The organism is Hyphomonadaceae bacterium ML37, assembly GCA_027627685.1.
In the GTDB taxonomy this organism is placed as follows: Bacteria; Pseudomonadota; Alphaproteobacteria; order Caulobacterales; family Maricaulaceae; genus Oceanicaulis.
The window spans coordinates 2,364,347-2,420,719 of the sequence record CP091241.1 but is presented as its reverse complement, the minus strand read 5'-3'; the positions used below and the strand labels follow the sequence as shown (position 1 = coordinate 2,420,719).

Genomic DNA, 56,373 nt, shown 5'->3' with positions numbered 1-56,373 from the left:
CGGAATGAGCGAGGCGCAGCGCTATCTCGACAATCGCGACCGTCTGATCGACGCCAACGCCTATGAGGCGGACTCCGAGCGCGACGCGTGCGGCGTCGGTCTGATCGCCGACATCAACGCCACGCCCCGGCGCGAGGTGGTGGAGCTCGCGATCAAGGCGCTCAAAGCCGTCTGGCATCGCGGCGCGGTGGACGCGGACGGCAAGACCGGCGACGGCGCGGGTCTGCGCGTCGGCATCCCGCAGGATTTCTTCAAGGCGCAGGTGGCCCGCACCGGCCACGCGCCGGGCTCGGGCGTCATCGGCGTGGGCATGATCTTCCTGCCGCGCACAGACTTCGCCGCCCAGGAGCGCTCGCGCACCATCGTCGAGACCGAAGTGCTGCGCGCGGGCCTGCGCCTTTATGGCTGGCGCCAGGCCCCCATCGATCCGTCATGCCTCGGCGACAAGGCCGCCTCCACCCGTCCGGCCATCGAGCAGATCCTGTTTGAGGACCCGAAAAAGCGCGCGGCTTCCGTGCTGGAGCGCGCGCTCTATCTGGTGCGCCGCCGGATCGAGGCGCGCGCGCGCGAGGACGCCCTGCCGGGCTTCTATGTCGCCTCGCTGTCAGCGCGCGATGTGGTCTACAAGGGCATGTTCCTGGCCGAGGCCATCGACACCTTCTATCCCGATCTGCGCGACGAGCGCTTCGTGTCGTCGTTTGCGATCTTCCACCAGCGCTATTCCACCAACACGTTTCCTGAATGGCGCCTGGCCCAGCCCTTCCGCATGCTCGCCCATAATGGCGAGATCAACACGCTCAAGGGCAATCGCAACTGGATGAAGAGCCATGAGATTCTCATGGCGGCCAAGGCGTTCAGGGACGCCGAGGACGTGGTCAAACCGGTGATCAGCGCGGGCGCGTCGGACTCAGCGGCGCTGGACGAAGTGTTCGAGGTGCTGGTGCGCGCCGGCCGCTCGGCGCCCATGGCCAAGACGCTGCTCATCCCCGAAGCCTGGTCCAAGCGTGGCGAACTGATGCCCGGCGCCTGGCGGGGCCTGTACGAATACTGCAACTCGGTGATGGAGCCCTGGGACGGGCCGGCGGCGGTGGTCGCTTGTGATGGCCGCTGGGCGATCGCCGGGCTGGACCGCAATGGCCTGCGGCCCTTGCGCTGGTCGCTGACCGGGGATGGCTTGCTGGCCGTGGGGTCGGAAACCGGCATGGCGCCGCTGGACCCTGACAGCGTGATCGAGCGCGGCGCGGTGACGCCGGGGCGCATGATCGGCGTCGACCTGCATGAGGGCGGGTTCAAGCGCGAGCATGACATGCTCGACATGCTGGCCTCCAAGCATCCGTACGAAGACTGGCTGAAAAACGTCAAGAATATCGAGGCCGAGATCGGCCCCGGCCCGGAAGATTTGCTGTTCGATGACGCCGAGCGCGCGCGCCGTCAGGCCGCCGCCGGTCTGTCGCTGGAGGATGTGGAGATCATCCTCTCGCCCATGGCCGAGACCGGCAAGGAAGCCATCGGCTCCATGGGCGATGACAGCCCGCTGGCGGTCCTGTCGAACCGCTACCGGCCAGTGTACCATTATTTCCGGCAGAACTTCTCCCAGGTCACCAATCCGCCCATCGATCCCTTGCGTGAGGGCCGGGTGATGAGCCTGAAGACCCGGTTCAAGAATCTGGGAAACATCCTGGCCACTGACGAAGCCCAGACCAATGTGTTCGTGCTGGATTCGCCTGTTCTCACCAATGGCATGTATGCGCGCCTGCGCGCCGTGCTGGGCGAGCGGGTGGCGGAAGTGGACGCCACCTTCCCTGCCGAAGAGGCCACCGGCGCCGGGGGCGGGCTGATGCGCGCCCTCGACCGTATCCGCGCCGACGCTGAAGCCGCCATACGGGACGGCGCCGAACATCTCGTCCTCACCGACGAAGCGCAGGGGGCTCAGCGCTGCTCTGTGCCCATGGCGCTGGCGGTCGGCGCCGCGCACACGCACCTCACCCGCAAGGGGCTTCGCACTTACTGTTCGCTCAATGTGCGCGCCGCCGACGTGGCCGACGCCCATGGCCTGGCGGTTCTGATCGGGCTCGGGGCCACCACCGTGAACCCTTATATCGCCTTTGAAACGGTAGCTGCGCGAAGCCAGCGCGGCCTGGCCTCGCTCTCGCTGGGTCAGAAGGCGCTGAACATGAAGGCCGCGTTTGATGCGGGGCTTCTGAAAATCATGTCCAAGATGGGCATATCGGTGGTCTCCTCCTATCGCGGCGGGTGCAATTTCGAGGTGCTGGGCCTCTCGCGCGCCGTGGCGATGGAGTATCTCGGCGGGGTGACCAGCCGCATTTCCGGCATTGGCCTGGCGGGCCTGGAACAAAAGCTCGCCGAGCTGCACGCCTGGGCCTGGCGCGATGACGGGGCGGTGCGCCTGCCCGTGGGCGGCTTCTACCGCCAGCGCGCCTCGGGCGAGGTGCATGCGGTCGAGGCCCGGTCCGTCACCGCCCTGCAAAAGGCGGTGCGCGAAGAGGATTACGCCGCGTTCCGCGAGTATGTCGGCCTGCAGACGCGCGACGCCGACCCGATCCAGCTGCGCGATCTTCTCGAGCCGCGCCCGCTGGGGCCGTCTGTCGATCTGTCGCGCTGTGAAAGCGTCAATGAAATCCGCCAGCGCTTCGTCACGCCGGGCATGAGCCTGGGCGCGCTGAGCCCTGAAGCGCACGGCGCGCTCAACGTCGCCATGAACCGCATCGGCGCCAAGTCGGTGTCGGGCGAGGGCGGCGAGGACCGCTCGCGCTACACGCCCATGGCCAATGGCGACAACATGAATTCGGCGGTCAAACAGGTGGCGTCCGGCCGGTTCGGCGTCACGGCCGAATATCTCAACCAGTGCCGCGAAATCGAGATCAAGATCGCCCAGGGCGCCAAGCCCGGCGAGGGCGGCCAACTGCCCGGCTTCAAGGTCACGCAGATGATCGCGCGCCTGCGCCACGCCACGCCGGGCACCACGCTGATCAGCCCGCCCCCGCATCACGACATCTACTCCATCGAGGACCTGGCCCAGCTCATCTACGACCTCAAACAGATCAATCCCGAGGCGCGCGTCTGCGTGAAGCTCGTGGCCGCCGCCGGTGTCGGCGCCGTGGCCGCGGGCGTGGCCAAGGCCCATGCCGACGTGATCCTGATCTCGGGCAATGTGGGCGGTACGGGCGCCAGCCCGCAGACCTCCATCAAGTTCGCCGGCGCGCCGCTGGAGCTCGGCCTGTCGGAAGCCCATCAGGTGCTCTCGCTCAACGGCCTGCGCGAGCGGGTGACGCTGCGCGCCGATGGCGGCATCCGCACCGGGCGCGACGTGGTGATCACCGCCATGCTGGGCGCGGAGGAGTTCGGCATCGGCACCACCAGCCTGATCGCGCTGGGCTGTCTGATGGTGCGCCAGTGCCATTCCAACACCTGCCCGGTGGGCATCTGCACCCAGGACGATGATCTGCGGAAGCGCTTCACCGGCATGGCCGACCACGTGGTCAACCTGATGACCTTCATCGCCCGCGACACCCGCGAAATCCTCGCCCGCCTGGGCGCCGAGCGCCTCGAAGACGTCATCGGCCGCGCCGACCTGCTCGATCAGGTCAGCCGGGGCGCCGATCACCTGGACGATCTCGATCTCAATCCGCTGCTGGTGCGCGTCGACCCCCAGGCCCGCCCGCCGCGCTCCACGCGCACCCAGCGCAACGCCGTGGCGCCGAGCCTCGACGAGCAGATCCTCAAGGACGCTGCCCCGGTCTTTACCCGGCGCGAGAAGATGCAGCTCGTGTATGACGTGAAGAACACCGACCGCGCCGTGGGCGCGCGGGTGTCGTCGGCCATTGTGCGCGCCTTCGGCCCCGACGGCCTGGAGGACGGCCAGCTCACGCTTCGCCTTGCCGGATCGGCGGGTCAGTCACTCGGCGCCTTCGCCGCCAAGGGTCTGCGCATCGAGCTGGAAGGCGACGCCAATGACTATGTGGGCAAGGGCCTGTCGGGCGCGACCCTCGCCATCCGCCCGTTCGGCGGCGCGCGCCGTCATGGCGCGGGCGATGTGATCATCGGCAACACGGTCCTCTACGGCGCCACGTCAGGCCGCCTGTTCGCCGCGGGCGGCGCGGGCCAGCGCTTTGCCGTGCGCAATTCCGGCGCGACCGTGGTGGTCGAGGGCTGCGGCGCCAATGGCTGCGAATACATGACCGGCGGCGTCGCGGTGATCCTGGGCAAGGTGGGCGATAATTTCGCCGCCGGCATGACGGGCGGCGAAGCCTTCGTGCTCGACGAGGACGGCCGCCTGGAACCCCGCCTCAATGGCGAAACCGTATTCCTGGCCGAGCTCAAGGGCGAGGCCGAAGCGCGCTGCCGCGCCCTCATCGAAGCCCACTACGCCGCCACCGGCTCCCTCCACGCCGCCGCCATCCTCAATGACTGGGAGGCGCGCAGGCCCGAATTCCGCCACGTGGTCCCGTTCGAGCCGGCGAAGATCGAAGCGGGCGCGAAGCGGGCGTGATCACAGCCTTACACGCAAAGGTGACCGCGCCGCGCCTTGGCGCCATGGCGGATCGGGCCACATGGTATGTCAGAACACGCCCGCAATTGGAGCCCGCCCGATGATCGCCCGCTTCGCCCTTGCCCTGCTCGCCGCCCTGATGCTCAGCGCCGCGAGCTTCGCTGATGATTACCTCAGCCCGGCCCAGGCCGATGGCGCGGACCTGCCCGACGGCCTGTCTCACGCCATCTTCGCGTCGGGCTGTTTCTGGTGCACCGAGGCCGATTTCGAGGGGCTCGACGGTGTTGTCGAGGTCGTGTCCGGCTTTGCCGGCGGATCGGAAGCCAATCCTGGCTATTACGACGTGGTGCGCGGGCGCACCGGACATGTGGAGAGCGCGCGCATCATCTTTGACCCCGCGGTGGTGAGCTATGAGGCGCTGCTGGCCCATTACTGGCTCAATGTGGATCCGTTCGATGGCGACGGCCAGTTCTGCGACCGCGGCGCGGCCTACGCCCCGGCCATCTTCCCGGTGGACGCCGCCCAGCGCGCTGCAGCCGAAGCCTCCAGAGACTCCACCGCCGAGCGCTTCGGGCGCGAGATCGCCGTGCGCATCCGCAGTTTTGACACGTTCTGGCCGGCGGGCGCCGAGCATCAGGACTATGCGGTCAACAACCCGATCCGCTATCAGCGCTACCGCTTTGGCTGCCGGCGCGACCAGCGCCTGCGCCAGATACAGGCCGGCTAGCCTGCCGCCTTGCCCGCAAGGCGGGGAGGGTCTAAGCCTCGCCACGGTTTCACACCGTTAGCGGAGCATCCCCATGTCGAACGTGGTGGTCGTCGGCGCCCAGTGGGGCGACGAGGGCAAAGGCAAGATCGTGGACTGGCTGTGCCACCGCGCCGATCTGGTCGTGCGCTTCCAGGGCGGACACAATGCCGGCCATACGCTGGTGGTCGACGGGGTCACCTACAAGCTCTCGCTCATGCCGTCGGGCGTGGTGCAGAAGAAGCTGTCGCTGATCGGCAATGGCGTGGTGGTGGACCCCTGGGCCTTTATCGAGGAAATCGAGAAAGTCCGCGCCCAAGGGGTGAACATCACCCCCAAAATGGTGCGCCTGGCCGAAACCGCCGCCCTGATCCTTCCTGTCCACCGCGAGCTCGACGCCCTGCGCGAGAACCGCGATGACGGCATGAAGATCGGCACCACGCGCCGGGGCATCGGCCCGGCCTATGAAGACAAGGTGGGTCGGCGCGCCGTGCGGGTCATTGATCTGGCCGATGAGCGCCAGCTGCGCCGCCGCATTGGCGAGATGCTGCATCACCACAATGCCCTGCGCCGGGGCTTTGGCGTGGCCGAGGCGGACGCCGATGAGATGACGGCCGAGCTGATGGCGATCGCGCCCAAGGTCCTGCCCTATGCCGACCCGGTGTGGAAAACCCTCAACGCCGCCATCGCCGACGGCAAGAAAGTCCTGTTCGAGGGCGCCCAGGGCGCCTTCCTCGATGTGGACCACGGCACCTATCCGTTTGTGACCAGCTCCAACACCGTGGCCGGCCAGGCCGCCGCCGGGTCGGGCGTGGGTCCGGGCCAGGTGGGCTATGTGCTCGGCATTGTGAAGGCCTACACCACGCGGGTGGGCGAGGGGCCGTTCCCCACCGAGCTCACTGACGAGACCGGCAAGCGCCTGGGCGAGCGGGGCCGCGAGTTCGGCACGGTCACCAGCCGCCAGCGCCGCTGTGGCTGGTTTGACGCGGTGCTGGTGCGCCAGAGCGTGAAGATCAACGGCATTACCGGCGTGGCGCTGACCAAGCTGGACGTCCTCGACGGATTTGACGCGCTGAAAGTCTGCGTCGGCTACAAGCTCAATGGCGAGATGTATGACCGCCTGCCCGCCGGCGCCGACGCGCAGGCGCGCGTGGAGCCGGTTTACGAGACCCTGGAAGGCTGGTCGGGCTCCACCGCCGGCGCGCGCAGCTGGATGGATCTGCCCGCCCAGGCGGTGAAATACGTGCGCCGCATCGAAGAACTGATCGAAGCCCCCGTCGCCATCCTCTCCACCAGCCCCGAACGCGACGACGTCATCCTGATGCAGGACCCGTTCAAGGGGTAGGGCGGGCGCGATCCATCCGGGTCAGCCAGCACGGCGCGTCACAGCTGTGCGCCGCGCGCGGCCCAGGCGGCCATTTCGCCATCTGCGATCGTCAGCGTCACGCGCCAGCTGTCGCTCCGGCGCAGAATATAGACATGCTCCCACGCGGCGATGACCTCGCCGCCTTCGCCCAGCATCCGGTAGGCCATGCGCGCCTGAGCGACGTTGTCGAACAGCTCCTCAGCATCAAGCAATTCGCCTACGGGCCGCACAACGCCCTGATTGCGGTAGAAGTCCATCAGCGTGACGCAATGGTCGCGGAACGCCTCCCTTGGCATCGCGAAATTGCCTGTCGGTGACGGGAACAGGCCGACCGGCTCCCACAATTGGCTCAAGGCATCCGCGTCGCGGCGGGCGAACGCGTCGACATAGCGGGCGAAAAATTCAGCGATCTCGTCTTGGAAAGTCATGCTCATCCTGTCTGTCAAATGGGCCGCGCCCGGCGATCAAGCGGTCGCGGCCATCATCGCATCGGCCGTTTTCGCGCCGCGCACATCCGCCGCAACAAGTTGCGCCTTGACGATGTCGTTGAAAGTCATCGCCGGATGGGATTCGGCCATCATGCCGATCTTCATCCAGAATTCGGCCTGCGCATTGATCGAGCGGCACATCACCGTGCTGGCCCGGCGGGCCTTCTCATGCAGAGCGTCATCAATTTTTACGAGGCCCATCGGCTTACCTCCTGTAATATACGGATCGTATATGAAACATATATTATCTTGTCAAACACAAAGCGGCAGCCGCACGCCTTGCAGCCCGCAGCGCATCGGGCTCAACTGCGCGACCGTCGGAAGCCTGAGAGAGCCGCGCCATGACCCGCCTTGAAAACCGCCTCGTCCTTGTCACCGGCGCCTCGCGCGGCGCGGGCGCGGCCATCGCGCAGGCCTGCGCGGACGCGGGCGGAGACGTGCTGGTGCACTACGCGCGCAACCAGGCCGCGGCTTGGGGCGTCGCAAAGGCTTTGGGGCCGCGCTGCGCCGGCCTGATCGCCGGCGATCTCGCTGAACCTGACGCCGCCCGCGCTGTCTGGGACGAGGCGGTCCGCACCGGCGGGCGGGCGCCGGACGCGCTGGTGCTCAATCACGGAATCTTTGAAGCCGCCGGGATCGCCTCGGACGAGGCGGATTGGCGCGCCAACTGGGCGCGCACGCTGCAGGTCAATCTGACATCGTGCGCGGATCTGGCGCGCCTGGCCGCCCGGGCCTGGCTCGCCGGTTCGGGCGGGTCGCTGGTGGCCATCGCCTCGCGCGCGGCCCATCGCGGCGATGATGCGGACCATGCCTCCTACGCGGCGTCGAAGGCCGGGCTGATCGCCCTGATCAAGACGCTGGCGCGCGCTCATGCGGGGCAGGGTCTGCTGGCCTACGCCATCGCCCCGGGCTGGATCGACACCGACATGGCGCCCCAGGACGCGACGGCCCGGGCGAGGGCCGAAGGCGACGTGCCGCTCGGCCGGATGGCGGCGCCGGACGAGATCGGGGCGCTGACCGCCTTCCTCCTGTCGGGCGCCTGCGCGTCGGCGACGGGCGCCACTTTCGACGTCAATGGCGCGAGCTATGTGCGCTAGGGACGCCGGAACGGCACCGATGTCCCCTCACGGCGGATTCATGTCCCCCTCGCGGGCGTTTTCGTCCCATAATTCGGTCTGTTCGTCGCCTGCCGGCAAGGAGAGACGCCACGATGTCCCCGCCCCTATCCCTCAATGACTGGCGCGCTGGCGGGTCGATGTTCGGCTATCGCGGCCATGAGATTTTCCAGCGCACGGGCGGCGACTGGAGCGACGGGACCCGCCCGGTCCTGATCCTCATACATGGCTTCCCGACGGCCAGCTGGGACTGGTCGCACCAGTGGGACGCCCTGTGCGAGCGCTACCGCGTGGCGGCTATCGATATGATCGGGTTCGGTTTTTCGGCCAAGCCGGTCAACTACGCCTACTCCATCCAGGACCAGGCGGATCTGCACGAGACCTGGTTTGACCGGCTGGGGGTCAGCGCCTGCCACATCCTGGCTCACGACTATGGCGACACCGTCGCCCAGGAATTGCTGGCGCGCATGATTGACCGGCGCGCCAAAGGCCTGGCGGGGCTGGAGATTCAGTCGGTCTGCTTCCTCAATGGCGGCCTGTTTCCCGAGCAGCATCGCGCCACCCTGACCCAGCGCCTGCTGCATTCGCCGCTGGGGCCGATGCTCAGCCGCATGATGACCAGAAAGCGTTTTGAAACAGGGCTTTGCGAGGTGTTTGGCCCGGACACGCGGCCTTCACCTGAAACGCTCGACGCCTTCTGGTCACTGGCGATGATGGGCGGGGGCATGCCGCGTATCGGGCACAAGCTGTTGGGTTATATCACCGAACGGCGCGCGACGCGGGATCGCTGGGTGGGCGCGCTGGTCCATTCACCGGTGCCCATGCGGGTGATTGACGGCGCGCTGGATCCTGTGTCCGGCGCCCATATGGTCGAGCATTATCAGTCACTTGTGCCAAATCCCGACACGGTGCTCATTCCTCACGTCGGCCATTACCCCCAGCTGGAAGCGCCCGGCGAGGTGCTTGACGCCTTCCTGGATTTCCAGTCGGGTATAGAAAAGGCCTGAGCACAAGGGCCAAGACGGGAGGATGCGCCATGAGCGAGCGCTATGACTGCATCATCGCAGGCGGCTTGGTCATTGACGGGACCGGGGGCGTCCCTGTGCTGGAGGACGTCGCCATAAAGGCGGGCCGCGTGGCCGCGCGCGGTCCCGGCCTGGACCGCTCGCGCGCCGACCAGGTCATTGATGCCGAAGGGCTTTGGGTGACGCCCGGCCTTCTGGACATCCACACCCATCTCGATCTGGAGGTGGAGTTTGACCCGGCCCTGAAAGAGGCCGTGCGCCACGGCACCACCACCGTTCTGATGAGCAATTGCTCGCTGGGACTGGCCTTCGGCAATCAGCGCCGCAATGGCGACGACCCGCTGGTGGACTGCTTTGCCCGTGTGGAAAACATGCCCAAGCCGGTGCTGCGCAAAGTGGCCGACAAGGCGACCTGGACCAGCCCGGCGGGCTATTACGCCCATCTCGATGACCTGCCGCTAGGCTGCAATGTTATTCCGATGATCCCTCACTCCATGCTGCGCATCGAGGTGATGGGGCTCAAGGGCGCGGTCAGCCGCACCGCGACGGACAATGATCTCAAGCAGATGGAGGGCATTCTCGATCAGGCGATGACGCAGGGCTATCCCGGCTTCTCCACCGACGCGCTGCCTTTCCACTTCCTGTCTGAAGATCCCAACCGGCGGGTAAAGATACCCTCCCAGTTCGGCCAGTACCGCGAGCTCAAACGCCTCACAGGCGTCCTGCGCCGCCACGACCGGCTCTGGCAGGCCACCCCGCCCAAGGACAGTCCGCTGGCGGTGCTGCGTAATTTCTCGCTCACTTCCGGACGCCTGCACGGCAGACCTTTGAAGGTGACGGCGGTGGCGGCGATGGATGTGGCCTCCAACAAGTCCCTGCGCCGTCTCGCGCTTCTGCTGACGCGGGTGTTCAACTCGCCGCTCATGGGCGGCCATTTCCGGTTTCAAGCGCTGGCTGCGCCCTTCAAGCTGTTCTGGGACGGGCCGATCAATCCGCTGGCCGAGGAAATCCCGGCCCTGCGCGAGCTGAATGAGCTCGATCTCGAAGACGTGGAGGGCCGGCGCGCCCTGCTGGACGATCCGGCCTTCCAGGCGCGCTTTTCGAAGATGTGGATGACCGGGAAGACCGGGTTCGGGCTCAATCGCCTGAAGCGCCTCATGAAGGCGGAAACCCTGTCCTTCGACCGCGATTTCAACGAGATGGTCTTCTATTCGGGCGGGCCGGACATCTGGACCGGAGAGACCTTCGCCCAGGTCTTGGGCCGGTTCCAGGCCTGGCGGACGGACCCCGCGATGGCACGCACGCCGGACGAGCGCGCGGCGTTCGAGGCGATGCCCGACGGGGCCGCGGAAGAGCCGGGCTTCATGCTCCACCTCTTGCGGACGTATGATCTGTCCCTGCGCTGGTGGACGGTCTCGGCCAATCGCGATCCGGAGATCGTGCGCGCGCTGCTGAACCACCCCCAGATCCTGCCCGGTTTCAACGATTCGGGCGCCCACATCACCAATATGGCCTTCTATGACGGCAATCTGCGCGGCCTCCAGATCGCTCAGAGCGAGGGCATGGAGCGCGTGGCGAGCCAGGTGCGGCGCATGACGCGCGAGCCAGCTGAGTTCATCGGCGTGGACGCCGGAACCATGGATATCGGCGACCGGGCCGATCTCGTCGTGATCGACCCCGAGGCCTTGCGCGCCTACGATTCCGAAGCCCGCTCCCGCTTCATCTGGCGCGAGGATTATGGCCACGAGCAGATGGTCAACCGCTCCGACGGCGTGGTGCGCTGCGTGCTCGTCAGCGGCGTGGAGGTCTGGGACGGCGTGCGCTTCACCGAGGCCGCCGGGCGCCAGACCCTGGGCCGGGCCTTGCGCCACAAAAGCTGGAGCCCCCAGCGCGAAGCTCTGCAAGTGGCCGCCGAGTGATCACTCGGCGAGCCGGGCGCGCAGCTGGATGACCAATGCTTCCTGATAGAAGCCACTGGCGTCAGCGTCGGCGCGGTCGAGGAAACCGAGCATCTGCGCGCGGTCGATGACCGGCTGGTCTGGCGGGCAGGCTTCAAACGCGCCTGTGAGCGCGTAATGCGGAAATCCCACCAGACCGGCGAAACGCCCGGCCTCAGCCGAGCGGCGGATCAGTTCGCCGCCATAGCACGGGTCCTGGCCGCGCCCGTCCCATCCGGTCAGGCGGATATAACCCACCACGAACAGCGATTGGGGGTAGCCGGCGCGCAGGGCGGCGTCTCGATAGGCCTGGCTCTCCTCGTGGCGGCCGGCATACCCATTCACCCGCGCCAGCTGGTAATTGAGCCGGGGATTGTCCGGGTCCTCCGCCACCGCCGCCTCGCAGGTCAGGCGCGCCGCTTCCAGGTCCACATCGCCCTGAGGAACGCCGTCAATGACGCGTTCGGGATCATCGGGATGGGCGGCGAGCCGGTCGCATTCAGTGACGTCTCTGGACCAGGCCGCGCGGTCATACACGACGATCTGGTCGAGGCTGACAGGGGCAGGTTGGGCAGCGGCGAAGATGGCGGCGAGGATCATGAAGGCGCTCCTTCTGATAAATTTGTCCGGACAGATTATCGGCTCCAGGATCGTCTGGCCAGCACCTTACCGCCTTGACGAGTTGGGTCTTCAAGCGGCTCATTCCCATCATGAAAACAGACGTCGACGTGGTCATTCTCGGCGCCGGCATGGCGGGCCTGGCTCTGGCGCGGGCGCTGACCGGGCCGGGGCGTAATCTGTCAGTCACCGTTCTGGAGCCACGCACTCTAAGGCCTGATGCGCGCCTGTGGATTTTCCCCGCCGCATCCGGCCATCCGCTGGTGCGTTTCGCCACGCACCAGACGCGCGATGTCATCTTGGCTGGACGTCAGGCGCGCCTGCGCGCCGGCGCTCTCTGGACGGTTCCTGCGGCGGATGTGCAGGCGGCTGCCGTGGAGGCGCTGTCGGCCTCGGTGCTGGCGCGGCTTGAGACGGGCGTGCGCATTGGCGGCGTCTCGGCGGCGGCGCGCGGCGCGGTGGTCGATTGCAGCCTGGGCGCCATCCGGACAAGTCAGGTGGTAGATACGCGCGCCGGGCCGGACCACGCCGTCGGCGCAAGGGACTGGACCCAGATTGTGCTGTCGGCGCGCATTGAAGGGGCGGATAACCCGCCGCGCTTCGAGCTCTGCGCGCCTGCGGCGCAGGCGGGCGGGATCGACCTGATCCAGCGCCATGATCTCGGCGGCGGCGTTCAGCTCGTCGAGGCGGTGCGCTACGCCCCGCCGGGCGATGACGGCGCGGGCCTTAGGGCTGTGCTTGATGGCGCGCTGACGGGCCCTGCAGGCCCGGCGCTACGCCGCACAGTGCTGCCGCTCCTGCCGCCGCCCGCGCGGCGGGTGCAGTCCGGCGCCATCATCGCGGCGCCGGCGCGGGCAGGGGGCTTGCGCTTTGCTGTCGGCATGGAGGCTCTGCGCCTCACTCAATGGGCGCAGGCGGGAGCGCACAGCCTTGACGAGGGCCGGCTGATTGCGCCGCCGCCCGATCCGGGGACGGCAGCACGCGCGCCAGCCCTGACGCTGGCCAAGCGCTTGCGCGAGGGGGCGGGGCCGGCGGCGGCCTGGCTGGAGCAGACGCTGGCCTCGCTTGGGCCGGACGCGGCGCTTGCGTTTCTGGCCGGCTCAGGTCCCGCGCGATAGGCTCACGCCCCTCGACTCCGCCGCCAAACCTGCGAGAATTGGTTAAGGCACTGGAAATGTGAGGGGACGCCGGGATGATCGCGCGCAATTGGCTACGCTTCGGGGTTTTGCTTGTTATGGGCGCGGCGCTCGCCGCCTGTGACCCGGCTGGCGAACCGGACGCGCCGTCAGCTCAAGGCCCCCAGGTGACCCCGCGCGCCGCCGACGCCCCGCGCGCGCCTGATCCCGCTTCCGACCAGTTCGAATATTTGCGCTATGCGATCAATTCCGAGTCCGCGTCGCCGGAACTGTGCCTGACCTTTTCGGCGCCGCTGGACCCGCAGGTGGATTACTCCGCCTATATCGAGATCGACGAGCCTGTCTCGCTCGCCGTGAACGGCCAGCGCCTGTGCCTGGGCGGGCTTCAGTTCGGCCAGACCCGCACGGTGACGCTGCGCCAGGGCCTGCCGTCCGCCGATGGCGCCAGCCTGGCTGCCGACGAACAGACCGTGCTGACCTTTGATGACCGTCCGGCCTTTATCGGGTTTGCGGGTTCGGGCGTCGTCCTGCCGCGCATTGATGCGGACGGCCTGGCCATCCAGACCGTCAACGTGCCGCGTGTGCGCGTCATCGTGCGCCGCGTCACCGACCGCGCGCTGGCCTTCCGTCAGATTACGTCCGGATACGACGCGGCGAGCGGCGAGTGGAACTGGGCCTATGGCGAGGAAGAGCCCGGCGAAGCCGGCGTGGAGGTCTGGCGCGGCGAAATGGATACGCCCGGCGACGCCAATGCGTCCGTGATCACGGTGTTCCCCATTGCCGAGGCTATCGGCCAGCTGCAGCCGGGCGCTTATTACCTCGAGGTGGACGACGCCGACGCCATCGAGCGTGACGAAAACAGCAGCAATCACGCCCGCGCGCGCCGCTGGATTATCGTTACGGATCTGGCCTTTACGGCCTGGCGCAGCGGCGACGGCATGGACGTGACCGTGCGCTCGCTCCAGACCGCCCGCCCGGCTGAGGGCGCCGAGGTGCGTCTGGTCGCCCGCTCCAACGAGGTGCTGGCCAGTCAGACGACGGGAGCGGACGGCAAGGCGCGGTTCAGCGCGGCTTTGATGAACGGAACCGACGGCAATACGCCACGCCTGCTGGCAGCCTATGGCCCGGACGGCGATTTTGCGCTGCTGGACTTGTCGCGCAATCCGGTGGACCTTTCCAGCCAGCCGGTGGCCGGGCGTGACCGGCCGGATCATGGCGACGCGTTTCTTTATCTTGATCGGGGAGTCTACCGGCCGGGCGAGACGGTGCAGGCCAGCGCCTTGCTCCGCGACCTGGCCGGACAAGCCCTGACCGGACGGGCCGGATCGCTGATTGTGTACCAGCCCAACGGGCTGGAACTGACCCGCCACCGGTTCGAGAATGCTCCGAATGCCGGGGGCCTGTCCCATGGATTTGAACTGCCGCGCAGCGCGGCGCGGGGCCAGTGGCGTCTGGCGCTGGAACTGGACGGCGCCGGTGAAGCCGGCTCGACCCGGTTCGCGGTGGAAGACTTCGTCCCGCAACGCGTTGAGCTCACATTGAGCGCCGATTCCGAGACCCCCATGCGGGCGGGCGAAACCCGCATGGTCGATGCGCGCGTACGCTTCCTCTACGGCGCGCCGGGCGCCGGCCTGGTGGTTGAAGGCTCGGCGCGGGTCGAGCCCGACCCCAATCCCTTTACGGACTGGACGGGCTATCGCTTTGGCCGGCATGACGAGCAATTCTCCGAGAGTCTTGAGGACCTGCCGCGCACCGTTGCGGACGGGCGGGGCGAAGCCCGCGTGCCGGTGTCTGCCGACGGACTCGGCGAGGACTCATCCCTGCCGCTGCGCCTGCGCGCAGTGATCCGGGTGCAGGAGCCGGGCGGGCGCGCGGTCGCCGATGATGTGCGCATCCCCTACCGGCCCCAGGCGCGCTATGCCGGGCTTCGCTCTGATTTCGATGGCGCCGCCGAGCGCAATGCGCCGGCGCGCTTCTCCCTGATCGCTGTGGACGCCGACGGCGCCGCTGTGGCGGCGGACATGCAATGGCGCCTGGTGCGCCGGGATTACAATTACGACTGGTACCGCACCGATGGCGGCGAGTGGCGCTGGCGCCGGTCGGAACGTGTCGTGCCGATCGAGAGCGGCCAGACGCGCCTGAACGGGACGGAGCCTGCGGCCATCGCCACCGGCGCTCTGCCCTGGGGCGACTATGTGCTGATCGTCTCGGACGGGGATCGCGACATCGCTTCTACCGGGTTCTGGGTGGGTTATGGCGGCCGCGCCCAGGAGGGCGAAGAAGCCCCCGACACGGTGCGCGTGGCCGGTCCGGACACGGCGCCGGAGGCGGGGTCCAATGCCGTCATCACCGTGCGTGCGCCCTATGCGGGTCTCGCCGAAATCGTTGTCGCCAATGACAGAATTCTCACCTCGCGCCAGATCGAAGTGAGCGAGGAAGGCGCGGAGATTACCCTGCCGGTGACCGCAGACTGGGGCGCCGGCGCCTATGTGATGGTCAGCGTCTATACCCCGCGCGACGCCGTGGATCAGCCCCGCCCGCGCCGCGCGGTCGGCGTGGCCTGGGTGCCTGTGAACGTGGACGGGCGGACTTTCGATCTGACGCTGGATGCGCCGGAACGCGCAATTCCCGAGCAGCCGCTTGTGGTTAACGTGAGCGCCGAGAATGGCCCGCGTGGCGAGCGGGCCTGGGTGACATTGGCGGCGGTGGATGAGGGGATATTGCTCCTGACTAATTTCCGCTCGCCCAATCCTGCAGACTGGTTCTTCGGCCAGACCCAGCTGGGCGTGGACCTCCTGGACGATTATGGACGCGTGCTCGACCCCAATCAGGGCGCGGCCGCGCCGGTGCGTTCGGGCGGTGACCAGATCGGGGCGGCGGGCCTGTCCGTGGTGCCGACGCGCACGGTGGCGCTGTTCTCTGGCCCGGTTCAACTGGACCGGGCGGGCCGTGCGTCGATTTCGCTGGATGTGCCTGAGTTTAATGGTGAATTGCGCCTGATGGCGGTCGCTTGGTCTGAAGGCGGCCTCGGCTCCGCCTCGCGTCCGGTAACGGTGCGTGAGGATGCTCCGGCCGAGCTGATCCTGCCGCGCTTCATGGCGCCCGGCGATACAGCCGAGGCCACGGTGACCGTTGATAACATTGATCTGCCTGCCGGCGCCTTCACGGCGCAGGTCAATGCCACCGGTCCGCTTTCGGGGCCGTCGGAGGCGGCTGAGGTCAATCTTGAGCCGGGACAGCGCGAGGATCGCCGTGTGCGCCTGACCGCCGATGCGGCAGGGATCGGCGAGCTGGTTCTGGCCGTGACGGGGCCGCAGAACTTCAGAACTGAGCGCAGCTATCCCATCGAGGTGCGCTCGGCCTGGCTGCCGGAAACCCGCATCGAGCGGCGCACCTTGCGCCCGGGCGAAAGCTGGACGCCGCCGGCCGCTTCGCTGGCCGGATATGTAGACGGGACAGGCTCCTTGCTGGTCACGGCCTCGGCGTTCCCGATTGACATCGCGCCGCTCTATCGCGATCTGGCGGCCTACCCCTATGCCTGCACCGAGCAGAGCCTGAGCCGGGCCATGCCGCTGCTCTATGCCCGTCAGCTGGCGGATCTGGCGGAAGAAGATGCACGCGGCGGGGCGGCGGCGGATGTGCGCCGGACCATCGAGCAGATTCTGTCGCGCCAAAGCGGCGACGGGGCGTTTGGCCTGTGGCGGGTGGGCGATGGTCAGGCCTCGCCCTGGCTCGGCGCATACGCCACCGATTTCCTGAGCCGGGCGGAGCAACAGGGCTATCCCGTGCCGCGCGCGGCGCTGGAGCGGGCATTGAACCAGTTGCAGCCCATCGCCCGGGGCGAGCTGTGGCGCGCCTCTGGCTATAATACCAGCGTTCCTGAGGCCCGCTGGACGCGGGACACGCGCCAGCGGCTGGAAGACCGCAGCGTGGCCTATGCCTTGTATGTGCTGGCGCGCAACGGTCAGGCGGACCGCTCGCGCCTGCGCTACATGCATGACGAACGCATCCGCCAGATCGAGAGCCCGCTGGCGCGCGCCCATATCGGCGCAGGCCTTGCGGCCATGGGCGACCGGGCGCGGGCGGCCAGCGCGTTTGAGGCGGCGGTCGAGGCGCTGGGCTATCGCAATGAGGGCGACTGGTACCAGTCTGTGCGCCGTGACACGGCGGCGGTGCTGGCGCTGGCGGCGGAAGCGGGCGAGACCGATATCGTCGAACGGCTGGCGGCCGGGCTGGCGCGCGACCTGCCCGAACCGTCCCGCCTGACCACCCAGGAGAAGGTCTTCCTGATCCTGGCCGCGCATGCGCTGGCGGGCGATAGCGACGTGGTTTCAGTCAGTTATGACGGCGCGGCGGACAATCCGGCGGCGGTGCGGTTTGACGCTGACACGCTGGCTGAGGCGGGCGCCTTCACCAATACCGGCGATCAGCCTGTGTTTGTGACGACGCTGGCGCGGGGCGCGCCGGCGGAGGCGCCGCCGGCGTCGGCGTCCCTGTTGCAGGTCGACAAGACGATCCTGAACACGCGCGGCGAGGCGGTAGATCTGGCCTCCGTGGTCCAGGGTGACCGGCTGGTTGTCAGCCTGACTTTGATCCCCGAGCGGCAGGCGATGGCGAGCTATGTCATTGCTGATCTTCTGCCCGCAGGCTTTGAAATCGAAGGGGTTCTGACCGCCGAGGACGGGGCGCCGAACGGGCCTTACGCCTTCCTGGGCGAGCTCAGCTATCCCCAGATCGCCGAGGCGCGTGATGACCGGTTCGTGGCGGCGATTGAATCGCGGCGCGGGCGGAGCGAGCGCTTCGCCTATGTGGTGCGGGCGGTCACGGCGGGCGAGTTCGCCATGCCCGGCGTGGTGGCCGAAGACATGTACATGCCCGATGTGACGGCGCGCAGCGCCTCGTCACGCGTCGCTATCCGGCCCTGACAGCGATGGCGGCTATCCCCCGCCTCTATCCCGAAAAACGGGGACATAAGGCGGCGCTGTGGGGACATGCGGCGGGTCTGTGGAGTCTTGCAGCGGCCCTGTCGGGTCTTGCGGCGCTGCTGGTGACGCTTCGGGTCCTCGATCTGGCCCTGCCGCCGCCGATTGAAGCCGGACGCACCGTGTCCCTGGTGGTCGCCGACCGTGAGGGACGCGCCTTGCGCGCCTTCCCGGTGGAGGAGGGGCGCTGGCGTCTGGCCGCGGACCTCGACCGGATCGACCCGGCCTTCATCGAGGCGCTGCTGGCGGTGGAGGACCGGCGTTTTCGCGAGCATAACGGCGTGGACATACTGGCGCTGGTGCGCGCCACGGGTCAGGCGCTCACATCGGGCCGCATCCGGTCTGGCGGGTCGACCATTACCATGCAGACCGCCCGGCTGCTGGAGCCGCGCCCGAACCGCACCATCGGGGCCAAGCTCGTGGAGATGCTGCGCGCCTGGCAGCTGGAGACCCGGCTGAGCAAGGACGAGATCCTCGAACTCTACCTGACGCTGGCGCCCTATGGCGGCAATCTCCAGGGTGTGCGCGCGGCGAGCTGGGCCTGGTTTGACCGCGAGCCCGACCAGCTCACCCCGGACCAGATCGCACTTCTGATCGCCCTGCCTCAAGCCCCTGAAGCGCGCAGACCGGACCGGCGGCCCGAGGCGGCGCGGGCGGCGCGCGCGCGGCTGCTTCAGCGCATGGCGCGGCTGGAACTGATCAGCGAGACGCGGGCACTGGACGCGGCGGATGAGGCGCTGCCCGAGGGCCGTCAGGCCTTCCCAGCCCGCGCCTGGCACGCCGCCGAGACGGTGCGCGCCGGCGCGGGCGGCGCCGCAGAAGTGCGCTCGACGCTGGATTCGCGCCTGCAGGGCGAGGCCGAGCGCCTGATGGCGGCGCTGGCTCAGGCGGCGGGACCGGATGTGCAGGCCTCGGCCCTGATCGTGGAGATCGAGACCCGCGCCGTGCGCGCCGCGGTCGGGTCGGCGGGGCGCGACCGGGCGGGCGGCTGGATGGACTTGACCAACCGGCGCCGGTCACCGGGTTCGGCTTTGAAGCCTTTGATCTACGCCCTGGCGTTTGATGACGGCGCCGCCGCGCCATCGACGCGCATCGCCGATCTGCCGGCGCGGTTCGCCAGCTACCAGCCTGAAAATTTCGACCGCAGCTTCCGAGGCGAGGTGACGGTGGCCGACGCGCTGCAGCATTCGCTCAACGTGCCGGCGGTGCGCCTGCTCGACCGGGTGGGTCCGGCGCGTTTCACCGCCTCGCTGGCGCAGGCGGGCGGCGCGCCCGATGTTCCCGGCGCCCATAGCGGCGCGGCGGGTCTGGCTGTGGGGCTGGGCGGGCTGGGCCTGAGCGCGCGCAATCTGGCGCTGGTCTACGCCGCGCTGGGCGATGAGGGCCGCGCCCGGCCGCTGGTCTGGACGCAGGACGCGCTGGACCAGCCCGGGCCGACGCCTGTGCGCCTCGTCTCGGCCTCCAGCGCGCGCCAGGTCCTGACCATACTGGAAGGCTCGCCCGCCCCGCCGGGACGCATGCCGGCGCGGCTGTCCAGCGGAGCGCCCGCCATCGCCTACAAGACCGGCACGTCCTACGGCTATCGCGATGCCTGGGCGGCGGGGGTGGCGGGCGGCTATGTGATCGTGGTGTGGACCGGACGCCCGGACGGCGTGCCGCGCCCCGGCGTGACAGGACGCGCGGCGGCGCTGCCGGTGCTGTTTGACCTGTTCGACTCGGTGGCGCGCATCGATCCGGGTTTTGCGGCGCGCGCCCGCGCGCGCCATGAGCCAGGCGCCGCAGCCCCCTCTGCGCTGGACCGGTTTGCGCGCGCGGATGCGCCGCCGGAAATTCTCTTCCCGCCTGACCGCTCGGAAATCTGGGCCGATGAGCCGGGGCGGGGTTTCGTTCTGTCCGGGCGTGGCGATCGGGGGCTTGCCTGGTATGCCGATGGCGCGCCGGTGGAGCGGGACGCAGGCGGATCGCCGGTCTGGACGCCGGACGGCCCTGGCTTTTACGAGCTGACGGCGGTGGACGCGGCGGGCCGCTCCGCCCGGGTGCGTGTACGGGTGCGCATGCCATCGGGCTGAGACGCTGACGGGCCTGTGATCGCTGCGGACAGGCGCCGGGCTCGACGGGCCGTCGCAAGTCACGCTAGGTTCGCGGCCATAACCGAATTTGCGGAAGGACTGACCCCATGACCCTCCCGATCCTGCGCAGCGCTTTGGCGCTGCTCGCGGCGGCGGTATTGACAGCGGGCGCCAGCGCCCAGTCGCCCCTGACCATCGAAGACCTGTTCGAGATCCGCCAGGCGGGCGGCGCCGCGATCTCTCCCGACGGCCAGTCAGTGGCCTACACCGTCACCGTGCCGCGCAATGCGCCGGGCGGCGACGCGGACGGCGTGCCCCATGTGGAGCTGCACATCGCCACCGGCGCAAACCAGAGCCGCGCCTATGTGGCGGGCGAGGGGCGGGTCAGCGCCATCGCCTGGACGCCGGACGGGCAGGGGGTGACCTTCCTGGCCAATCGCGCCGGCGACAGCGCCACGGCGCTTTACCGCATCGATGTTGCGGGGGGCGAGGCCCAGCGCATCTATTCGCACAGCCAGGCGATCCGCAGCTATGCCATCGCGCCGGACGGCAATACGCTGTTCTTCGTGGCCCAGGACCGGCCCGATCCGATGCGGGCGCGCCTGAGCGAGCGGGGTTTTCGGGCCAATGTGTTCGAGGAGCAGCAGATCTTCTCCCATGTCTGGCGCGCGGACCTGAGCGACCCGGACGCCGACGCCACAAAGTTCGATCTGCCCGGCCACGCCACGCAAGTGGTGCTGAGCCCGGACGGGTCGCTGCTGGCGGTCGATCTGGCGCCCACGGCGCTGGTGGATGACAATCTGATGAGTCGGCGCTGGCATGTGGTGAACGCGCGCACCGGCGCGGTCATCTCGTCTGCGCAGACCCTGAGCAAGCTGGGGCCTGCGGCCTTCTCGCCCGATAATGCGCGTCTGGCCTTTCTGGCCGGCGTGGACCGGGCGGACCCTACGGCGGGCACGCTGCATATCGCCGATGTCAGCTCCGGCGCGATGGAGATCATCGCGCGCGACGCCGAACAGCATCTGTATGGCTTTGCCTGGCAGGATGAGCGGACCGTGCTGACGCTGGCCCATACCGGCGTGACCAGCGCGCTGGTCCAGTATGGCGTGGACGGTGATGAGCAGGATCGCACGCCGTTCGAGGGCGGCATCCTGCGCGCCATCGATTTGCATCGCGAGACCGGCGCCATCGCCGCCGTGGTGGATGCGCCGACCCATCCGCGTGAGGTGTTCGTGGCGCGCTCTGGCGCCGCCTTCGCCCGCTGGACCGATCTCAACCCGCAACTGGCCGATATCGCCTGGGGCGACCAGCGCGTATTCGAGTGGACGGCGCGCGATGGCGAACGGGTGGAAGGCGTGCTGATCACGCCGCGCGGGCGTCCGCCGCGGGGCGGCTGGCCGCTGATCATGACGGTCCATGGCGGGCCGGAAGCCCATGACAGCGATGGCTGGCTGAATAATTATTCGCGCTTCGGCCATGTCGCCACGGGCGAGGGATTTGCCATCCTGTTCCCGAATTATCGCGGCTCCACGGGCCGGGGCGAGCGCTTCATGAAGCTCGACCATCTCGACCCGCCGGGCGACGAGTTCTGGGACATTGTCGACGCCATTGCGCCGCTGGCGGAGGAAGGCCTTGTTGATCCCGACCGCGTCGGCATCACGGGCGGCTCCTATGGGGGATTCGCTTCGGCCTGGGGCGCCACTATCGCCACGGAACACTTCGCCGCCGCCGCGCCGTTCGTGGCGCTGACCGATCTGGTTTCATTCTTCGGCACCACCGAGATTCCCGTTGAAATGATCGACGTCCATTTCATGGAATGCCCGTGGGAGAATTTCGATCTGTACGTGGACAAGAGCCCGATCCGCCATGCGCAGGGCTCGCGCACGCCCACGCTGATCCTGCATGGCGAAGCCGACACGCGTGTGGATACGACCCAGTCCTTCATCCTCTACCGCTTCCTGCAGATGGCCGGCGAGGCGCCGGTGCGTCTGGTGACCTATCCTGGCGAGGGCCACGGCAATGCCCGGGCGGCGGCGCAGTATGACTATGCGCTGCGGGTGATGCAGTGGATGCAGCACTATCTGCAGGGCGAGGGCGGCGAACCGCCGCCCGCCGAACTGCCCCTGCCCGAATTGCTGGGGCTGGACGACTGACGATCAGGGCCGGGCGTGCGATGTGCGCCCGGCCTTTTTCTGTCCTGCTGGCGCGATTAGCGTTAGTCTGCCGCCTTGCCCGATCCATGAAGCTGCCTGGAGCCTGCCCCATGCGTTCTGTGCTGGTCACCGCCCTTGTTTCCGCCGCTGTTCTGGCCGCCTGCGGCGCGCCCGCGCCCAGCCTTGGGCCGGATGGCGGGCCGGGCGCAGACAGGTCAGCGCCGGACCTGCGGCTGGACCGCGACCCGGCGCGCGAGCGGGGAGAGGCGCTGACCATTGAGCGGGTGTTCGGATCGCCGAACCTCACCGGTCCGTCGCCGCAAGGCCTGCGCTTTTCGCCCGACGGGGCGCGCATCACCTTCCAGCGGGCGCGCGAGGATGACCGCACGGTGCTGGACTTGTGGGCCATGGATGTGGCCGACGGGCGGACTTACAGGCTGGTGGATGCGCGCGCGCTGGTCCCCGAAGAGGGCGAACTGTCCGAAGCCGAGATCCAGTACCGAGAGCGCGCGCGGATCAGCCAGACCGGCGTGGTGGCCTATGACTGGGACGCCGAAGGGCGCGCCATCCTGGTCCCGCTGGATGGCGATCTGTTCTATGTCGACGTGGAGAGCGGCGAAGCCCGGCGCCTGACCGAGACGCCCGAGTTCGAGACCGGTGCCCGTGTCAGCCCGGACGGTCGCAATGTCTCTTTCATTCGCGACCAGAATCTCTGGATCCATGATCTGGAGACGGGTGAGGCGCGCGCTATGACCGAAGAGGGCGACGGCCCGGTGAGCTGGGGCGTGGCCGAGTTCGTCGCCCAGGAGGAAATGCGCCGCTATACCGGATACTGGTGGTCACCGGACGGATCACGCGTGGCGGTTACCCGCATCGACGAGACGCCGGTGGATATCGTGCCGCGGTTCGGGATCACGGCCGAGGGCGTGAATGTCGCCGACCAGCGCTATCCGCGTGCTGGCACGCCCAATGCCCTGATCGAGCTGTGGGTCATCGATATCGCCAGCGGGAACCGCGTGCAGATCGATCTGGGCGAAGAGACCGACATCTATCTGGCGCGGGTGAACTGGAACGAGGCGGGCGACCGTCTCTATGTCCAACGCCAGAACCGCGCCCAGACGCAGCTGGACGTGCTGGGCGCCGATCCGGCGACGGGCGCCAGCGATCTGGTGCTGCGCGAGGAAGCGGACACCTGGATCAACCTCTCCAACGACCTGACGCCGCTGGAGGGCGGAGGGTTTCTGTGGACGTCGGAGCGGTCGGGCTTCCGCCATATATACCACGTGGACGCGGACGGCGGGGTGCGGGCGCTGAGCGAAGGCGAGTGGGTCGTAGACCGCATCACCGGCCTCTCGGCCGATGGCGCAACGGTATATTTTGAAGGCTGGACGGAGACGCCGCTGGAGCGCCAACTCTATGCCGTGGCGTTCGAGGGCGGAACGCCCGTTCAGATCACCAGCGGGGCGGGGCGCTGGAGCGCGTCGCTGGGCGAGGGCGGGACGGCCTATATCGGCACATATTCCGATCCCGATACGCCGCCCCAGACCGGGCTCTACTCAATAGACGGGTCGCGCATCGCCTGGATCGAGGAGAATGCGCTGGATGAGGACCACCCCTACCACGAATTTGTGGACGCCCATCTCTCGCCGGAGTTCGGCACGCTGACCGCCGCTGACGGTCAGACCGAGCTGCACTGGTCCATGCTGCGTCCGGACCACTGCACCGCCAGCGCGCGTTGCCCGGTGATCGTCCAGGTCTATGGCGGGCCGCTGGTGCAGACGGTGAGCCGCGGCTGGGTCAATCCGCGCGACCAGCTCTTCCCGGCGCACGGCTATATCCTGTTCAAGCTGGACAATCGTGGCAGCTCCAATCGCGGCCACGCGTTTGAGGCGGCGCTGCACCGGCGCATGGGGATTGTCGAGGCGCAAGACCAGCTGGCGGGGCTGGATTACCTGCAGGGGCTGGATTTCGTGGACCCGGACCGGATCGGTCTGTGGGGCTGGTCCTATGGCGGATACATGACGCTGATGACCACGCTGCAGGCGCCGGGGCGCTTTGCAGCCGCCGTCGCGGGCGCGCCTGTGACCGACTGGGCGCTGTATGACACCCACTATACCGAGCGCTATATGGGCATGCCGGATGAAAACGTGGACGGGTATGAGGCCGGGTCGGCGTTCGCGCATCTGGACGGATATGAGACGCCGACCCTGATCATTCACGGCATGGCCGACGACAATGTCACGTTCGATCAGTCGACCCGCCTGTTCGCGGCGCTGCAGGCGCGCGGCGAGCGGTTTGACATGATGACCTATCCCGGCGAGCGCCATGGCGTGCGCCCGCCGCCGCTGCAAATCCATTTGTGGCGCACGATCTTTGGCTATTTCGAGAGGGAAATGCCCGAGGAACAAGCCCCGTCCTGAGCACGCTTCCGCGCACTGGCACGAACCCTGCGTGATCCGCTGCGAGCGCGCCTTGGCGCGTACCGCTATGCGACGGGGATCGACATGACCGAGCCTGTGCTGATCGACTGGAATGAGGACAAGCGCGCGGAGTTCCGCAACGGCGTGATGACCGCGCGCCACCGCCTTCACATGGCGCCGGAGTTTACCGATCTGGCGCTGGCGGCGCTGCTGGAGCGCCATCCGCGCGAGCTCACCGATATCTGCACCATGGGCGACGACCCGGCGGACCGCGAAAGCTGGCGCGCCGGCTCGGCGTGCAACATGTCCGGCATGCAGCTGATCGAGGCGGTGCGCGAGGGCAAGCTGTGGATCAATCTGCGCGAGGCGATGAACCAGGACCCGGTCTACAAGCCGATCTTTGACGCCCTGTTCGCCCAGCTCAAGCGCCTCAACCCCGACTACCGGCCGATCAGCGCCTATGGCGGCATTCTGATTTCCTCGCCCAAGGCCCAGGTCTTCTACCATGCTGATGTGTCTGAAACCTTGCTGCTGCACGTGAAGGGCAAGAAGCGCTTCCGCATCTATCCGCCCCGTGCGCCCTGGCTGAGCGACCAGTCCATGGAGCAGATCCTGCACAAGACCCAGACCGAGGACATTCCGTTCGACCGGGCCTGGGACGCGGACGCGGCGATGATCGATCTGACGCCGGGCAGCTTTGTCAGCTGGCCGCTGCATGCGCCTCACCGGGTGGAGAATCTGGAAGGGCTGAATGTGTCGGTCACCTGCGAGGTGGTGACGCGCCAGTCCATGATGAAAAACGCTGTGCTGCACGCCAATGGCGCCCTGCGCCGGATGGGCCTGAACCCGCGCTCCTCCAGCCCGCACGGTGTGCAGGCGGTGGCGAAGCTCGCCTTCTCCAAAGCCTGGAAGGTTTGGGACAAGCTGGCGGGCGGGCGCAAACCCATGCCCAAGAGCGAGGAGACGTTCGACGTCGATCTCGCCAGCGAGGCCGGATTCCGCGACCGTCACGCTGCGGCGGCCTGACCGGCCAGTCTTGGCGGGGCGGCTGACTCAGACTAGGTCTGGGCCATGCCGCTTCATCTGGTCAAACTCTGCGTCGGCGCCGACTCCATCGAGGATCTCGAGGCGTGGCGAGATCAGATCGCTCCGCGCGGGCAGCTCATGCCCCACACCACCCGCATGACGCCCAAGCGCGCGGCGGAGCTGGCGGAGGGCGGGTCGCTCTACTGGGTGATCAAGCGGCTGATCCAGGTGCGCCAGCGCATCGTGGAGCTGGACGAATTCACCGACGAAACCGGTATCAAGCGCTGCACGATCTGGCTTGATCGCGAGATTGTGCGCACCGCGCCTGCGCCGCGCCGTCCGTTTCAGGGCTGGCGCTATCTCAAGGCTGAAGACGCCCCCGCCGATCTGTCTGTCCAGACCGGCGGGGAGGAGTTGCCGGACGCCCTGCGCTCGCAACTGATCGAGATGGGCGCCTGGTGACCTATTCGGTCCGGTAGGCGGTGATGGTGTCGCCGCCAGCGGTGCGCAGCACCAGCGCGCCCTCATCGGTGAGGTCGAACATCGTCACCTGGGACAATTGTTCCAGCAGACGCGTTTCCTGGTTCATCGCCTCATCCGGGCAGGCCATCTGGGTCGACGCCAGCTCGGAGAGGGTCAGCGCCTCGCCCGTCAGCGTGTAGCCGCCCATGAAGCGGTTGCAGCCGCCGGAGCCCGACACGCGGCCGTCTTCAAAGCGGATCGACAGCTCGCGATCACTGTCCAGCGCGTCGCCGCCGAGCATGGCGAGCGTCCAGTTGGCGTCGGCGAACAGGGTCTCAGGATCGCCGCCGCAGCCTTCGAACGTATCCGGGCGCGGGCGCGCAATCACCGTGAAGGGGTGCGGCATGCCGGTGGCGATGTCCCGGCAGATGTCGCGGCGGAAGACGACATGGCTTTCGCTGTCCGGGTCTTCGAACCGGAAGCGGGCTGGCACGACGTCAGGCTGGCGGGTCGGGAAACTGATGAGCGCCTCGGTCTGGCGGTAGATGGTCGTGGAGTCCCGCTCGACAAGCACGTGCCAGTTGGGCTCATGGCCGTAGCCGCGCAGCGGCAGCAGGGCCAGGTATTCGTCGGTGATCGGTCCGCCGGCCTCGCCGGGGGTGGCGCGTCCGTCAGAGTCGAAGTCCACAGGCGCGGGCTCAGCGGCGGCGGCGTCGATCGGATCGTCCGAGGCAGGTTCCGTTGAAGCGGGCTCACCGTCCGTCGACGGGGCGGCGCCGTTGTCGTCAAACATTTCCGAACAGGCGGCGGTGAGCAGGCTGGCGGCGAACGCGAGGGCAAGGGCTCGAAACATTTGGAACATTCCTCTTGGCAGCTTATCGGCGGGCGATGATGGTGCGGCCGTCCTCGGCCGTGAGGACCAGTCCGGTTCCGTCTTCACTGGCCTCATAGCGTGCGGCCTGACTGAGCAGGGTCAAGAAGGTGCGCTCCTGCTGCATCCGGTCATCGGCGCAGGCCATGCGTGTGGTGCTCAGGGCGCCGATGGTCAGCGATCCGGCGTCGGCCTGGTAATCGCCGTTGAACCGGTTGCAGCCTGCGCTGCCGGTTACGCCATTGGGCAGGAAGGCGATGGTAGGCGCGGCGTCGGCGAGGGCCGCACGGCCTTCAATTTCCGTCACCGTCCATTCGGGCCCGATCAGAACGTCTTCCGCCCCGGCTTCCAGCACAGTGTCCTGCGCCGTCTCTTCAGCGGGCGGCGCTGTATCCGCTACGGGATCGGGCGCGCTGCAGGCGGCCAGCAGAAGGGCGGACACGGGAAGAGCGAAGGCGAGGCGGATCATGGGGCGGCTCCTGTCATGCGGCGCCCCGGGGCGCTGCTCGCCCGTAACCCTAGCACGCCGCGCCCCGCCAGTGCAGGGGGGGGCTCAGCCGCGCCCGTCAGCCACATGCACCGCAGGACCCGCCGGCACGACGCCGCTGGGATTGATCATGTCATGGCTCTCGTAATAGTGCCGCCTGGCGTGATCGAGATTGAACAGGCCGGCCACATCCTCATGGGCGTGCAGGCGCCGGGCATAAGCCGACAGGTGCGGGTAGTCGATCAGGCGCTTGAGATTGCACTTGAAATGCCCGTGATAGACCGGATCGAAGCGCACCAGCGTGGTGTAGAGCCGCCAGTCGGCCTCGGTCAGCACATCGCCGGTGAGCCAGCGCCGTTCGTCGGACAGGCGCGCTTCGAGCCAGTCGAGGCTGTCGAACAGCGCGGTGACGGCGCTCTGATAGGCGGACTGGCTGGTGGCGAAGCCGGATTTGTAGACGCCGTTGTTCACCGTGTCGTAGATTCGCGTGTTGAGCTCATCGATCTCGCCGCGCAGGGCTTCGGGGTAATAGTCGCCTTCCCTGGCGTCCACGCCGTCAAAGGCGGAGTTGAACATGCGGATGATGTCGGCGCTCTCATTGGAGACGATGGTCCCCGTCTGTTTGTCCCACAGCACCGGCACGGTGACGCGGCCTGAATAGTCCGGGGCGGCGGCGGTGTAGACCTGGTGCATGAATTGCGCGCTGTGGATCGGGTCGGGAATGACGCCTGGCCCGTCCTTAAATGTCCAGCCATTCTCCTTCATCAGCCAATGCACCACCGACAGGGAGATCATGTCCTCCAGCCCCTTGAGCCGCCGGAACACCAGCGTGCGGTGCGCCCAGGGACAGGCCAGCGAGACATAGAGGTGATAGCGTCCGGGCTGCGCCTTGAAGCCGCCCTCGCCCGCCGGGCCGGGGGCGCCGTCAGCGGTCACCCAGTTGCGGAAGACGCTGTTCCAGCGCTCGAATTTTCCGCCGGTGGACTTGGTGTCATACCATTCGTCTGTCCAGACGCCGTCGATCAGCCGTCCCATCAGGAGGCCTCCTTTTTGGTCTGCTTGCAGGATTGGGGCGCGAAGAGGGCGATCAGAACCGGCCTTGCTGATAGTCCAGCATGGCCTGACGGACCTCGCCTTCAGTGGTCATCACGAACGGGCCGGCCCAGACGATGGGTTCGCCGATGGGATAGCCCGCCGCCAGCATGATGCGCGCGCCCTCGGGTCCGGCCTCGATGCGCACGCTGTCGCCCGGGCCGTAGACCCCAAGTTGGGCCTCGCCGAGGCTGACGCCGCCCGAGGTGACCGATCCCGAATGGGTGGCGATGAAGGCGGTCTTGCCGCTGGCGACGGGCTCTTCGAACACGCTCCCCGGCGCCATGCGCAGCTCGGCGTAGAAGGGCTCCACGGTGATGTCGCGCACTGGTCCTTCCACACCCGTGGAGGTGCGCCCGGTGACGATTTTGGCGGTGACGCCCTCGCGTTCATCGGCCGGAATCTGGGCTTCACCAAACTCCTGATAGCCGGGGTCTTTCATCTTTTCGGCGCGCGGCAGGTTCACCCAGAGCTGGAACCCGCTCATTAGCCCGTCATCCTGCTCGGGCATTTCCGAATGGATGATGCCGCGCGCGGCGGTCATCCACTGCACGCCGCCCGGCCCGATCACGCCTTCATGGCCTTTATTGTCCTGATGGCGCATCCGGCCCTCCACCATATAGGTCACCGTTTCGAACCCCCGGTGGGGGTGAGGCGGGAAACCGGCGAGGTAATCGCCCGGATCATTGGAGTGGAACTTGTCGAGCATCAGGAAAGGGTCCAATGCGCGCAGTTCGGGCGTTCCGAGCATGCGCGTCAGCTTCACGCCGGCGCCGTCGGAGGCCGGCATGCCGCGCGTGGTCTTGACGATGGGGCGAAGGGACATGGCGCTTCATCCTTGCTGTGATCAGTGTCGTGTGAACCCAACATGGCCATGCAGGGCGGCGTTGGCGAGGGTGCGCGCCGGCCAGATTGTGTTTCCGCGCGCGCAACACTGCGGGCAAATCGCGCCGCACAGCGCATGGACAGACAGGCGGCAGGCGGCTACGGCTCCTGCCGCATAGCAAGATCAGGATATCCGCGCATGACCAGCGAGCCGTTTGTACTGGGCTGGGAGGAATGGGCCGCCTTCCCGGGTCTGGGCCTGCCCGCCATCAAGGCGAAAGTCGACACCGGCGCGCGCACCAGCGCCCTGCATGCTGTGGCGGTCGAACAGTTCGGCCCGGACCGCGCGCCCCAGGTGCGCTTCATCATGCATCCGATCCCTGAGCGCCCGGATCTGGAGATCATCTGCGCGGCCCCGGCCGTGGACCGGCGCGAAGTGATCTCGTCCAATGGCGAAAGCGAGCTGCGCTGGGTGATCAAGGTCGACGTGCGCATGGGCGACCGGACCTGGCCCATCGAGGTGACGCTGACCAATCGCGAAACCATGCAGTACCGCATGCTGCTGGGGCGCTCGGCGATCCTGGACGACATGGTGGTCAATCCCGGCCAGTCCTGCGTGCAGGGCCAGCTGTCCTACGATCTCTACGGCGACGCCCCGCGCAAGCCGCCGGTGCGCCGCCCCCTGCGCATCGCCATCCTGACGCGCGAGCCGCGCAATTACTCCTCCCGGCGCCTGAAACAGGCCGCCGAGGCGCGCGGCCACGTGGCCGAGATGATCAATACCGCCCGCGTCACCATCGCCATCAACACGCTCGCCCCGGCGGTGTATTTTGATGGCCGGCGGCTGTCGCGCTTTGATGCGGTGATCCCGCGCATCGGCGCGTCCATGACCAATTACGGCATGGCGGTGCTGCGCCAGTTTGAAATGACCGGCGCCTATATCCTGAACTCGGCCGAAGCCATCGGCGCCAGCCGCGACAAGCTGTACGCCCACCAGCTGCTGGCGCGCGCCGGGATCGGCATGCCGACCACCGCTTTCGCCCACTCGCCCAAGGACACGCGCAACCTGATTGAACATGTGGGCGGCGCGCCGCTGGTGGTGAAGCTTCTGGAAAGCACGCAGGGGCGCGGCGTGGTGCTGGCCGAGACGCGCAAGGCGGCCGAGAGCGTGATCGACGCCTTCCGCGGCCTGGACGCCAACTTCATCGTGCAGGAATTCGTCAAGGAAGCCGGCGGCGCGGACATTCGCTGCTTTGTGGTGGGCGGCAAGGTGGTGGCCGCCATGAAGCGTCAGGCCCAGGCGGGTGAGTTCCGCTCCAATTTGCATCGCGGCGGCGAGGCCCAGCCCGTGCGCATCACCCGCAATGAGCGCGCGGCGGCGATCAGGGCTGCGCGCGCCATGGGCCTGTCTGTGGCGGGCGTGGATTTGCTGCGCGCGGACTCCGGTCCCAAAGTGCTGGAGGTCAATTCCTCCCCTGGGCTGGAAGGCATCGAGGCGACGTCCAAGAAGAATGTCGCCGACATGATCATCGAGCATGTCGAAACCCATGTGCGCACCGTGTCGGCCCGGCCCGCCCGGCGCAGCCAGCGCAGCGCGCCACCCTCCGCACAATAAAAGCCCCGCACAAAAAAACCCCGCGAGACCGGAACGCGGTCTCGCGGGGCTTCGACGCCCGGGCGCGGGGCAAGGGGGGACAGGCCGCGCCCGGTCAGATCAGGCCAGTTACGGCATGATCACGGTGTCGATGACATGGATCACGCCATTGGAGGCTTCGATGTCAGCGCTGATCACGGTGGCGCCGTCAACGGTGACCGTGCCGTCTTCACCGACGACCACATTGACCGTGCCGCCCTGCAGGGTGGTCAGGTCATAAGTGCCGGCCGGGGTCTCGGCGGCGAGGTATTCGCCGGCCACGACGTGGTAGGTGAGGATCTCGGTCAGCTGATCGAGATTGTCCTCCTCAAGCAGGCTCTCGACCGTGCCGGACGGCAGGGCGTCGAACGCGGCGTTGTTCGGCGCGAACACCGTGAACGGACCTTCGCCCGACAGGGCTTCGGCCAGGCCCGCGGCGGTGACCGCAGCCACCAGGGTCGAGAAGTCGTCATTGCCAGCGGCGATTTCGACGATGTTCTGTTCGGTCGCAGCCATGTGGCCGCCGCCATGATGGTCGGCCAGCGCGGTCGCGGAGACGGCGCCAAGGGCGAGAACGGACGAGGCCAGAAGGGTTGAGATACGCATGGGGAGTGCTCCTTGAAGGGGCTGTTGATTGGATTTCGAGCGCAGCAAGGTTTTGAGCCCTGCAGCGGTTCTAGTGTATATAGAACATACCAACATACGCATCGGTTCCCGTCCCGGATCACTCAGGGACCAGGATGACCAAAAGTTAATTCTGCGAGGGGGAAGCGGCGCGGTTGTCGATCAGCCGCGTAGACCCGACCCGAACCGCCGCCAGCACCCGCGCCGGGCGGGCCAGCGGTCCTGGGCCCAGCGGCGCGAGGGTCAGCGCGCAGCGCGCGGTGACATAATCCACGCTGTCAAAGGCTGCGCGCGCGGCGTCCAGCGCTGCCGCTTCGGCCTGTGCGATGTCGCCGCCCGCCTCAAGCTGTGCGGCGAACTCGGCGAGGATCACATTGAGGCGGGCTGCGCGCTCGCGGTCGGCGGCCGAGAGATAGGCGTTGCGCGAGGACAGGGCGAGGCCGTCGGGCTCGCGCACCGTCTCGCCGGCCTCGATCAGTGTTTCCAGATCGAGATCGGCGGCGAGGCGTTTGATCACCAGAAGCTGCTGGTAATCCTTCTCGCCAAACACCGCCACGTCCGGGCGGACCTGATTGAGCAGCTTGGTCACCACCGTGGCCACGCCGGTGAAGAAGTGCGGGCGCGCCGCGCTTTCCAGCCCGTCAGCCGGGCCGGTCAGGGTGACGGTGGTGGCGAAGCCGTCCGGGTACATGTCGCGGGCGCGCGGCGCGTACAGGAGATGGCATCCGGCGGCAGCGAGCCTGGCTGCGTCGGCCTCCAGCGTGCGCGGATAGGCGTCGAAATCCTCCCCCGGCGCGAACTGGGCGGGATTGACGAAGATGCTCGCCACCACCCGGTCGCAGCGCGACAGGGCCTGCGTCACCAGTGCGATATGTCCCGCGTGCAGGGCGCCCATGGTAGGGACGAAGCCGATGCTCAGCCCGGCCGCCCGCCATCCCGCGAGGACGGCGCGCAGATCGCTGACGGCGCTGACGAGGGGCAAGGGAAGGGTCAAGGCGCGCGGGCTCCGGCAATTCATGGCGGCGCGCACGCTAGGCGCAGCAGGGGCGCGCGCGCAAGCGCGCGACTCGGTGTATCGGTTCAGCCCATGAAACACGCATTGCTCATCCTCGCCGTTTTGAGCGTGTCGGCCTGCGGCGCCACCACTGCCTCTCCGGGCTCTCCCGAATCCATGCGCGCGGCGTCGCTGGCGCGGCTGCTGGAACAGACCGCAGCGCAGGACCCGGCACGGATTGTGGCGGCGGACGGTGAGATGGCGGCGCTGGAATATGCGCTGCTGGCGCGGCCTGATGTCACGCCGCAGGCCGCTGCGCCGGAACCGGCATCTGAGCCCTTGCCCGCGCCGGACCTGACCGGCGCGCGGTCCGTCCTGCATGGCGTGCATCTGACCTCCTATCGCGATCAGGCGCATGTGGCGGCGGGCTGGCGGGCGCTGCAGGGGGCGCTGCCTGCGCTCGACGGCCTGAGCGCGCGCGTGGCGCCGGCCGATCTGGGCGAGCGTGGCGTGTATCTGCGTCTGAAAGCCGGACCCTTCGACAGCCGCGATGCGGCGCAAGCCTGGTGCGCGCAGGCGCAGGCGGAAGGTTACTGGTGCCAGCCGGTGGATTTCACCGGCGCGCCGGTTTCCGGTCCGGGCTCCGGTCCGCACGGCGGATGACCCCTTCTCAAGGCGGCGCGCTGGTGTATCCATGAGGCCCGCCTGAGGGCCTGACACCCATGTCCACGTCCAACGCCGAACGCTCCATGCAGCCTGAGCCGACCGACGGGTCGGCCCATGTCATTGTCGTGGGCAATGAAAAGGGCGGGGCGGGCAAATCCACCGTGGCCATCCATCTGGCCGTGGCGCTGATGCGCATGGGCAAGACGGTGGGCGTGATCGATCTCGATCTGCGTCAGGCCACGCTGACGCGCTATCTGGAAAACCGCCGCCGATGGGCGCAGCGGCGCTCGGCCGCCCTGCCCATGCCTTTGGAAAAGACACTGCCCACACCGGCGGCCCGCAGCCTCGATGATGTGGAGGCCGAGGAGCAGGCCGCCTGGGACGCCGCGCTGGCGGCGCTGAAAGCCGAATGCGATTTCATCATCGTCGATGCGCCGGGCGGCGACACCCATTATGCGCGCCTGGCCCACGCCAGCGCCGACACCATCGTCACGCCGATCAATGACAGCTTTGTCGATTTCGCCCTGCTGGCCGATGTGGACCCCGAAACCTTCGAAGTGGGCCGGCCCAGCGTCTATGCCGCCATGGTGTGGGAGTGCCGCAAGCTGAAAGCCCGCTCCCAGCGGCGCACGATTGACTGGGTGGTGATGCGCAACCGCATCTCCATGCTGGATGCGCTCAACAAGCGCCGGGTGTGGGACGGGCTGAAAAAACTCTCCGAACGCATCGGCTTCCGCCTGGCGCCGGGGTTTTGCGAGCGGGTGATCTATCGCGAGCTGTTCCCCGCCGGCCTCACCCTGCTGGACCTGACCGAAAGCGGCTCCAAAGCCCCCTTCACCATGAGCCATGTGGCCGCCCGCCAGGAATTGCGCGAGCTGATCATTATCCTCAAACTGCCAGGGCTCGCGGGCGCGCGCATGCCGTTCTGATCGGAGGGCGCTGATGAACCTGCTGATCCCCTTTCTGGCCGCCATCGCCGTGATGCTCGCGCTGGCGTGGGCGTTCTCGCGCATGAAGACGCAAAACGCCGCCCTGCTCCTGCGCGTGGGGCTGGGCGTGGCGGGCGTTGTCGGCGGGATCGTGCTGACCGTGCGCGGCCTCGCCGTCGCGGGCATTCCGGTGCTGGCCGCGGGGCTCGGCCTGCTGGGCGTGGCGGCGCGGGGCGGTCAAGGTGGGCAGGGCGGCAAGGGCGGCGCGTCAGGACCGGGCGCAGATGCTGGTTCTGACGCCGGGTCAGGCCAGCGCCAGCCACCGCCGGGCCGCGCCCGGCCGGGCGCGATGACCCGGCGCGAGGCGGCGCAAATCCTCGGCGTCTCCGAAACCGCCAGCGAGGACGAGATCCGCCGCGCCCACCGCGAGCTGATGAAAAAACTCCACCCCGACGCCGGCGGCTCCGGCCCGCTGGCGGCGCAAGTGCAGGAAGCGCGGGATGTGTTGCTGGGGTGAGGGGGCTTTTGGACCTCACGTCAGGTCTGAAACTTCTAAATCTTTGAAACCTTTGGCTCCCGGTTGCCGCTCCAGGTGAAGCGCCAGGTCACGCCCTGGCGGATGTTCTGGACGGTGTGGGGGCGCAGCGCGGCCAGGCAAAGGCCTCCGGGCCTGCGCACGGACGGATAAATCAGGCCGGCATACCCGGCCTGCAGCACCTCCCGGGCGAGGCGCTGCCCTTCGCCATAGCCGATAGCGGGATCGGGATCGAGGAAGGGCGCTCCGAGACAGGCTCTAAGGTCGATCATCGGCGCGGTGAATCCGGCGATGAGTTCGCGATAGTGCGTGACGTTCTCTAAAATTCCGGTGTTTTCGAGCTCGCGCGTCAGATGCCAGCCGACTTCGGCCTGTGCGGTTTCCTGCATGGCGTCGCCCCAGCACGCATACCACGCGCCGCGCTCCGGCCCGTTGAAGCGATTGCCCGTGGGCCTTGTGTAGCAGAAGGCGGCGTTCACATAGGTATAGCCATAGCCCGATGAGGCGGTGAGCAGTTCGGACCGCTTGAGGCCGGCCGGCAAAGGCATGTCGCGGTCCTGCCGGCGGGACGTGAGCGCTTCAAGCCGTTCCAGAACCGCCAGGCCGGCTGCGTCATCGGCGAGTGGCCCCATGGCGGGCTCCTGGATAAACGCGGTCGAGATCAGCCGGACTGTGGATTCTTGCGTGAAGGTGCAGGCCGGCAGCCCGCGCGGCGGGTCTGTCATCGCCGCCTCGGGCAATTCAGACACCGCCTCTGAGCGCGTCGATATGCTGGCGGACCTCGGCCAAGGCCGGTATGCCGCCCTCGATCATGTAGTCGACCGGCCTTCGCCCCTGATACGGCTCGCCGCGGTTGGGCGCCGTCGGCCAGCCATGGGTGAGCGGGCCGTTGAACAGCAGCCTCAGGCCCTTGTACGCACCGACGATCAGGCTGGCGCGTGTGACCTTGTCCCGGTCAAGATTGCCGTTGAACGTGCCGGATTTCATGCGCCCCCATGTGGCCGGGGCGACATCAAACAGGGCGGCTGCTTCGTCGTTTGAAAGCGCCCAGGCCTCCATGACGCGCACCACGGCCTTCACGATGACCGCCACTTCATCGCGGTCGGTGACGGGTTTCACACCCGGTTCGGCAAGGGTGGCGGCGACCATAGCGCTCTCCATATGAGACGTTTTTGTAACTCATATGATGGATAATGTCAAGAATTCTGGACGTGCGCCGGTGGCGTTCCTGAAGCGCCCCCCCTCACTTCAACCGCGGCACCGCGATCCCCAGCGCGCCTGCCGGCGCCGGCGCCGGTTTGTACCGGTACAGTTCGGCCGGGCGCCCGCCGGTGCGGCTTTCCAGCTGGCCGGTGCCGGTGACGAAGCCGGCGCGGTCGAGGGCGCGGCGGAAATTCTGTTTGTGCAGGGCGAAGCCGGAGATGGATTCGGCGAGCTTCTGCAGGTGGGAGAGGGTGAACAGGTCCGGCGTCAGTTCAAACACGATGGGGCGGTATTTCACCTTGCCGCGCAGGCGGGAAAGGGCCGTGGCCAGGATGCGCCGGTGATCCGACGCCATGGTCTCGCCAATGCGCAGGGCGCCGTTTGGCGCCTCGTCGCGGTCGCGGGCGGCTTCGGCGACCAGCTCGGCCTCGTAGAGGAGTTCGTAGCGGTCGAGCGCCCGCTCTTCATTCCAGGGTGCGCCATCGAGGCCGAACGTGGCGCGCACGCGCTGGGAGCGGGCGGCGCGCCGTCCGGGGGCGGCGGCCTCGTCAGCCCAGGAGCGCAGGGCGGGCTCGATGGCGTCGGTCAGGATGGCCGGGCGGCCCTCGCGGTGATCCTCCCACGGGAAGAAGCGGGTGACGTCCACCCAGCGCGCTTCGGCGCCCTTGAGGGGGCGGGCTTCGTGGGCGAGGCCCAGATAGCCCACCGAGATAACGCGCGCGCCCTGGGCGCCGGCGAGCGCCGCCACCGGCGCCTCGCGGCCCATATCGCCAAACGTGTAGAGCTGTTCGACATAGCCCAGTTCGAACCCGGTCTGGCCGCGCACCCATTCGCGCAGGCCGATCTCGAACGTGCGGTGGGTTTCGGGATCAAACGGACCAAAGGGCAGAGCGGTCTGGCCGCCCTCCAGGCTTTCGGTGACCAGAACCTGCAGCTCGCCCTCGCCATCGGCGGCGAAGATCACGGCGTTGAGGCCGACGACCAGACGGCCGAGCTTGGACGGGTCGATATCGGGCTTCATCGCGCGCGCTCGCGCTCGGCGCCGGCCAGCAATTGCTCGAACCGGTCGAGGAATTGCGCCTGCGCCTGCGGGGCGGACAGCGGATCGATGGTCAGGCGCACGCCGGCAGGCGGGCGGCCGAACAGCTTGCGCGCCTCTTCGGTGGAGAAGCCGGCAATCTGGGTGGCCTCAAAGAAGGCGCAGGTCTTGTCGGCGCGCTTGATCACGGCCTTGATCTCGGCGGGCAGTTCAGCGGGCAGGCCGTAGCGCATGTTCACCGCCCCTTCGAGCCTGGCTTCCACAATCTTGTAATCATAGCCCAGAGCGGCCTTGAAGGGCGAGATCATGTCGCCGATCACGTATTCGGCGGCATCGTGCAAGAGCGCGCCCAGGCGCCATGCGTAGGGCCAGTCAGGCTTCAGGCGCTGGCACACCCGCTCCACAATCACCGAATGCTCGGCCACCGAAAACGCATGCTCGCCATGGGTCTGGCCATTCCAGCGCGCCACGCGGGCCAGGCCGTGGGCGATGTCGGATATCTCGATATCCAGCGGCGAGGGATCGAGCAGATCGAGCCGGCGCCCGGACAGCATGCGCTGCCAGGCGCGCGGCGGCGGGGCCGGGGAGGGGGCGCGGGTCAATCGATCAGGCTCCGGGTTATCGCTCTATGCGTTCCGTCCTATCGCGAAACGGCGTAAGTTCAAGGCGCGCTCTTGGCGTACGCCCCGGGCGCTGTGCGAGAAAAGGAGCCGTCATGAGACCGGAACGCTTGCTGGTCGCCCTGCAGGGAACAGAGGCCGACGCCGCGCCGCTGGACGCGGCGGTGACGCTGGCGACAATTTTCAACGCCGATTTGCGCGGCGTGTTCGTGGAGCCGGACCCTGCCGCCTACATGCTGTGGACCGGGCCCGGCGCGGCGGGTGCGTCGGTGGTGTCGACCGCGCTGGACGCCGTACGCGAGGAAGCCGACATCTACGCCAAGGCGGCCATCGCCCGCTTTGAAGCGGCGGTGTTCGAGGCCGGGCTGAAAGACGCCAGCAGTTTCCGCCGCATTACCGACAGCCCGGCCGAGGCCGCCCAACAGGCCAGGCTGGTGCGCCTGCTGGTGACCTGCCCGGAGGCGGCGGCGGGCAAAGGGCCGCTGGCCGATTTCACCGCCGCCTGCCTGGTGGACGAGGGCTGCCCGGTCTTCGTGCCGCGGCGCGGGGCGCTGGCGCCCAAGTCCATCGCTGTAGCGTGGGACGGATCGAAGGAAGCCTCGCGCGCGGCCTTCGCCGCTGCGCCCTTCTTCACCGAAGGGGTGGAGGTCACGATCCTGCACAGCCCGAAAAATCTGGATTTCAGCGACCGCGCCGCCGCCGCGCCCAATCGCCTGGCCAACTGGCTGCGCCCGCGCGGGATCGAGGCGCGCACGATTGAGGTGAAGCCCGACGGCCCGCTCGGCGCGGCGCTGGTGGAGGCCGCCGGCGGGGCGGATCTGCTGGTGGCGGGCGCCTATGGCCAGTCACGCATCGCTCAGTTCATCTTCGGCGGGGTCACGCGCTCGCTGCTGAGCGCCACGGATGGTCCGTCGCTCCTGATCGCGCACTGAGGAGGACTGACATGACATTGCTGACCCGTCTGACCTTGCATCTTGGCCGCAATCCCGAGGCCGGCTTTCCGGACGGCGATGACCGTCACGGCTATCTCATCACCGCCCCGCTTGACCGTGACGGAAGGCTGGATGTGGATTTGTGGGGCGCCCACAAGGACGCCTGCATCGTGATCCGCTTCTCTCCGGACAAATCCGAGTTCGCCGATGGCTGGCTCAGTCATCGCGGCGCCAACTGGTTCTTCCGCTATGACGAGGAGCATGAGGGACCGGACGAGCCGCTCTTCCGTCTGGGCGATCACCAGCTGCGGGTGGGCGATTACGTCACCATCCACGAGGCTGACGGGGATGATCTGGTCTACCGCATCGTCAAGGCCGAGCCGGTCCGCGTCTGACCCCGGCGCCTCAAAGCCGTGCGTGAGCGCTCCAGATGCGGGCGCCGCGCGCGCGCGCCGCGTCAAAAATCGATCCCGCCGCTGACAAACCGTCAAACACACGCTCCGCTTTGCTGCACACGCGAAGGGGAGCGAGACGATGGACGAGACAGCGTTTGCAGGCGGAGATGTGGCGTGGATCCTGACCGCGTCGGCACTGGTGCTGATGATGACCCTGCCGGGGCTGGCGCTGTTCTATGGCGGCATGGTGCGGCGCACCAATGTTCTGTCTACGCTGATGCAGTCCATGGGCGCGGCGGCGCTGGTGACGCTGACCTGGGTGATCGCAGGATATTCGTTCGCGTTTGCCGGCGAGGGGGCGCTGTTTGGCGGGTTTGGCCGGCTTTTCCTGTCGGGCCTGACGCTGGACAGCGAGAAGGCCGGGCTGCCTGAAAGCGTCTTCATCCTGTTCCAGCTCACGTTTGCAATCATCACCGTGGCGATTATCGCCGGGGCGGCGGCCGAGCGGCTGCGGTTTTCAGCCTGGATGGTGTTCGTGCCGATCTGGCTTCTGGTGGTGTACGCCCCCGTCGCCCACTGGGTCTGGGGCGGCGGCTTCCTGAGCGAGGCGGGCGTGCTGGATTTCGCCGGCGGCGCGGTGGTGCACATCAATTCGGGCGTGGCGGGGCTGATCCTGGCGCTCAAACTCGGCCCAAGGCGCGGCTGGCCCAAGGAAGGCGCGCCGCCGCACAATCTGGTGCTGACCGTGATCGGGGCGGGCCTGTTATGGGTGGGCTGGTTCGGGTTCAATGGCGGCTCGGCGCTGGAGGCCAATGCGCTGGCGGCCCACGCCGCGCTGGTCACCCAGATCGCGGCGGCCACGGCGGCGCTGACCTGGGCGGGGCTTGAATGGATTCTGCGCGGCAAGCCCAGCGTGCTGGGCGCGGCGTCGGGCGCGATTGCAGGACTGGTGGGCATCACGCCGGCGGCGGGGTTTGTGGAGCCCTATGCGGCCTTCGTGATCGGGGCGCTGGCCGCGGCGGCGGCCTATGGCGGCGTGACGCTGCTGAAAGCCAAACTGAAATACGATGACAGCCTGGACGCGTTCGGCCTGCACGGCATTGGCGGGTTTGCGGGCGCGGTGCTGACCGGCGTGTTCGCCGCCACCGCCGTGGGCGGGGCTGCGGGCGCGGTGGAAGGCAACTGGCTGATCGTGTGGACCCAGACCTGGGGCGCGCTGGCGGCGGCCGCCTGGTGCGCCATCGCGACCTTCATCATCCTGTTTGTGCTGGAGCGCTTCATGAAACTGCGTGTGGACGCCGAGGACGAGGTCACCGGTCTCGACATCGCGCTGCACGGCGAGAGCGCCTGACGGCCCTCCCGCACACCTTTCCTCCCTGACTGGTCCCCGGCGGTTCGCCCGCCGGGGAACTTTTTTTGTCAGGCCTATTTCGGCCCCAGCATCGTCTCGGGGCGCACCACCTTGTCAAACTCCTCCGCCGTGACGAAGCCCAGCTTCACGGCTTCTTCGCGCAAGGTCGTCCCGTTCTTGTGGGCGGTCTTGGCGACTTTGGTGGCGTTGTCATAGCCGATGGTGGGCGCCAGCGCCGTGACCAGCATGAGCGAACGCTCCATCAGGTCGGCGATGCGGGTTTCATTGGCTTCGATGCCCGCCACACAGTTCTCGGTGAAGCTCACCGCCGCGTCGCCCAGGAGTTTGGCGCTGGTCAGCACGTTCCAGGCGATCATGGGCTTGAAGACGTTGAGCTGGAAATGGCCCTGGCTGCCGGCGAAGCTGACCCCGGCGTTATTACCCATGACCTGGGCGCAGACCATGGTCATGGCTTCGGCCTGGGTGGGGTTGACCTTGCCGGGCATGATGGACGAGCCCGGCTCGTTTTCCGGCAGATTGAGCTCGCCAATGCCGCAGCGCGGGCCGGAGCCGGACAGGCGAATATCCTGGGCGATCTTGAACAGCGAGACAGCTGCCGAGTTCAGCGCGCCATGGGCTTCAACCATGGCGTCTTTGGAGGCCAGCGCCTCGAACTTGTTGGGCGCGGTCACAAACGGAAGGCCGGTGAGCGCGGCGGCTTCTTTGGCGAACGCCACATCAAAGCCCGGCTTGGCGTTGAGGCCCGTGCCCACAGCCGTGCCGCCCTGGGCGAGCTCATAGAGCGCCGGAAGCGCCGCTTCGACCCGGCGGATGGCGTTTTTGACCATGTGGGCGTAGCCGGAAAACTCCTGCCCCAGAGTCAGGGGCGTGGCGTCCATCAAATGGGTGCGGCCGATCTTGATGATGTCCTTGAACGTCTCGGCCTTGGCGTCCAGCGCGGCGTGGAGCGTGGTGAGCGCAGGCACGAGATCGCGCACGAACACTTCCGCCGTGGCGATATGCATGGCGGTGGGGAAGACGTCGTTGGACGACTGGGAGCGGTTCACATGGTCATTGGGGTGGACGGGGTCTTTGGAGCCCACCACGCCGCCCAGGATCTCGATGGCGCGGTTGGCGATCACCTCATTGGCGTTCATGTTCGACTGGGTGCCCGAACCGGTCTGCCAGACCACAAGCGGGAAATGATCATTGAGCTTGCCCTGCGCCACTTCCAGCGCGGCGGCGGCTATGGCGTCACCCAGGCGCGGCTCGAGATTATCGAGCGCCATATTGGCTTTCGCCGCACAATGCTTGACCACGCCCAGCGCGCGCACCAACGGCAGAGGCTGGGTCTGACCGCCAATGCGGAAATTGATCAGCGAGCGTGCGGTCTGGGCGCCCCAGAGCTTGTCGGCGGGAACGTCCAGCGGGCCGAAGGAGTCTGTCTCTGTGCGCATGTCAGTCATCGGGCTCGCTCCGGTCTTGCTTGATCAGGTCCGCAGGCGGACAATGTGGGGTCTCGATGAGTCGGACGTGTAGCACCCGACCCTGACAGATCAAGCCGGACAACGCGGCGGCGCGCGGCGCGAACAGGAGTGGCGACATGCAAGCAGCAGCCAGCAAGGGATCGCTTAATCTGCGCGTGGATGCGGTGACGGCCAGCTCTGATCGCTTCAACACGCTGATCGGCGCCTTCTTCGCGTCGGAGTTCAAGCGCCCGCGCGACGGCGCGTTCGAGATCGTGGTCGAGATTGAGCGCGCAGCGGATATGCCCGCCCACGATGTCGATCAGGTCGCAAAGGCCGTGGTCGAGGGGCTGACCGGCGTGGTGTTCCACGATGGCAGCCAGATCGAGCGCCTGCATGTGGAAAAGACCACAGGCGAGCGCGCGCGGGTGAAGGTCCGCGCCCGCCCGATCCGCGCGCCGCAAGCGGCCTGAGCAGAGCCAGACGGCTCAGCTCTCGCGCCGGTAGACTCCGTCAATCACCAGATCGTCTGCGCGCGCCGCGAGATAGGCGCGCATCACGGCCTCCAGCTGATCCAGCGAGGTCAGGCGGCAATAGCCTTCGCCATCGACCGCTATGCCCGTCTCCTCGCGCCCGGCGTCGGACAGGGCGCTGCAATCGGGCATGTGATAGCTGGCCATCGCGCCGCCAGCATACACGAACATGACCCCATAGCCGTAACCGGCCTCGCCTGGGAATTGGGCGAGATAGGTGTCCTCGTGCAGCTGGCGCAGGCGGGCGTTCTGATGGGGAAAGTTGGCATCGTTCGAGACATAGCGCCGGCGCTGATTGCGCAGCTCGCCGCGCCAGGTGAACCCGCCCCACTCAGTCCCGTCGGGATGGGTGGGCGTGTGCACCCACACCCCGTCCTGCAACGGGGTGTCAGCGCCCCAGAAGCCGATCAGCTCCCGGTCGGAGTAGAAGCAGCCGCCCAGCGCCAGTGCGGCGATGACGACCGCTGTGATCAGGGCTGCGGCCCGCGCCAGGCCTGCAATCACGGGGTCGCCCCGAGCAGGGCTTCGGTCGCCCGGATCAGCCAGGCCGCCGCCTCGCCGTCCAGCCGGGGCAGGACGCGCCGCCGCACCTCGGCGTGGTAGGCGTCCAGCCACACCATCTCGTCCGTGCTGAGCAAGGTGGTGTCAATCAGGCCGCGATGAATGGGCGCCATGGTCAGGGTTTCAAAGCCCAGCATGGCCCTGTCGCCGCCTTCAATCGCTTCGGCCGGGGTGACAACCTGAAGGTTTTCGATCCGGATGCCATAGGCGCCGATCTGGTAATAGCCCGGCTCGTTGGACACGATCATGCCGGGTTTGAGCGGGATGGAATTGCCCGCTTTGGCGATGCGCTGCGGGCCTTCATGGACGCCCAGATAGCTGCCCACGCCATGGCCGGTGCCATGGTCGTAATCCAGGCCCGCCATCCATAGCGCCGCGCGCGCCAGCACATCCAGCGCGGCGCCCGGCGTGCCGGCCGGGAAGCGGATGGCGGACAGGGCGATATGGCCCTTGAGCACCAGGGTGAAGTGGCGGCGCATCTGCGCCGTCGGCTCGCCGATGGGCACGGTGCGCGTCACGTCGGTGGTGCCATCGGGATACTGGCCGCCGGAATCCACCAGATAGAGCGAGCCGGGCGAGAGCTTGAGCGTGGAGGCGGTGTTGACCCGGTAGTGGGGGAAGGCGCCGTTGGGGCCAGCGGCCGAGATGGTCTCGAAGGACAAATCCTTAAGCTCGGGCAGGGCGGTGCGGAAGCTTTCCAGCTTCAGCGCCGCCTCGATCTCGTCCACATGGCCGGATTGCGCCTCGGTATCGAGCCAGTGCAGGAAGCGCACCAGCGCCTCGCCATCACGGATATGGGCCTGGCGCGCCCCTTCGATCTCCACCGGGTTCTTGCAGGCCTTCGGCAGGAGCACCGGATCGCTCTTGCGCTGGACGCGGGCGCCGCCGGCTTCGAGCTGTTGGAACACCCAGACCGATGTTCCCGCCGGATCGACCTGTACGGTCTTGCCCGATAACGCCTTGAGCGCCTCGCCCAGCTCGCTTTCGGGGCGCACGGCGACTTCATTGCCCAGATGTGCGCGGGCGGCGGCGGTGAGCTTGGCGTCATCGATGAAGAGGGTGGCGCGCCCGTCGCCGTCCAGAATAGCCGAGGCCAGCGGCAGGGGCGAGCAGGCCACGTCCCCGCCGCGCACATTGAACAGCCAGGCGATGGAGGGCGGGCTGGTAATTACCGCGGCGTCCGCGCCATCGGCCGCGATGTCGCGCCCGATGCGCCGGCGCTTGGAGCCGTGATCCTCGCCGGAATAGCTCTCAGGATGCGGGACCACAGCCGCCGACGGCGCCGCGGGGCGGCCCTGCCAGGCGCTATCGATGGGGTTGTCGTCCAGTGCGATCAACTCGGCGCCGGCGGCGCGGGCGCCCTCTTCCAGGCGCGCCAGAGCGTCGGGCGCGTGCAGGCGCGGATCATAACCGATGCGCGCGCCGCGCGGCGCGTTGGCTTTCAGCCAGCCGGGCGGTCCCGGCTCCATCAGATCGGCGTATTCGAACAGCGCGCCATCGACCTGCGCCTTGACCTGCTCGGTATAGCGTCCGTCGATGAACACGGCGGCCTTGGCCGTCAGCACCACTGCCGCGCCAGCCGATCCGGTGAAGCCCGTCGCCCAGGCCAGGCGCTCGGCGTTCGCGGGCAGGTATTCGTTATTGTACTCGTCCTCATGGGGGATGATGAAGCCGTCGAGCCCGGCGGCTTTGAGCGCCGCGCGCAGCTGGGGCAGGTGGTCGCGGCCCAGATGCGGGCCGCCTTTCACGTCGAAGGACTGGATGGGTTTTGTCATGCGTGCAAGCTACGCCCGCGCGCCGCGCCGATCAATCGCTGCATGCGGCGCGGGGGCGATTTGGCTACATGGCGAATTTGCATGAGCGCCCTGCGTTTTCGGCGCTGGCGGGGCCGGGGGGAGCAGCGCATATCCACGACCAGCCGGCGCCCGGACGCTCTGTCGTTTCGCGGGCCGCCCTATTGGAGCCGTCCCATGTTTCACGCCGAAGACCATCTGCGCCTGACCGGCGCGTCCCAGCCCCTGCCCCACGCCCGCGCCCGGCGCGGTGTGCGCATCGAGGCGCGCAATACCGATGTGAACGCGCTGTTCGACCGCATCGGCCTGTCGCATCTCGCCCGCCGCGCGTGAGGTCCTGGCGCGGCGACCCGGCGCCGCGCGCCCTTGCCTCAAGCGGCCCCTCTAAGGCATATCAGGCCGGCAGGCGGGTATGATGTAATGGTAGCCTGTCAGCTTCCCAAGCTGAACGCGCGAGTTCGATTCTCGCTACCCGCTCCAGCCTGATGCTGACCTGATCGCGTATTGGTCCTGCTCCAATGGAAGACCGGATGCGCGGAGAGCAAGCCATCTTGGCTCTCGTCCTTACGCCGCAGATCGAAATCTGTGCATCAAGTGACATGTCACCTCACCACCCCAAACCTCACCCATAAAATTTTTGCAGTTGCGCATACGTGCTTTAGGGTATGTCCCGGCAGAATTGTTTGGTGGAGGGGGGCATGGCCGGTGTTTGGAAGCTTCTGCAAGCTCTGTCTTGGGTGTTTGCGCTCTTTGCCTCCATAGTGACGATATATTACTTCTGGATGGACCGCCCGTGGGAAGCACGACCTGAGTTGCCTGTAAGTGAAGCTCCGAGCGGCCCGCAGGCGCAGCCCCAGTTGCAGGTGCAGCCAGTTCAAGGTTTTGATAGCGTCAATCTCGCTTTAATTGCTCGCAATATTCCAGCGAGTGAGTATGGCTATCTTCAAGCAATTAATCGGCAAGATTCCGAAGCTGTACGCCTGCTGCGAACGCTTGGCATAACCATTTCTGATCGCGCTCTGTGTAGTCACCTTCATCTCACCGCCAGAGACGCACACCATTGGCGTTTCGCCATTGAAACCGGACTGCTCACGCCTGAGGTGCGTTGCGAGGTTTATGGGTCGTCAGGCACCGGACTTGATTACTGGCTGTCTCAAAAAGTCTGCAGCCTGGACCGCTACTCGGGGATCATTCATGCCCCAGCGTTTTTGCAAGTGGTGGCGTCATCGAGGGGAATGGCGACGCCTGGGCCTGAAATACGAGAGCCAGACGAAACTGCTTGCAGCCTCGCTGGAGGTAATCTGGAGGTTGCCGAGCTTATGGCCGAGGCGGGATTTGAGACGCCTGCGTACGATGTTCGCGCTGAGCAATGGCGCCAGCATGCTGAGTATTTGAGGAGAACCTACGCAGGTCGCCAATCTATAGGCGATATTGCGCGTGCAATCTGTATGGAAGAGGACCGGTCTGCGTTGTCCGAGCGGTTCCCGTTTCTGAACGTTCCGCGCCCGATGCGAAGTGAGCTCAGGGATGTTGCATCGCGGCGCGTTTGGCGATCCCTGGAGCGATGCCGTGGGGGTGATCGCGTTAGCAGGCAAGGACAGACTTTATATGTTACCGTTGCATCCTCTGGAGTCACAGAGTGCCGGAATCTGTCAGACACCGAAATGGACGAGTATTGCACACGAGGCGAGTTTCCGAATAGAGTCGCGGGTTTGGTGACATACGGGGATTTTTTAGTCCGCACCAGGGCGGGACTGTACAACTAAATATTAATTTTTTTCAAATTAAAATAAAACTAAACAATATTCCAATAGAATGAGTTTTTTGATTGAATTTTTAATATTCGTCCGTGCTTCAGTTTTGGCCTTAAAGCCGTCTCAGCCCGCCGCCGGTCTCAAGGCCGAAATGGCCGAACAGATGGGCGAGCAGGAACAGGAAGCCGGCGCCGGCGAGGATTGTGACCATCATCCACGGGATCATGCGCGGTTTGAGCGGATTGCTGGGCCGTCCGCTGCGCCAGGCGCAATAGGCGAACGCCGCTGCGGTCAGGCCGATGGCGAGCAGCGTCTGGGCGATTGTCATCCGGTCCCTCGCGGCGCGCGGTGGAGACCCCGTGGCGGGTCTTGACCCACAAATAGGGGCGGGCGGGAAGCTCGCGCAAGGCCCGCGCCATGGCGGGCGCCTGCAATAACCAGTAGACGGGCAGGGCGATGAGATCGCGCCAGCGCGGCGTGAAGCCTGCGCGCCGTGCGCCGGTTCGCGCGCACGCGATGGCGCATCCCAGCGCCGCCAGCCCTGCCGCAGCGCCCGGCAGGCCGCCGGTCCAGCCCGCGCCCGCCAGAATGAGCGCGCCCGCGATCATCGCCAGCCCGATTGGAAACATCAGCGCGCTCAGCGCATTGGCCAGCATCGTCAGCTGCAGGCAGACCAGCGCGCCCGGACCGGCGGCGTCCCAAAGGCGGCGCGCCTGGCGCATCTGCACCAGCCAGGTGATGAGATGGCCTTTCAGCCAGCGCGAGCGCTGACCGGTCCAGGCCGCGCGCGTCACCGGCGCTTCTTCCAGCGTGCCCGGCTCGATCAGCCCTGCGCGCCAGCCATGGGCGGCCAGGCGAAAGCCGAGATCAGCGTCCTCTGTCACATTGAACGGATCCCAGCCGCCGCAGGCCTCCAGCGCGGTGCGCCTGAAGACATTGCTGGTGCCGCCCAGCGGCAGGGGCCATCCGAGGCTGCGGTAGAGAGGGAGGAGGGCGTGAAACTGCGCCGCGTATTCCAGCGCGAACTGGCGCGTCAGCCAGTTGTCGTTCGCATTGTACCAGCCCAGCGGCGCCTGCACGACGCCGAGCTCCGGGTCCGCCGCAAACGCCTCGGCCGCCGCGCGCAGCTGCCCGGCATGGGGGGCGTCCTCGGCGTCATACACAGCGATGAGTGCGCCGCGCGCGGCCTGCAGCGCATAGTTCAGCGCCCGCGGCTTGGTGGTGGGCCCGCACGGCGGGGCGACCAGCACGCGGGCGCCGATCCGGCGGCTGGCCGCCTTGGCGGCGGCGCGGGTGGCGTGGTCGTGTGCTTCCAGGGCGAGCAGGATGTCGAGGCGGTCAGCCGGATAGTCGAGCCGGGAGAGGGCGGCGATGAGGCCGGGCATCACCTCGGCCTCGTTATGCAGGGCGAGGATGACGCTGATCACCGGCAGGCGGGCTTGTGCGACCGGCGTGCGCGGGCTCCAGCATGGCGGCGAGACGCTGGCGGCCAGCCGCAGGGCGGTGATGGCGAGCACGAAGGCGAAAGCCAGGGTGAGCGCCGCGCTCAATGCCAGTGCAGGCGCCAGCGCCGTCACCCCGGCGAGGAACGCGGCCGGCCCGGCCCAGAGCGCCAGCGGAGGGTGCAGGCGCGCGCCGGCGCTCGCCACAGGCTGGCTTTCCAACAGGGCGAATGCGGCGCGGCGGGCGCACGGCCCGCGCTCGCGCCGCCGCGCCCGATCCGGCGAAACCTGCCGCATCTGGATGTCTGGCTGTGACCCGTCCATGGCCCCGCCCGCCCCAAAGAGGCGAACAGGAAAGCATAAATACGCCTGAAACGCGAATCAGGTCTCGGCTTTGGGGTCGAAGGCGAAGGTCAGGGCGACGGCGTCAAGACCTTTGAGGCCCGGCGCGACCTCGAAGCCGGCCGCGGCGCTGGTCGGCCAGCCCGGCGGCATGCGCCGTCCGCCGGCGGCCTGAGCCGCTAGGGTATGGGCGAAGCCGCCAATGCCCGGATTATGCCCGACCACCACGACCGAGCGTGCGCCGCCATCGAGCGCATCGAGCACGGCGCGCTCCAGCATGGAGGCCGAGGCATGGTAGAGCGCCATGGGATCAGACACGGGCGGGGCGCCCAGCGTCTCGCCGATGACGGCCCAGGTCTCGCGGGTGCGGCGTGACGGGCTGACCAAAGCATGGTCCGCCGTCAGCCCGGCCTCGGCCAGGGCCTGGCCGGCGCGCGCGGCGTCAGCACGGCCCCGATCGGTCAGGCCGCGCTCGAAATCGTCCTCCGCCTCCATCCGTTCAACGGCTTTGGCGTGACGCACGAGGATGAGGTGAGGCATGGTCGCTTTTCCAGGGCCAAGGGTGAGTATTTCTAAATCCGGCCCGGAGGCCTCTTGTGTGGCGCCCGGCGGATGCACACGTTACCCGGTGTTCGCCGCTGGCCGCAAACACTCTGACGGAGGAAATGCCATGAGCCTTTTGCTGGGCGATATCGCCCCTGATTTCGACGCCGAGACCCAGGACGGTCCGATCCGGTTTCACGACTGGATTGGCGATAAATGGGTGATCTTCTTTTCCCACCCCGCTGATTTCACGCCGGTGTGCACCACCGAGCTCGGCTTCACCGCCAAGCTGAAAGACGAATTCGCCAAGCGCAACGCCAAGGCCATCGCCCTGTCGGTGGACAGCGTGGCGGACCACAAGGCCTGGATCGGGGACATTGAAGAGACGCAAGGCGTCACGATGAACTTCCCGATCATCTCCGACCCGGAGCGCAAGGTGTCCGCGCTGTATCAGATGATCCACCCAAAGGCCGATCCCAAGCTGACCGTGCGTGCGGTCTATGTGATCGACCCGAACAAGAAGATCCGCGCCACCTTCACCTATCCGCCCAGCGCCGGCCGGAATTTCAACGAGGTGCTGCGCCTGCTCGATTCGCTGCAGTTGACCGACGGCTACAAGGTGGCGACGCCCGTGAACTGGACCGATGGCGAGGACGTGATCGTGGTGCCCAGCCTGTCGGACGCCGACGCCGACAAGCTTTTCCCCAAGGGCTATACCAAGATCAAGCCCTATCTGCGCACCACGCCGCAGCCAAACAAATAACGATTTCAACATACTGATGCGATTTCAGCACCGGCCCCGAAAGGGGCCGGTGTATTTTTTTGGTAAAGGGTGCTTGACGTAAAGGGTCCTTTGCGTCACAAGGTCAAGGACGCTTTACAAAGGAGATCCGTCATGGCGCGTATGAACACACTTCGAGTCACGCTGGCCGCAATCGCCGGCGCTGCGGTCGTCACAGCCTGGGCCGGGGTCGGGGCCGCCTATTTCCTGGATGCGCCGCGCAGCATTTTCGTGATCGGCGTGATCATCGCCGCGCTCGCCACCGAAGCAGCCTTCTGGCTCGTCCTCTTCCTTCTGGGCTGGTCGGCTGTCGCCAACCGTCACTGGCTGGTGCGCCTGTTTTCCAAGCAGGCGAAGCCCGGTGACGCCGAGGCGGCGGAGCGGCGGGCATGATCAATCTGGTACCGGAAACCCAAACCGCCCCGCCGGCCGCACGCCGGCGCTATATCTGGCGCTCCATGGGGACGCTGACGATCGCGATGATCAGCGTGCTCGCCCTGGCCTGGCTGACGCCCGAAGGCGGCGTCTGGCCGGTGATCGTCGGCGGACTGCTGGTGGCCGGGCTCGCGTTCGGGGTCTATGAATTTGTCGTGCTCATGCGCGCCCTCGACGAGCTTCAGCAGCGCATTCACATGATGGCGCTGGCCATCGGATGCGGCGGAGCGGTGATGATCATCACGGCGCTGGCGCTGGTGGCGATGGTGTTGCAGTGGGGTCCGCTCGAGCCGGCATTGACGGTCATGTTCGCAGTGGCGGGCTATTATGGCTCGCTCTTTGCGCTCAGCCGCCAATACGCATGAAAACCCGTCCCGTGACGCTGCGCCCCGGTTTTGACAGGCGGCGAGCGGGCGTAACCGACATCCATGGAGAGGCCTGATATGACCTCCAATTCCGACGCGGCGAACGCCAGGCGTTTGCACCCCCTCCGGGCCAGCGGCACGATCGCACTGATCCTGCTGTTCGCCTTCATCGGCTTTTTCGTCGCCTTCGCCTTCGCCCTGGCTGAGGGTGAAGACTGGATCATGATCGCCATTCTGGGGGGTGGCGCGGTGGGACTGTTCTTCGTGTGGATTCGGGAGAACCACATGGCGATCACCGCCGCCAACGCCGCCCGCCCGGCACGGACAGAGATGCGTACCCTGCGCATGATCCCGTTCCAGATCGCCCTGGTGCTTCTGTATGTCGTCGCCGTTCAGGTGTCCGTTCATCATGCGCCCGGCCTGTCCGGGATCATAAAGGGCGCCCTGCAGAGCCTGCCCATCGGCATGCTCGGCGGATGGCTGGTGGCGTTCATCTATCTCATCGTGGAAAGCGACGAGATGGTGCGCCGGATGCAGACCATCGCGACGGCCATCGGCGCAGGCGCCACGCTGGTGCTGGCCACCGTCTGGGGGCTGGTGGCGATGCATGCCGGTCTGCCAGATTTCCCGTCCGTGTTTCTGTTCCCGGCGTTTGCGGTGTTCTACGCGGTGGCGGGGCTGGTGGTGACGCGGCGGTTCTCATGAACAACCATTTGAAGACCCTGCGCGCCGAGCGTGGATGGAGCCAGGCCCATCTGGCCGAGCTCCTGGACGTGTCGCGCCAGACCATCATCTCGATCGAGAACGGCAAGTATGACCCGTCCTTGCCGCTGGCGTTCAAGATTGCGCGTGTGTTCGAACAGCCCATCGAAGCGATATTTGATGAAGAACCAGGATAATCTTTCCCGCCAGGCAGAAGCCTGGTTCGCCGTCAGACCGGGCTTCGAGGCGCTGGCTGAGTATCTGCGCTACAAGCGCTCAGGCGTGAAGACTGCGGCCCGCGAGGCAAGCGAGCGCTTTGCTGCCGGCTTGGATGAGGCTGACGGGGCGCGGGCGCAGGAGCTTGTGCGCGCCCTGCATGAGGGGTGGCGCCAGTTCGGCGAATTGCCGGGGCTTGTCCCCTATCCTGTCACGATGGCTGCCAGCCGCTTGTGCCGGCGTTGGGAGGCTGTAGATCCGAAGGCAGCAGACCCGCTTGTGTTCAGAGCCGGCTTTGAATGGAATCCTGATCTCTACGTCGAGGCACTGGAGCGTGATCCAACGCATCCGGCGGCTCTGCGCGGCAGGATCATGGATCAATTGCGCCGGGTATCCGATGCCTTCCATACTATTGAGCGCGGGACCTTGTCCGAAGCCGAGACAGAGGTGCGCGCCGCCATGGTGTCGATCAGAACGCTCTGCCGACGGCTCGCGGACCCGCGCCTGACCCTCCAGGCGGACCAGTTCCTGGACCTCTGTGACACCCTTTTGGCCGGTCTCGAGGCCTGGCGCGCGGCGGGCCAGGCGGGTGATTTCACCGGGTACATGAAGGCGCGCGGCACGGAGCTGGGAGCCTTGGCGTGGGTGGGCCATTGACCCTGCGGGCCCTCGTCCGTCAAAGCGGTGCGTTGGACCGGGCCAGCTGTTGACCAAATCCCTTCACGGTTTTACTTGCCCTGCCTAATTCCCTCGCACGTCAGGATACAGATACAAGCGATGACCAATCTCGCCGCGCTCGCCGCCGACGCCAAGGCCTGGCCGTTCGAACAGGCGCGCGCGGTGCTCAAACGGGTCGAGCGCTTCGGCATGACCGGCGGAGCGGTGATTTTCGAGACGGGCTACGGCCCGTCGGGCCTGCCGCATATCGGCACGTTCGGCGAAGTGGCGCGCACCGCCATGGTGCAGCATGCGTTTCGGGTGTTGACCCAAGACGCCTATCCGACGCGCCTGATCGCGTTCTCCGACGATATGGACGGGATGCGCAAAATCCCCGGCAATGTGCCCAATACGGCCATGCTGGAGGCGCATCTGGGCAAGCCCCTGACCGATGTGCCCGACCCGTTCGGCACCCATGAGGGCTTTGCGCAGCACAATAATGCGCGCCTGCGCGCGTTTCTGGACGGGTTCGGCTTTTCCTACGAGTTCTATTCAGCCACCGAGCAATACCGGTCCGGCGCGTTCGACGGCGTGCTCTTGCGCGCGCTGGAGCGGTTCGACGACATCATGAAAGTGATGCTGCCCACCCTGGGGGCGGAGCGTCAGGAGACCTATTCGCCCTTCTTGCCCATCTCGCCCAGCACGGGCCGGGTGCTCTACGTGCCCATGAAGGCCATCGACGCCAAGGCGGGTACGATCACGTTCGAGGATGAGGACGGGACGGATGTGACCCTGCCGGTGACGGGCGGGAACGCCAAGCTGCAGTGGAAGCCCGATTTCGGCATGCGCTGGGCCGCGCTGGGCGTGGATTTTGAAATGTTCGGCAAGGACCATCAGGCCAATGCGCCGATCTATTCGAAGATCTGCCGTATTCTGGGCGTGGAGCCGCCGGTTCAATATGTCTATGAGCTGTTCCTGGACGAGCAGGGCGAGAAAATCTCCAAGACCAAGGGCAATGGCCTGTCTGTGGAGGAGTGGCTGGCCTATGCGCCCCAGGAAAGCCTGGCGCTGTACATGTTCCAGAAGCCGCGCACGGCCAAGAAGCTGTATTTCGACGTGATCCCCAAGGCGGTGGACGAGTACCGCCAGCATCTGGCGGCCTATCCGGGCCAGACGCCGGAGCAGCAGGTGGAGAATCCCGCCTGGCACATCCATGCCGGCGCTCCGCCGGCGGTGGGCGCGCAGATCAGTTTTGCGCTGATGCTCAATCTGGTTTCAGCCGCCAATGCCCGCACGCGCGAGCAGGTGTGGGGATTCATCTCGCGCTATGCGCCCGAGGCCGACCCGGCGCGCGAGCCCTTCCTGGACCGGCTCGTGGACTATGCGCTGCGCTTTTATGAGGACCGGGTCAAAGCCACCAAGGTCTACCGTGCGCCCAGCGACGCCGAACGCGCGGCCATGGAGGGCCTGATCGTGCGCCTGCGCGCGCTGGACCCGGCCGAGACAGACGCCGAGCTGATCCAGACCGAGGTCTATGCGGCGGGCAAGGATGCAGGCTTCGAGAATCTGCGCGACTGGTTCCAGGCGCTCTACGAAGTGCTGCTGGGACAATCCCAGGGACCGCGCTTTGGCGGGCTGGCGGCGCTCTACGGCCTGCCCGAAACCATTGGACTGATCGAGGCCGGGCTGGCGGGCAGGCTGGCCGGATCCTGACGGGATCCGGCCTCATGTCTGCATAGGGTCCGGTCAGGAACCGGCTACCAGCGTCGCGGCGCCGCGGCGTGTCTGGTGCAGGGCGCCAAGCGCGCTGTGGTCAATCTGCTCGATCGACACCGCCATCAACTGGTCCTCACACCGGGCGCGCTGCTCGTCCTGGGCCACCCGCGTCTGCTCGCCCAGCGGGACCTGTGCGCAATAGGCGTTCACCGACTGAACCAGCGCCTCATAGGCGCGCTCGATGGCAGCCGGACTGGTGAGGCTGGCCCGGTCCAGCTCAAACTCGAACGGGTCCGCATGGGTAGCGGCGCCTGCGGCCAGCGCCAGAGCGGCCGCGCCAATCAGGGATTTGATCATCGCACTCTCCATCAAAGTCCGGACGGTATCGACGGATGTCATCAGTCCGTCACGGTAAAGTCACAAAACTGTAACCGATCCGAATACGGAGTGAAAGAGGATGCTGCATGCATGAGCGCAGAGCATTTTAGGCAAAGCAATTCAGTAATTTAGGGGGGGTATTGAGTGCGTTTCAACGCGGATGTGGCGTTGAAAAACTGCACTTTTTCGCCGCGCCAGCTTGGGTCTGCGGCCTGAAATCTGGTCTCAGATCAGCTAAGCGCGCTCACCACGCGGCGCTGCGCCTGCATCCTGTGGAAAACTCGGGCTGTGGGCGGTTATCCCGGCTCGCGCGCCAGTGCTTCGGCGTCCGGGGCGGTCAGTTGTGCTCCCGCAGGGCGCTCACGCGCCTCAAGCGCGGCGCGCACTTCGGGCAGGGACAGGACCGCATCCAGGCGCGCCAGCGCGCGGATTCCGTCTGCGCTCATCCCGAACAGCTGCTGGAAAGCCTCAAGCGGTGTCGGTTCGGCAGGGAAGCGGCGCAGGCGCACCGGCTCGCCCGCCTCCAGCCCGGCCAGTTCACGCGCGGCGGCGATGGCGTCCTGAAGCCCGCCCAGCCGGTCCACCAGACCCAGCTCTATGGCCTGAGCGCCGGTCCAGACGCGCCCGCGCGCAATTTCCTGCACCCGCGCCATGGGCAGGTCGCGGCCCTCGGCCACCTTGGTGGTGAAGTCCTCGTAGATTTGCTCGGCCAGGCGTTCGTAGGACGCACGCTGGCTGTCGGTCCAGGGCGTGGCCGATGAATTGGCCAGCGCATATTCGCCGCCCACAGCGAGCGGTTCAAGATTGAGACCGATGCGTTGCAGGGCGCCGTCAATAACGATCTTGCCGCCCAGCATGCCGATTGAACCTGTGAGCGTGGCGGCGTTGGCGACGATCAGGTCGGCCGGCGCAGCAATATAGTAGCCGCCTGAAGCCGCGACGCTGCCCATGGACACAATCACCGGCTTGCCGCTTCTCCGCGCGCGCATGACCGCATCCCAGATCTGGTCCGACGCGGTGGCGGATCCGCCCGGCGTGTCGAGGCGCAGCACAATGGCGCGCACGGAGCTGTCACGGGCGGCGGCATCGATGGCGCCCGCCATCCGGTCTGATCCGATCACCTCTTCGCCGCCAAAGCCGGCAGAGGGGTCCCCGGAGACGATGGCGCCCTGTCCGGTCACCAGCGCGATGACCGGCCGGTTCTGCTGGCCGCCCGCCGGGCGCTGAGGCGTGCGGGCATAGGTTTCAACGGGCATGAAGCGGGCGGTTCCGGCAACCTGGTTGCGGGCCGCTTCGCGGGCGTCAAAGACCTGGCCGATCCGGTTGACCAGTCCCACCTCATGCGCTCTCAGGGCTGTGTAGGGACCGGCCTCGATCAGGCCGCGCACGACATCCGGCGACTGATTGCGGTCGCGGGCCAGGCCTGTGATCGCGGTCTCGTAAAGATCGCCCAGCAGCGACAGCGTCGCCTCGCGATGGGCGTCGGTGAAGCCGGTCTGGGTATAGATGTCAGCGGCGTTCTTGTACTCGTAGAGCTGAACGAATTCGGCCCGGGCGCTGAACTGTTCAAACAGCCCGCCCAGAAACAGGGTCTCGCTGGCCAGGCCCGTCGCAGAGAAGCTGGAGGTGGGCTGCAGCCACAGCTCGCCTGTTCCGGCCACGGCGAAATAATTCATCACGCCCGCGCCTTCAAAGCCCTGCGCATGAATCACGACGAATTTACCCGTGCGGTTGAACGCGTTGAGGGCGCTGCGAATCTCCTCGGCCTGGCCGGGGCTCATGGCGAATTCATTGGCGCGCACAAACAAGCCGGACACGCGGCTGTCGCCGCCAGCGCGCTCGAGCGCATCCACCAGATCAATCAACGCCAGAGGCTGGGAGAACGCAAACGGCGAACGGGACGGCTGATCCATGCGTGGCAGGCGCAGATCGAGCTCCAGCACGATGCCGCTGGCGGGCAGGGAGCGGTCGGCCCCGGTCTGGGCGCTCTGCACGGCGGACGCGATCAGGCCGGACACCATGAGGACGAGGAAGACGCCAATCAGCACGACGCCGATCAGAACGCCGGCGATTGACCCGAACAGCGACATCCAGAAATGCTTCATGATCTTTTCCCGCCCCTGCAACCTGCCGCACGAAGAGCGCAGCGACAGGAAAGCTAGGGCGGGGGCGGGCCCGGGTCGAGCCGTGCGGCCCCTGTGGGAGTGATTATCAAGCGCGGGCGTTGCAAACGGGTGACGAAACCTGTGGCCCCGGTGGGGCGGGCAAGGCCGATGCGGTCGGGAGAAGGGCTGGTCGGAGCAGCAGGATTTGAACCTGCGACCCCCGCCTCCCGAAGACGGTGCTCTACCAGGCTGAGCTATGCTCCGATCAGAGGCGCGGTGTATAGACAAAGCCGCAAGAGGTGGCAATGACCCTGAGGCAGGGTGATTGCAGGACGT

Annotated in this window: 51 protein-coding genes and 2 tRNA genes (1 of these 53 running past the window's edge); 32 read left to right on the top strand and 21 right to left on the bottom strand. The window is 67.2% G+C overall.

Annotated elements, in window-relative coordinates:
- From L2D01_11915 to L2D01_11900, 4 genes are all read left to right on the top strand, one after another.
- Positions 1–8, top strand: partial view of an NAD(P)-dependent oxidoreductase gene (locus L2D01_11915; protein WBQ09596.1) — the 3' portion only. Its footprint begins 1,432 nt before the window's first position; only the last 8 of its 1,440 coding nucleotides appear in the window; its start codon lies off the left edge, out of view; it ends in the stop codon at positions 6–8.
- Positions 5–4,510 carry a glutamate synthase large subunit gene (gene gltB / locus L2D01_11910; GenBank protein ID WBQ09595.1) on the top strand — a complete coding sequence of 1,502 codons (4,506 nt, stop codon included), beginning with the start codon at positions 5–7 and terminating at the stop codon, positions 4,508–4,510. The genes L2D01_11915 and gltB overlap by 4 nt, the downstream gene beginning before the upstream one ends.
- Before the next feature lie 100 nt (positions 4,511–4,610).
- On the top strand, positions 4,611–5,237 hold the full coding sequence (gene msrA / locus L2D01_11905; protein ID WBQ09594.1) for a peptide-methionine (S)-S-oxide reductase MsrA: 627 nt from the start codon (positions 4,611–4,613) through the stop codon (positions 5,235–5,237).
- Positions 5,238–5,310: 73 nt separating this feature from the next.
- Positions 5,311–6,600, top strand: coding sequence for an adenylosuccinate synthase (locus L2D01_11900; protein WBQ09593.1), 1,290 nt, complete (start codon positions 5,311–5,313; stop codon positions 6,598–6,600).
- Positions 6,601–6,638: 38 nt separating this feature from the next.
- Here the strand turns inward: L2D01_11900 and L2D01_11895 are convergent, their stop codons facing one another.
- Together L2D01_11895 and L2D01_11890 are read right to left on the bottom strand one after the other, a co-directional pair.
- Positions 6,639–7,049: a hypothetical protein gene (locus L2D01_11895; GenBank protein WBQ09592.1), complete on the bottom strand. Its 411-nt coding sequence runs from the start codon at positions 7,047–7,049 to the stop codon at positions 6,639–6,641.
- Between the two features lie 36 nt (positions 7,050–7,085).
- Complete coding sequence (locus L2D01_11890; GenBank protein ID WBQ09591.1) at positions 7,086–7,310, bottom strand: ParD-like family protein; 225 nt, start codon at positions 7,308–7,310, stop codon at positions 7,086–7,088.
- 140 nt (positions 7,311–7,450) lie between these two features.
- On the opposite strand from L2D01_11890, the gene L2D01_11885 reads away from it, so the two are divergent.
- The 3 genes from L2D01_11885 (at position 7,451) to L2D01_11875 (ending at position 11,168) form a co-directional block, all read left to right on the top strand.
- Positions 7,451–8,206 (top strand): SDR family oxidoreductase, encoded by a 756-nt coding sequence (locus tag L2D01_11885; GenBank protein WBQ09590.1) that lies wholly within the window; start codon positions 7,451–7,453, stop codon positions 8,204–8,206.
- A gap of 113 nt (positions 8,207–8,319) precedes the next feature.
- Entirely contained in the window at positions 8,320–9,231 is a 912-nt protein-coding gene (locus L2D01_11880) for an alpha/beta hydrolase (GenBank protein WBQ09589.1), read from the top strand.
- A 29-nt stretch (positions 9,232–9,260) separates the two neighbouring features.
- The gene (locus L2D01_11875) at positions 9,261–11,168 is read left to right on the top strand and encodes an amidohydrolase family protein (protein ID WBQ09588.1); all 1,908 of its coding nucleotides are present in this window, start codon (positions 9,261–9,263) and stop codon (positions 11,166–11,168) included.
- Here L2D01_11875 and L2D01_11870 read toward each other — a convergent pair whose 3' ends face one another.
- A complete protein-coding gene (locus tag L2D01_11870; GenBank protein ID WBQ09587.1) occupies positions 11,169–11,786 on the bottom strand; it encodes a hypothetical protein in 618 nt (205 codons plus the stop codon).
- 110 nt (positions 11,787–11,896) lie between these two features.
- Here L2D01_11870 and L2D01_11865 point away from each other — a divergent pair, with 110 nt between their 5' ends.
- The 7 genes from L2D01_11865 to L2D01_11835 all read left to right on the top strand — a co-directional run bounded on the left by L2D01_11865 (position 11,897) and on the right by L2D01_11835 (position 26,052).
- The gene (locus tag L2D01_11865) at positions 11,897–12,922 is read left to right on the top strand and encodes a lycopene cyclase family protein (GenBank protein WBQ09586.1); all 1,026 of its coding nucleotides are present in this window, start codon (positions 11,897–11,899) and stop codon (positions 12,920–12,922) included.
- Between the two features lie 74 nt (positions 12,923–12,996).
- On the top strand, positions 12,997–17,865 hold the full coding sequence (locus L2D01_11860; protein ID WBQ09585.1) for an alpha-2-macroglobulin family protein: 4,869 nt from the start codon (positions 12,997–12,999) through the stop codon (positions 17,863–17,865).
- Between the two features lie 122 nt (positions 17,866–17,987).
- Positions 17,988–19,991 (top strand): penicillin-binding protein 1C, encoded by a 2,004-nt coding sequence (gene pbpC / locus L2D01_11855; protein WBQ09584.1) that lies wholly within the window; start codon positions 17,988–17,990, stop codon positions 19,989–19,991.
- Between the two features lie 107 nt (positions 19,992–20,098).
- A complete protein-coding gene (locus L2D01_11850) occupies positions 20,099–22,144 on the top strand; it encodes a S9 family peptidase (GenBank protein ID WBQ09583.1) in 2,046 nt (681 codons plus the stop codon).
- A 110-nt stretch (positions 22,145–22,254) separates the two neighbouring features.
- Entirely contained in the window at positions 22,255–24,564 is a 2,310-nt protein-coding gene (locus L2D01_11845; protein WBQ09582.1) for a S9 family peptidase, read from the top strand.
- Between the two features lie 84 nt (positions 24,565–24,648).
- Positions 24,649–25,590 (top strand): cupin-like domain-containing protein, encoded by a 942-nt coding sequence (locus L2D01_11840; protein ID WBQ09581.1) that lies wholly within the window; start codon positions 24,649–24,651, stop codon positions 25,588–25,590.
- Between the two features lie 45 nt (positions 25,591–25,635).
- Complete coding sequence (locus L2D01_11835) at positions 25,636–26,052, top strand: DUF1489 domain-containing protein (GenBank protein WBQ09580.1); 417 nt, start codon at positions 25,636–25,638, stop codon at positions 26,050–26,052.
- Position 26,053: 1 nt separating this feature from the next.
- Here L2D01_11835 and L2D01_11830 read toward each other — a convergent pair whose 3' ends face one another.
- From L2D01_11830 to L2D01_11815, 4 genes are all read right to left on the bottom strand, one after another.
- Complete coding sequence (locus L2D01_11830) at positions 26,054–26,905, bottom strand: META domain-containing protein (protein WBQ09579.1); 852 nt, start codon at positions 26,903–26,905, stop codon at positions 26,054–26,056.
- Positions 26,906–26,927: 22 nt separating this feature from the next.
- The gene (locus L2D01_11825; protein WBQ09578.1) at positions 26,928–27,392 is read right to left on the bottom strand and encodes an META domain-containing protein; all 465 of its coding nucleotides are present in this window, start codon (positions 27,390–27,392) and stop codon (positions 26,928–26,930) included.
- An 84-nt stretch (positions 27,393–27,476) separates the two neighbouring features.
- Complete coding sequence (locus L2D01_11820; protein WBQ09577.1) at positions 27,477–28,445, bottom strand: glutathione S-transferase family protein; 969 nt, start codon at positions 28,443–28,445, stop codon at positions 27,477–27,479.
- Positions 28,446–28,497: 52 nt separating this feature from the next.
- The gene (locus L2D01_11815; protein WBQ09576.1) at positions 28,498–29,328 is read right to left on the bottom strand and encodes a pirin family protein; all 831 of its coding nucleotides are present in this window, start codon (positions 29,326–29,328) and stop codon (positions 28,498–28,500) included.
- Positions 29,329–29,526: 198 nt separating this feature from the next.
- Between L2D01_11815 and rimK the strand changes: the two genes are divergently transcribed.
- Entirely contained in the window at positions 29,527–30,942 is a 1,416-nt protein-coding gene (gene rimK, locus L2D01_11810; protein WBQ09575.1) for a 30S ribosomal protein S6--L-glutamate ligase, read from the top strand.
- Positions 30,943–31,050: 108 nt separating this feature from the next.
- On the opposite strand, the gene L2D01_11805 is transcribed toward rimK, so the two are convergent.
- Both L2D01_11805 and panC read right to left on the bottom strand, forming a co-directional pair.
- On the bottom strand, positions 31,051–31,566 hold the full coding sequence (locus L2D01_11805; GenBank protein ID WBQ09574.1) for a fasciclin domain-containing protein: 516 nt from the start codon (positions 31,564–31,566) through the stop codon (positions 31,051–31,053).
- 145 nt (positions 31,567–31,711) lie between these two features.
- Entirely contained in the window at positions 31,712–32,578 is an 867-nt protein-coding gene (panC, locus tag L2D01_11800; GenBank protein WBQ09573.1) for a pantoate--beta-alanine ligase, read from the bottom strand.
- A gap of 93 nt (positions 32,579–32,671) precedes the next feature.
- Between panC and L2D01_11795 the strand changes: the two genes are divergently transcribed.
- The 3 genes from L2D01_11795 to L2D01_11785 are packed head-to-tail and all read left to right on the top strand — an operon-like array spanning position 32,672 to position 34,690.
- The gene (locus L2D01_11795) at positions 32,672–33,241 is read left to right on the top strand and encodes an SPOR domain-containing protein (protein WBQ09572.1); all 570 of its coding nucleotides are present in this window, start codon (positions 32,672–32,674) and stop codon (positions 33,239–33,241) included.
- A gap of 59 nt (positions 33,242–33,300) precedes the next feature.
- Positions 33,301–34,173, top strand: a complete 873-nt coding sequence (locus tag L2D01_11790; protein WBQ09571.1) for a division plane positioning ATPase MipZ — start codon at positions 33,301–33,303, stop codon at positions 34,171–34,173.
- A 13-nt stretch (positions 34,174–34,186) separates the two neighbouring features.
- Positions 34,187–34,690 carry a DnaJ domain-containing protein gene (locus L2D01_11785; protein WBQ09570.1) on the top strand — a complete coding sequence of 168 codons (504 nt, stop codon included), beginning with the start codon at positions 34,187–34,189 and terminating at the stop codon, positions 34,688–34,690.
- A gap of 35 nt (positions 34,691–34,725) precedes the next feature.
- On the opposite strand, the gene L2D01_11780 is transcribed toward L2D01_11785, so the two are convergent.
- The 4 genes from L2D01_11780 to L2D01_11765 form a co-directional block, all read right to left on the bottom strand.
- A complete protein-coding gene (locus L2D01_11780) occupies positions 34,726–35,340 on the bottom strand; it encodes an RES family NAD+ phosphorylase (protein ID WBQ09569.1) in 615 nt (204 codons plus the stop codon).
- 109 nt (positions 35,341–35,449) lie between these two features.
- Positions 35,450–35,857: a hypothetical protein gene (locus L2D01_11775; GenBank protein ID WBQ09568.1), complete on the bottom strand. Its 408-nt coding sequence runs from the start codon at positions 35,855–35,857 to the stop codon at positions 35,450–35,452.
- A 94-nt stretch (positions 35,858–35,951) separates the two neighbouring features.
- Positions 35,952–36,932, bottom strand: coding sequence for an NAD regulator (locus L2D01_11770; protein ID WBQ09567.1), 981 nt, complete (start codon positions 36,930–36,932; stop codon positions 35,952–35,954).
- Positions 36,929–37,552: an HD family hydrolase gene (locus L2D01_11765; protein WBQ09566.1), complete on the bottom strand. Its 624-nt coding sequence runs from the start codon at positions 37,550–37,552 to the stop codon at positions 36,929–36,931. The genes L2D01_11770 and L2D01_11765 overlap by 4 nt, the downstream gene beginning before the upstream one ends.
- A 113-nt stretch (positions 37,553–37,665) precedes the next feature.
- Between L2D01_11765 and L2D01_11760 the strand changes: the two genes are divergently transcribed.
- The 3 genes from L2D01_11760 (at position 37,666) to L2D01_11750 (ending at position 40,248) form a co-directional block, all read left to right on the top strand.
- On the top strand, positions 37,666–38,502 hold the full coding sequence (locus tag L2D01_11760) for a universal stress protein (GenBank protein WBQ09565.1): 837 nt from the start codon (positions 37,666–37,668) through the stop codon (positions 38,500–38,502).
- 11 nt (positions 38,503–38,513) lie between these two features.
- The gene (locus tag L2D01_11755) at positions 38,514–38,897 is read left to right on the top strand and encodes a hypothetical protein (GenBank protein ID WBQ09564.1); all 384 of its coding nucleotides are present in this window, start codon (positions 38,514–38,516) and stop codon (positions 38,895–38,897) included.
- A gap of 139 nt (positions 38,898–39,036) precedes the next feature.
- A complete protein-coding gene (locus L2D01_11750) occupies positions 39,037–40,248 on the top strand; it encodes an ammonium transporter (protein WBQ09563.1) in 1,212 nt (403 codons plus the stop codon).
- A gap of 74 nt (positions 40,249–40,322) precedes the next feature.
- Here the strand turns inward: L2D01_11750 and fumC are convergent, their stop codons facing one another.
- Complete coding sequence (fumC, locus tag L2D01_11745; GenBank protein ID WBQ09562.1) at positions 40,323–41,714, bottom strand: class II fumarate hydratase; 1,392 nt, start codon at positions 41,712–41,714, stop codon at positions 40,323–40,325.
- A 137-nt stretch (positions 41,715–41,851) separates the two neighbouring features.
- On the opposite strand from fumC, the gene L2D01_11740 reads away from it, so the two are divergent.
- On the top strand, positions 41,852–42,187 hold the full coding sequence (locus tag L2D01_11740; protein WBQ09561.1) for a RusA family crossover junction endodeoxyribonuclease: 336 nt from the start codon (positions 41,852–41,854) through the stop codon (positions 42,185–42,187).
- Positions 42,188–42,202: 15 nt separating this feature from the next.
- Here the strand turns inward: L2D01_11740 and L2D01_11735 are convergent, their stop codons facing one another.
- Positions 42,203–42,751: a hypothetical protein gene (locus tag L2D01_11735; GenBank protein WBQ09560.1), complete on the bottom strand. Its 549-nt coding sequence runs from the start codon at positions 42,749–42,751 to the stop codon at positions 42,203–42,205.
- A complete protein-coding gene (locus tag L2D01_11730; protein WBQ09559.1) occupies positions 42,748–44,583 on the bottom strand; it encodes an aminopeptidase P family protein in 1,836 nt (611 codons plus the stop codon). The genes L2D01_11735 and L2D01_11730 overlap by 4 nt, the downstream gene beginning before the upstream one ends.
- Before the next feature lie 195 nt (positions 44,584–44,778).
- Here L2D01_11730 and L2D01_11725 point away from each other — a divergent pair, with 195 nt between their 5' ends.
- From L2D01_11725 to L2D01_11715, 3 genes are all read left to right on the top strand, one after another.
- A complete protein-coding gene (locus L2D01_11725) occupies positions 44,779–44,934 on the top strand; it encodes a hypothetical protein (protein WBQ09558.1) in 156 nt (51 codons plus the stop codon).
- A gap of 73 nt (positions 44,935–45,007) precedes the next feature.
- Positions 45,008–45,081 (top strand) — tRNA-Gly (locus tag L2D01_11720).
- Between the two features lie 218 nt (positions 45,082–45,299).
- Positions 45,300–46,367, top strand: a complete 1,068-nt coding sequence (locus L2D01_11715; protein ID WBQ09557.1) for a hypothetical protein — start codon at positions 45,300–45,302, stop codon at positions 46,365–46,367.
- Between the two features lie 128 nt (positions 46,368–46,495).
- Here the strand turns inward: L2D01_11715 and L2D01_11710 are convergent, their stop codons facing one another.
- Together L2D01_11710 and L2D01_11705 are read right to left on the bottom strand one after the other, a co-directional pair.
- Positions 46,496–48,121 (bottom strand): glycosyltransferase, encoded by a 1,626-nt coding sequence (locus L2D01_11710; protein ID WBQ09556.1) that lies wholly within the window; start codon positions 48,119–48,121, stop codon positions 46,496–46,498.
- A gap of 57 nt (positions 48,122–48,178) precedes the next feature.
- Entirely contained in the window at positions 48,179–48,679 is a 501-nt protein-coding gene (locus L2D01_11705; protein ID WBQ09555.1) for a histidine phosphatase family protein, read from the bottom strand.
- A 130-nt stretch (positions 48,680–48,809) separates the two neighbouring features.
- Here L2D01_11705 and L2D01_11700 point away from each other — a divergent pair, with 130 nt between their 5' ends.
- From L2D01_11700 to L2D01_11670, 7 genes are all read left to right on the top strand, one after another.
- Positions 48,810–49,445 carry a peroxiredoxin gene (locus L2D01_11700; protein WBQ09554.1) on the top strand — a complete coding sequence of 212 codons (636 nt, stop codon included), beginning with the start codon at positions 48,810–48,812 and terminating at the stop codon, positions 49,443–49,445.
- Between the two features lie 132 nt (positions 49,446–49,577).
- Positions 49,578–49,856, top strand: coding sequence for a hypothetical protein (locus L2D01_11695; protein WBQ09553.1), 279 nt, complete (start codon positions 49,578–49,580; stop codon positions 49,854–49,856).
- Complete coding sequence (locus L2D01_11690) at positions 49,853–50,263, top strand: type IV secretion system protein (GenBank protein WBQ09552.1); 411 nt, start codon at positions 49,853–49,855, stop codon at positions 50,261–50,263. Before L2D01_11695 ends, L2D01_11690 begins: the two co-directional genes overlap by 4 nt.
- A gap of 78 nt (positions 50,264–50,341) precedes the next feature.
- Positions 50,342–50,968 carry a hypothetical protein gene (locus L2D01_11685; protein ID WBQ09551.1) on the top strand — a complete coding sequence of 209 codons (627 nt, stop codon included), beginning with the start codon at positions 50,342–50,344 and terminating at the stop codon, positions 50,966–50,968.
- Positions 50,965–51,162 carry a helix-turn-helix transcriptional regulator gene (locus L2D01_11680; protein ID WBQ09550.1) on the top strand — a complete coding sequence of 66 codons (198 nt, stop codon included), beginning with the start codon at positions 50,965–50,967 and terminating at the stop codon, positions 51,160–51,162. Before L2D01_11685 ends, L2D01_11680 begins: the two co-directional genes overlap by 4 nt.
- Positions 51,107–51,838: a hypothetical protein gene (locus tag L2D01_11675; protein WBQ09549.1), complete on the top strand. Its 732-nt coding sequence runs from the start codon at positions 51,107–51,109 to the stop codon at positions 51,836–51,838. The genes L2D01_11680 and L2D01_11675 overlap by 56 nt, the downstream gene beginning before the upstream one ends.
- 120 nt (positions 51,839–51,958) lie before the next feature.
- Complete coding sequence (locus L2D01_11670; GenBank protein ID WBQ09548.1) at positions 51,959–53,551, top strand: lysine--tRNA ligase; 1,593 nt, start codon at positions 51,959–51,961, stop codon at positions 53,549–53,551.
- 33 nt (positions 53,552–53,584) lie between these two features.
- Here the strand turns inward: L2D01_11670 and L2D01_11665 are convergent, their stop codons facing one another.
- From L2D01_11665 to L2D01_11655, 3 genes are all read right to left on the bottom strand, one after another.
- Positions 53,585–53,911 carry a hypothetical protein gene (locus L2D01_11665; protein ID WBQ09547.1) on the bottom strand — a complete coding sequence of 109 codons (327 nt, stop codon included), beginning with the start codon at positions 53,909–53,911 and terminating at the stop codon, positions 53,585–53,587.
- A gap of 317 nt (positions 53,912–54,228) precedes the next feature.
- Positions 54,229–56,037, bottom strand: coding sequence for a S49 family peptidase (locus L2D01_11660; protein WBQ09546.1), 1,809 nt, complete (start codon positions 56,035–56,037; stop codon positions 54,229–54,231).
- Positions 56,038–56,224: 187 nt separating this feature from the next.
- Positions 56,225–56,301 (bottom strand) — tRNA-Pro (locus tag L2D01_11655).
- Positions 56,302–56,373: the final 72 nt, after the last annotated feature.

What these genes read in the sequence shown, in the direction of transcription:
- gltB (WBQ09595.1), top strand. Translation starts at nt 5, where the DNA reads ATGAGCGAGGCGCAGCGCTATCTCGACAATCGCGACCGTCTGATCGAC.
- msrA (WBQ09594.1), top strand. Translation starts at nt 4,611, where the DNA reads ATGATCGCCCGCTTCGCCCTTGCCCTGCTCGCCGCCCTGATGCTCAGC.
- L2D01_11900 (WBQ09593.1), top strand. Translation starts at nt 5,311, where the DNA reads ATGTCGAACGTGGTGGTCGTCGGCGCCCAGTGGGGCGACGAGGGCAAA.
- L2D01_11895 (WBQ09592.1), bottom strand. Translation starts at nt 7,049, where the DNA reads ATGACTTTCCAAGACGAGATCGCTGAATTTTTCGCCCGCTATGTCGAC.
- L2D01_11890 (WBQ09591.1), bottom strand. Translation starts at nt 7,310, where the DNA reads ATGGGCCTCGTAAAAATTGATGACGCTCTGCATGAGAAGGCCCGCCGG.
- L2D01_11885 (WBQ09590.1), top strand. Translation starts at nt 7,451, where the DNA reads ATGACCCGCCTTGAAAACCGCCTCGTCCTTGTCACCGGCGCCTCGCGC.
- L2D01_11880 (WBQ09589.1), top strand. Translation starts at nt 8,320, where the DNA reads ATGTCCCCGCCCCTATCCCTCAATGACTGGCGCGCTGGCGGGTCGATG.
- L2D01_11875 (WBQ09588.1), top strand. Translation starts at nt 9,261, where the DNA reads ATGAGCGAGCGCTATGACTGCATCATCGCAGGCGGCTTGGTCATTGAC.
- L2D01_11870 (WBQ09587.1), bottom strand. Translation starts at nt 11,786, where the DNA reads ATGATCCTCGCCGCCATCTTCGCCGCTGCCCAACCTGCCCCTGTCAGC.
- L2D01_11865 (WBQ09586.1), top strand. Translation starts at nt 11,897, where the DNA reads ATGAAAACAGACGTCGACGTGGTCATTCTCGGCGCCGGCATGGCGGGC.
- L2D01_11860 (WBQ09585.1), top strand. Translation starts at nt 12,997, where the DNA reads ATGATCGCGCGCAATTGGCTACGCTTCGGGGTTTTGCTTGTTATGGGC.
- L2D01_11850 (WBQ09583.1), top strand. Translation starts at nt 20,099, where the DNA reads ATGACCCTCCCGATCCTGCGCAGCGCTTTGGCGCTGCTCGCGGCGGCG.
- L2D01_11845 (WBQ09582.1), top strand. Translation starts at nt 22,255, where the DNA reads ATGCGTTCTGTGCTGGTCACCGCCCTTGTTTCCGCCGCTGTTCTGGCC.
- L2D01_11840 (WBQ09581.1), top strand. Translation starts at nt 24,649, where the DNA reads ATGACCGAGCCTGTGCTGATCGACTGGAATGAGGACAAGCGCGCGGAG.
- L2D01_11835 (WBQ09580.1), top strand. Translation starts at nt 25,636, where the DNA reads ATGCCGCTTCATCTGGTCAAACTCTGCGTCGGCGCCGACTCCATCGAG.
- L2D01_11830 (WBQ09579.1), bottom strand. Translation starts at nt 26,905, where the DNA reads ATGTTTCGAGCCCTTGCCCTCGCGTTCGCCGCCAGCCTGCTCACCGCC.
- L2D01_11825 (WBQ09578.1), bottom strand. Translation starts at nt 27,392, where the DNA reads ATGATCCGCCTCGCCTTCGCTCTTCCCGTGTCCGCCCTTCTGCTGGCC.
- L2D01_11820 (WBQ09577.1), bottom strand. Translation starts at nt 28,445, where the DNA reads ATGGGACGGCTGATCGACGGCGTCTGGACAGACGAATGGTATGACACC.
- L2D01_11815 (WBQ09576.1), bottom strand. Translation starts at nt 29,328, where the DNA reads ATGTCCCTTCGCCCCATCGTCAAGACCACGCGCGGCATGCCGGCCTCC.
- rimK (WBQ09575.1), top strand. Translation starts at nt 29,527, where the DNA reads ATGACCAGCGAGCCGTTTGTACTGGGCTGGGAGGAATGGGCCGCCTTC.
- L2D01_11805 (WBQ09574.1), bottom strand. Translation starts at nt 31,566, where the DNA reads ATGCGTATCTCAACCCTTCTGGCCTCGTCCGTTCTCGCCCTTGGCGCC.
- L2D01_11795 (WBQ09572.1), top strand. Translation starts at nt 32,672, where the DNA reads ATGAAACACGCATTGCTCATCCTCGCCGTTTTGAGCGTGTCGGCCTGC.
- L2D01_11790 (WBQ09571.1), top strand. Translation starts at nt 33,301, where the DNA reads ATGTCCACGTCCAACGCCGAACGCTCCATGCAGCCTGAGCCGACCGAC.
- L2D01_11785 (WBQ09570.1), top strand. Translation starts at nt 34,187, where the DNA reads ATGAACCTGCTGATCCCCTTTCTGGCCGCCATCGCCGTGATGCTCGCG.
- L2D01_11780 (WBQ09569.1), bottom strand. Translation starts at nt 35,340, where the DNA reads ATGGGGCCACTCGCCGATGACGCAGCCGGCCTGGCGGTTCTGGAACGG.
- L2D01_11775 (WBQ09568.1), bottom strand. Translation starts at nt 35,857, where the DNA reads ATGGTCGCCGCCACCCTTGCCGAACCGGGTGTGAAACCCGTCACCGAC.
- L2D01_11770 (WBQ09567.1), bottom strand. Translation starts at nt 36,932, where the DNA reads ATGAAGCCCGATATCGACCCGTCCAAGCTCGGCCGTCTGGTCGTCGGC.
- L2D01_11760 (WBQ09565.1), top strand. Translation starts at nt 37,666, where the DNA reads ATGAGACCGGAACGCTTGCTGGTCGCCCTGCAGGGAACAGAGGCCGAC.
- L2D01_11755 (WBQ09564.1), top strand. Translation starts at nt 38,514, where the DNA reads ATGACATTGCTGACCCGTCTGACCTTGCATCTTGGCCGCAATCCCGAG.
- L2D01_11750 (WBQ09563.1), top strand. Translation starts at nt 39,037, where the DNA reads ATGGACGAGACAGCGTTTGCAGGCGGAGATGTGGCGTGGATCCTGACC.
- fumC (WBQ09562.1), bottom strand. Translation starts at nt 41,714, where the DNA reads ATGACTGACATGCGCACAGAGACAGACTCCTTCGGCCCGCTGGACGTT.
- L2D01_11740 (WBQ09561.1), top strand. Translation starts at nt 41,852, where the DNA reads ATGCAAGCAGCAGCCAGCAAGGGATCGCTTAATCTGCGCGTGGATGCG.
- L2D01_11730 (WBQ09559.1), bottom strand. Translation starts at nt 44,583, where the DNA reads ATGACAAAACCCATCCAGTCCTTCGACGTGAAAGGCGGCCCGCATCTG.
- L2D01_11725 (WBQ09558.1), top strand. Translation starts at nt 44,779, where the DNA reads ATGTTTCACGCCGAAGACCATCTGCGCCTGACCGGCGCGTCCCAGCCC.
- L2D01_11715 (WBQ09557.1), top strand. Translation starts at nt 45,300, where the DNA reads ATGGCCGGTGTTTGGAAGCTTCTGCAAGCTCTGTCTTGGGTGTTTGCG.
- L2D01_11710 (WBQ09556.1), bottom strand. Translation starts at nt 48,121, where the DNA reads ATGGACGGGTCACAGCCAGACATCCAGATGCGGCAGGTTTCGCCGGAT.
- L2D01_11705 (WBQ09555.1), bottom strand. Translation starts at nt 48,679, where the DNA reads ATGCCTCACCTCATCCTCGTGCGTCACGCCAAAGCCGTTGAACGGATG.
- L2D01_11700 (WBQ09554.1), top strand. Translation starts at nt 48,810, where the DNA reads ATGAGCCTTTTGCTGGGCGATATCGCCCCTGATTTCGACGCCGAGACC.
- L2D01_11695 (WBQ09553.1), top strand. Translation starts at nt 49,578, where the DNA reads ATGGCGCGTATGAACACACTTCGAGTCACGCTGGCCGCAATCGCCGGC.
- L2D01_11690 (WBQ09552.1), top strand. Translation starts at nt 49,853, where the DNA reads ATGATCAATCTGGTACCGGAAACCCAAACCGCCCCGCCGGCCGCACGC.
- L2D01_11685 (WBQ09551.1), top strand. Translation starts at nt 50,342, where the DNA reads ATGACCTCCAATTCCGACGCGGCGAACGCCAGGCGTTTGCACCCCCTC.
- L2D01_11680 (WBQ09550.1), top strand. Translation starts at nt 50,965, where the DNA reads ATGAACAACCATTTGAAGACCCTGCGCGCCGAGCGTGGATGGAGCCAG.
- L2D01_11670 (WBQ09548.1), top strand. Translation starts at nt 51,959, where the DNA reads ATGACCAATCTCGCCGCGCTCGCCGCCGACGCCAAGGCCTGGCCGTTC.
- L2D01_11665 (WBQ09547.1), bottom strand. Translation starts at nt 53,911, where the DNA reads ATGATCAAATCCCTGATTGGCGCGGCCGCTCTGGCGCTGGCCGCAGGC.
- L2D01_11660 (WBQ09546.1), bottom strand. Translation starts at nt 56,037, where the DNA reads ATGAAGCATTTCTGGATGTCGCTGTTCGGGTCAATCGCCGGCGTTCTG.